Genomic DNA, 55,299 nt, shown 5'->3' with positions numbered 1-55,299 from the left:
GGAACAGGCCATCAGAATCGCTCATAATCAATTTTCCCAGACCAACACCCCAACCCCGGGAAATCGACCGGCGTTTTAAACTTTGGTACTACTGACCCACGCTCCTAGGGCCCGTCCAGTTTCTAGATCAGTGCGTATCGTGAGCGAAGTCTTGCAACAGTTTGTACTCCAAGAGAACTTGCATATTTAAGTTCGTTTCGTCTCCCGTGCCACCGTTCAGCTGATCATCCACAAGTATCCGCAGTTGTGAACGGCGCCGGGTGAATGCGGATACTCTGGCGCCGTACCACAGCACGTGGCTCCACCACCGTTCGCTCTCTGCGCCCTGTTCGCACTTACGCTGACGACACCGGGATTGCGGATAGCGGGAGTGTTGATCAGCGGAGCCATCGCGCCCTGGTCGCTCATAGGCTGGGTTCTGCGGCGGCGAATTGCCCGAAGGGCATTCAGTCAGACGGCTAAGTCAGCTGCCACGGGGCGTTCTGGCTCTATAAACCGAGTGTGAGGCGAATGCCCGCGCCGATCTCGGCGAGCAGGTACGCAGGTACATGCCCGGCGGGATAGGGGTCGAGGAATTCCCGGCTGACCGGACCGACCTGAGAGACAATGGCGACGGAGTCCTTCTCAAGTCCGGAGGCCTCGGCGGGTATCAGGACGTTCCCCGGGAATGCTTCCAGTCCCGTGTTCGACGTCAACGGGACGACCTGTACCGTGGCGATGTTCGTGGCTAACAGCCAGTCCTCCTGAACAACGACCGCAGGGCGAACTTTCGCCGGTTCGGAGCCGCGGGACGACCCGAAATCGACCCAGACGACATCCCCGCGCGCCGTCACCATTCGGACTTTTCTCGGATCAGGCGCTCAGATTCACGCAGGAACGCTCCGTCGCCGGAAGGCTGTCCCGTTCGTGCCAGCACCGCGTCAGCGATTGCCGTCAGCTCGGAGCCACCCTCAAGTTCGTCGGCCAGGCGCTGCGCGCCGAGTCGATAGAACTCCGACCGGTTCATGCCGTGCTTGCCCGCGATGCGCTCGAAGCGCTCGAAATCGCCATCGGGAACCGAGATCGCAGTCTTCATGATCCAAGTATAACCCGTCATACCGTCTTCGTGTGTGACGAGTGGTGTTCACTATGGTGGACTGCATCCGCTCAAAATGGTGTGCCAGTGAAGATGCGCTGGAGGTCCAACCGGACCACAGCCTGCTCGTCGTCACCAAGGTCGTTATAGACCGCCTGTCCGGCTCAGACGCCGCCGAGCCAGCCGCGATTGAGTCCCTGACCCACGAAGCGCCGCCCGGCCTGCGCAATTCCGCAGGGCCGAACCGGCGCTCCTTGCCGTCGCAAATTACCCGAGCAGCGCCCGGTCGTCGAGGGACGCGCCCTTGATCTTCGCGAACTCGGCGAGCAGGTCGGGCACCGTCATGGTGGCCTTGCGCTCGGCGTCGACGTCGAGAATGATCTGGCCCTCGTGCATCATGATGAGCCGGTTGCCGAGGCGCAGCGCCTGTTCCATATTGTGTGTGACCATGAGCGTGGTGAGATGGTGCTTGGCGACGATGCTTTCAGTGAGCGTCGTGACCAATTCGGCCCGCTGCGGGTCGAGGGCGGCGGTGTGCTCGTCGAGCAGCAGGATGCGCGGCTGGGTGAAGCTCGCCATGAGCAGCGACAGCGCCTGCCGCTGGCCGCCGGAAAGCAGCCCGACCCGAGCCTTGAGTCGGTTTTCAAGGCCGAGCTCGAGCGAGAGCAACTCCTCGCGAAAGAACGCCCGACGTTTGTGGGTGACACCCCAGGCGAGCCCGCGAGGCTGACCGCGGCGCAGCGCGAGCGCGAGGTTCTGCTCGATGCTCAGGTCGGGCGCGGTTCCGGCCATCGGGTCCTGAAACACGCGGCCGACGTACGCGGCTCGCGCGTAGTCGGGCATCCGCTTGACGGAACTGCCGTCGATCGACAGGTCGCCGGAATCGATCGGCAGCTTGCCGCTGATCATATTGAGCAGGGTGGATTTTCCGGCGCCGTTGCTGCCGATAACGGTGACGAAATCACCGGTGTTCAGCTGCAGTGACACGTCGTTGAGGGCGACGCGTTCGTTGACCGTGCCGGGAAAGAAGGTCTTGGTGATGTTCTGAATGAGCAGCATGAGACTCCTAGTTCGCTTTCACTGCGGCGGCGGAACGCATCTCGCGCAGCGAGGGCACGCGTTTCAGGAAGCCCCAGCGCGGCAGCAGCAGGGCGGCGACGACGAGCAGCGCCGAGATGAGCTTCATGTCGTTCGGATTGAGCCCGGCGCCGAGAGCGAAGAAGATCACCAGGCGGTAGATGACGGCTCCGCCGATGACGGCGAGCGAGGCGAGAAAAATGGTGCGCCGGCCGAAGACGGCCTGACCGACGATGACCGAGGCGAGTCCGACCAGAATGAGGCCGATGCCCATGCTGACATCGGCGAAGCCCTGGTACTGAGCGATGAGTGCGCCGCAGAGGGCGACGAGCCCGTTCGAGATCGCGAGGGTGAGAATCGTGGTGCGGTGCGTGTTGACGCCGAGGCTGCGGATCATCTGCTCGTTATTGCCGGTCGCCTGAATCGACAGGCCGAGGTCGGTGCTGAGAAACCAGTCGATGGCGAACTTGATGACCAGGGCGGCGACGGCGAAGATCAGGATGCTCCAGGCCCCGCCGAGCAGGCCGGCGTCACGCAGCGGCGTCATCAGGGTGTCCTCCCGCAAGAGCGGCAGGTTGGATTTGCCCATGATGCGCAGATTGATCGACCACAGGGCGATCATGGTGAGGATGCCGGCGAGCAGGCCGTCGATGCGGCCCTTGGTGTACAGCACACCGGTGACCAGGCCGGCCACCGCTCCCGACGCCGCCCCGGCGAGGGTGGCGAGGGGAGCCGGCACACCATTGATAATGAGCGACGCGGCAACCGCGGCCCCGGTCGTGAAACTTCCGTCGACCGTGAGGTCGGGAAAGTTGAGGATTCGAAACGTCAGGTAGACACCCAACGCCATGATTCCGTAGAGCAGGCCGAGTTCGAGAGCCGCATTCATCTGGGTAGTCCTTCTACTCGATGATTCGGTCGGCCTTGGCGATGAGTTCCTCGGTGAGGGTCACTCCCATCCGCTCGGCAGCGGCCGGGTTGAGGATGAACTCGATCGTGTCGAGGGTCTCGACCGGCATGTCGGCGGGGTCTTCGCCGTCTTCCAGGATGCGGATGGCCATCTGGCCGGTCTGGTAGCCGAGGTCGGTGTAGCTGATGCCGTAGGTCGCGATGGCGCCACGTTCGACCTGGCCGTTTTCGGCGCCGAACAGCGGAATCTGGTTGGCCTCGGAATACTGGATGACGGCTTCGAGGCCCTCGGTGACGCGGTTGTCGGTGGGAATGTAGATGGCGTCGACGTCGCCGAGCGACTCGGTGGCCTGGGCGACCTCGCTCGAGTTGGTGACGGTGGCTTCCTTGATGGTCAGGCCGAGGTCGTCGGCTGCCTCCTTGGCGAGTTCAACCTGCACGTCGGAGTTGACCTCGCCCGAGCTGTAGATAATGCCGACCGACTGGGCGTCCGGCAGAATCTCCTGAATCAGTTCGAGCTGCTCCTTGACCGGGTTCAGGTCGCTGGTGCCGGTGATGTTGCTGCCCGGCTTCTCCCAGCTCTCGACCAGTCCGGCTTCCTTCGGCTCGGTCACGGCGGTGAACAGCACGGGAATGTCGGTGATGGTCTGAGCGGCGGCCTGCGCGGTGGGCGTGGCGATCGCGAGCACGAGGTCGACCTTGTCGGCGGCGAACTTCGCGGCGATGGTGCTCGCGGTGGCCTGCTCGCCCTGCGCGTTCTGCTCGTCGAACTCAATGTCGGTGCCCTCGACGTAGCCGGCGTCAGCGAAGGCCTGCTTGAAACCCTCGCGGGCGTCGTCGAGCGCCTGGTGTTGCACGATCTGGCTGATGCCGATCGTGATCAGGTCGTCTGAAGCGGATGCTGTCGGCTCGCTGGCCGCGCAGCCGTTGAGGGTGAGGGCGCCGGCGGCAACGAGGGCGAGGGCTGACAGGGATTTGGTGTGCTTCATGCTGGGAAATTCTCCTTTGAATTCATGCTGCTTCGGCGCGCGGGAACCTGCGGCCGAACGGTGAGGGGGTGCTAGACGGTGGCTGGCGCCAGGGCTGCCGCGGCGGCGACCAGGAAGCGGTCGTTCTGCTCGGCCGTGCCGATCGTCACGCGCAGGCCTTCGCCGGGGAAAGCGCGGGCCAGGATGCCTTCGGCGATGAACGCAGCGTTCACCCGGTCGGTGTCGTCGCCGGTGCGGAGCCAGACGAAGTTTCCCTGCGAGTCGGTTACGCGCCATCCGCTCGCCTGCAATGACCCGAGCACCCGGGTGCGTTCGGCGACGATCTGGTCGATGCGCACGGTCAGCTCGGCCTCCGCGTCGAGGGAGGCGAGGGCCGCGCGCTGGGCGAGCGCGGTTACGCCGAACGGCAGGGCCACCCGGCGCAGGTTCGCGGCAACAGCGGTCGGTGCGATCGCGTAGCCGATGCGCAGGCCGGCCAGGCCATAGGCCTTGGAGAAGGTGTGCAGCACGGCCACGTTGGGGTAACGGCGAAAGAAATCAATGCCAACAGCGGAGGAGGCGTCACGGTTGAAGTGCACGTAGGCCTCGTCGACGACGACCAGCACGTTCTCGGGGACCCGGGCCAGAAACGCGTGCAGTTCCTCGCTGGTGACGAAGGCGCCGGTCGGGTTGTTGGGGTTGCAGACCAAAATCAGTCGCGTCTGCGCGGTGATGGCATCGGCCATAGCGTTCAGATCGTGGCACTCATCGCTCGTGAGCGCGACCGGCACCGGCGTCGCACCGGCGACCTGCACCAGAATCGGGTAAGCCTCGAATGACCGCCAGGCGAAGATGACCTCGTCACCGGCCCCGGCGCTCGCGTGGATGATCTGGGATAGCACCTCGACCGACCCGGCACCGAAGGCCACGTTGTCGCTCGAGACGTCGAACCGGGCCGCAATACGGTCGGTGACTTCGGCGACGGCCATGCTCGGGTACAGATGAATCTCCCCGAGAGCGGATGCGATTGCCTCGGTCACCGAGGCGAGCGGCGCAAACGGGTTCTCGTTCGAGGAAAGCTTGAACGCTCCGGAATCGCCCGCTGCGGCGCCCTGCTTGTACGCGGGCAGTCTGCTGATGGCTTCGCGTTGCTGCACCATAACTTTTCAACCTCAACTCGGGACGGGTATGCCAGACATGCGCGTCGAGTAAAGCGTCGGCAATGACGGGTCTGGTTCAGAGCGTAGTGATGCAGCAGAAGTTTGACAATTCGACCAATCAGCACGTCACAAACTGCACTATCTGACTGGTGTTAAGCGGGCTTCATCGCACAAGTTGTTCAGTTTTGTAATTTTCGGCGACCTATTTCGGCGGTTGGCCCGGGGGGACTAAACTTGAGCCAGCAAGGCTCAACTTTAGAGGAGACAGCTCATGCAAGCCGGTCAGCGACCACCGCAGCAAGACGCCAAGACGGCCCTCGAGCTCTACGGGGTGAACCTCACCGACATCGCCCGCAGCGGCAAGCTCGACCCGGTGATCGGGCGCGACGCCGAGATTCGCCGGATCAGCCAGGTGCTCACCCGGCGCACCAAGAACAACCCGGTCTTGATCGGCGAACCCGGCGTCGGCAAGACCGCCGTGGTCGAGGGACTGGCCCAGCGCATCGTGGCCGGTGACGTGGCCGACTCGCTCAAGGACAAACAGCTGGTCTCGCTCGACCTGGCCGCCCTCGTGGCTGGCGCCAAGTATCGCGGCGAGTTCGAGGAACGGCTCAAGGCCGTGCTCAAGGAGATCAATGACGCCGACGGAGCGATCATCACCTTCGTCGACGAACTGCACACGCTCATGGGCGCGGGCGGCGGCGAGGGCTCCGTCGCGGCCAGCAACATGCTCAAGCCCATGCTTGCCCGCGGCGAACTACGCCTGATCGGCGCTACGACCCTCAACGAGTACCGCGAATTCATTGAAAAGGATGCCGCGCTCGAGCGCCGTTTTCAGCCGGTGCTCGTCGGCGAACCCTCGGTCGAAGACACCGTCGCCATTCTGCGCGGGCTCAAGGAACGCTACGAAGCCCACCACAAGGTGACAATCGCCGATTCTGCCCTCGTGGCTGCGGCATCCCTCTCGAATCGGTATATCACCGCCCGTCAGCTGCCCGACAAAGCCATCGACTTGATCGATGAGGCCGCGAGCCGGCTGCGCATGGAGATCGACTCCTCTCCGGTGGAGATCGACGAGCTGCGGCGCAGCGTCGACCGGCTCAAGCTCGAAGAACTGGCGTTGAAGAAGGAGAAAGACGACGCGTCGAAAGCACGTTTGGTAAAACTGCGCAGCGACCTCTCGGAGCGCCAGGCGAACCTGGGGGAACTGCAGGCGCGCTGGGACGCCGAGCGGGCCTCGCTCAACCGGGTCGGCGAACTGCGCGAGCGGCTGGACACCGCGCGCATCGAATCCGACCGGGCTCAGCGGGAAGGCGACCTCGAAAAGGCCTCCCGGCTGCTCTATGGGGATATTCCGGTGATGGAACGCGCGCTCGCCGACGCCGAAAAAGAAGAATCAGTCGGACCCCGGATGGTCAACGACCAGGTCACGAGCGAGGACATCGCCGCTGTCGTCGCCGCCTGGACCGGCATTCCGGTCGGCCGGCTGCTGCAGGGCGAAACCGACAAGCTGCTGAACCTTGAAAATGAGCTCGGCCACCGCCTGATCGGGCAGAAGCGGGCAGTTCGCTCGGTCGCCGACGCCGTGCGGCGTTCACGCGCCGGGATCTCCGACCCCGACCGGCCGACCGGATCCTTCCTCTTTCTCGGCCCGACCGGCGTCGGCAAGACCGAGCTCGCCAAGGCGCTCGCCGAGTTTCTATTCGACGATGAAAAAGCCATGGTGCGCATCGACATGAGCGAGTACGGCGAGAAGTTCTCGGTATCGCGCCTGGTCGGAGCGCCTCCGGGCTACGTCGGTTACGAGCAGGGTGGGCAGCTCACCGAGGCCGTGCGGCGTCGCCCGCACTCGGTGATTCTGTTCGACGAGGTGGAGAAGGCGCATCCCGAGGTATTCGACGTGCTGTTGCAGGTGCTCGACGACGGTCGGCTGACCGATGGCCAGGGTCGCACGGTGGACTTTCGCAATACGATCCTCGTGCTCACCTCGAACCTCGGTTCGCAGTTTCTGGTCGATCCGACCCTGTCGGTGGAGCAGAAGGAACAGGCCGTGCAAGGCCTCGTGCGGCAGGCCTTCAAGCCCGAGTTCGTCAACCGGCTCGACGACATCGTGGTGTTCTCCTCGCTTACCACCGATGAGCTCGGTGAGATCGTTGAACTCGACGTTGACCGGCTGCAGAAGCGTCTGGCGGAGCGCCGGCTCGAGCTGGCAGTGACACCGGATGCCCGCCGCTGGCTGGCCGAACGCGGCTATGACCCGATCTACGGTGCGCGTCCGTTGCGACGCCTCATGCAGCGTGAGATCGACGACCGCCTGGCGCGGGCGCTGCTCTCCGGGGAGATTCGCGACGGCGACACGGTGCTCGTGAGTCTGGAAGCCGACGGGGACTCGCTCACCGTCGAATCCGCCCCCACGCTGTTGGACGTTCCCCTCGAGGAGGACCTGCTCTAGCCGATTCCCGCTCTCGCGTGTAAAAGGGAGATGTCCAGAGTCGCGGGTTACGCTTAATTCATGCTCGCAACTGTGATTTATGGCGAACGGGATGTTCGCCTCGAAGAAGTTCCCGAACCCGTACTCTCGACCGGTGGTGACGCCATTGTTCGCGTGACTGCGGCCTGCGTCTGCGGGTCAGACCTGTGGCCGTACCGGGGTATCGCCCCCACCGAGGAACCGCACCGGATCGGCCATGAATTCGTCGGCATCGTCGAAGCCATCGGTCCCGACGTCTCGACCGTCAAGGTCGGTGACTTCGTCATTGCGCCCTTCTACGACTGCGACGGCACCTGCGTCAACTGTCAGAACGGTGTGAGCACCTCCTGCCTCAACGGCGGCTGGTGGGGCGCGGACGACCAGCTCGGCGGATTCGCCGACGGAGCCCAGGGCGAGCGGGTGCGTGTTCCCCACGCCGACGGTTCGCTCGTTGCCACGCCGACAGTTCCGAGCGATGACCTCGTTCCGAGCCTGCTCACCCTCGCCGACGTCATGGGCACCGGACACCACGCGGCCGTCTCGGCCGGCGTGGAACCGGGCAGCACCGTGGTCGTCGTCGGTGACGGAGCTGTTGGACTCTGCGCCATTCTCGCGAGCAAGCGCCTCGGCGCGAGCCGCATCGTGGCCATGTCCCGCCACGCCGACCGCCAGGCCGTCGCCCGCGAATTCGGTGCGACTGACATTATCGAGGCGCGCGGCGATGAGGGCGTTGCCGCCGTGCAGGCCCTGTTCGACGGCGTCGGCGCTGACTACGTGCTCGAGTGCGTCGGAACCCAGGAATCCATGGATCAGGCCATCCGATCGGCTCGCCCCGGCGGAATGGTCGGCTACGTCGGGGTACCCAACGGCGGCGCCGAACTGCCGATCCGCACCCTGTTTGGAACAAACGTGGGCGTGAACGGTGGTGTCGCATCCGTTCGCAGCTATGTCGAGGAGTTGCTGCCCGAGGTTCTCTCCGGCCAGATCAACCCGGGCCGGGTGTTCGACCTGCAGCTGCCGCTGGCCGAGGTGGCCGAGGCCTACGCCGCGATGGACGAGCGCCGCGCCATCAAGGTGCTGCTCCGCCCCTGACCCACCGTCTGGCCCGCTCTGGAGGGACAATTGTGAACCAACCGTTCCTCTGGGGAGGGCTACTGGCCTTCGCCATCGCCGCCGCGATTCTGCGGCTCGTGGTGGGGCACCCGCTGCTGCGAGAACGTTCGGTGCGCGTGGGATGGCTGTGGGCTGTGGTGGCGTTCGTCAGCGGGCTTGCCCTGGTTTTTCACTGCGCCGCGATGTTCTTCGGGCCCTGGGTCGACGCCGTGTCGTTTCTGCTGGCACCGGCCGACATGGTTCGGGCCATGGGCGCGGGCAGCCAAGTCGCCTACTGGCTACCGGCCGCCGCCTTGGTAGTGGCGTGGCGGAGAGTGTGGGGGCCGGCCCTGGGGGCACTCATTGTCACCCTTGCCGGCGTGGGGGTGACCATGTATTGGCCGTTCCCGCTCGACGTACATCTCGCGTGGCTCACGGCCCTGATCATTGTCGGTTCGTTGGTTCCGACGCTGTTACTCCGTGGGCCACGCGCTGCGAGCTAGTCGTTGACGAGCAGCAGTTCGGTGAGCGGCGTGCGGCTGCGCGGGGCAACTTCGCGTTCGCGCAGCTCGGCGGTGAGATCGTCGGCATTGCCCAGCACTCCCAGCGCGGTGACGGTGACGACGGCCTGGTCCTCGGTGAGGTTGAACGCTGCGGCGAGGGCTGCACCATCGAATCCGCCCATCTGGTGGGTGTGTAGTCCGTCGGACTGGGCCGGGATCGACAGGTGGGCAACGGCCTGACCGAGGTCGTAGCGTGCCCACGGGATCTCGCGGGTCGCATCGATCAACAGCTTCTCCACGCTGACGATCAGAACGGATGCCGTGTCGGCCTACGCCTTGTTGAAGCCCATGAGAGCATCGTTGATCTTCGCAAAGCTCGCCGAGCCGCTGCGGGCAACAATGAACCGAGCCGGCTGGATGTTGCTCGCCGACGGAGCCCGACCGGTCTACTTGCCCTGCAGCCGGCCCCGCACCTCGCGGCGCAGCACCTTGCCGAGGAGGCTGCGCGGCAGGTCGTCGACCTCGACGATGCGGCGCGGCACCTTGTATGCCGAGAGCCGGGTGCGGCAGTACTCGCGCACCGCGGCCACGTCGAGTTCGGCGCCGGCAGCCAATACGACCACGGCCACGACGTCTTCGCCGCCGTTCGCGCTCGGCAGACCGATCGCGGCAGCATCAACGATGTCGGGGTGCGAGAGCAGGGCTTCTTCGACCTCAGACGGCGACACGTTGAATCCGCCGGTGATGATGAGTTCCTTCATCCGGTCGACGACGGTGATGAAGCCGTCGGCGGAGACCCGCACGATATCGCCGGTGCGCAGCCAGCCGCCGGGCAGCAGCACCTGGGCGGTCTCGCTCGGGCGGCCCCAATAGCCCGAGAACACCTGCGGACCGCGCACAAGCAGCTCGCCCTCCTCCTCGAAGCCGCGCTCAACCGTCGGGTCCTCCGGGTCGACCACGCGAATGTCGGTGCTCGGAAACGGCACGCCGACCGTTCCGGGGCGGCGGCTCGGGCCGATCGGGTTGCCGGCCACGATCGGCGACGCCTCGGTCATGCCGTAGCCCTCGACCAACAGCCCACCGGTCGCGCTCTCCCAGCGCTCCACGATCGACACCGGCAGGTTCATGGCACCAGAAATAGCAAAACGGATGCCGGCGAGACTCACCTTCTTCTTCGCAGCGGCCGTGACCAGACGGTCGTAGATCGGCGGCACCGCCGGCAGGAAGGTGGGCGGTGCGTGCTTGGTGGCGTCGAGCACGAGCTTCTCATCGAACTTGGGAAACAGCACGAGGCGGGCACCGATGCTCATCGCAAAGGTGAGGCACAGCGTGAGGCCGTAGGCGTGGAACATGGGCAGCACGCCGTACACGGTTTCCTCGCCGGGCCGCAGGCCCGCCACCCAGGCGGAGCCCTGGGCGGCGTTGGCGCGCAGGTTGTAGTGACTCAGAATGGCGCCCTTGGGGGTGCCGGTCGTGCCGCTCGTGTACTGCAAAACGGCGGTGTCCCCGAGCAGTGGGCGCTGATGCGAGGCATGCAGCTTGCGGGTTCCGACGAGGGAGTCCCAGCTGATCGCGCCCTTTCCGGGCCCGGCGGTGAGGGAGGCGCGAGCGTCCCGGGCCTTCCTGATGGGCAGCTTGAGGGCCAGCCGTTTCGACAACGGCATGGCGCGCGTGAGGTCGATGGTGACGACATCCGTTATGCCCATATCTCTGGGAAAAGCACGGACGGCGTCGTAGACCTTGTCCCAGACGATCGCGACCTTGGCGCCGTGGTCTTCAAACTGGTGGCGCAGCTCGCGGTCGGTGTAGAGCGGATTGTGCTCAACCACGATGGCGCCGAGGCGCAGCACCGCGTAGAACGCCACGACGTGCTGAGGGCAGTTCGGCAGCACGAGGGCCACTCGGTCACCCGGGCTCACGCCGAGCTTGCGCAGGCCGTTGGCGGCTCGGGAGATCTGCTCACCGAGCTGCTCAAAGGTGGTCGTGGCGCCGAAGAAATCCAAGGCAATGTTCGACGCGAAGGTCTCGACCGAGGCCTCGATCATCTCGGTGAGGGTTTCGGTGGTCTCGTCGATGGTGCCGGGCACGCCGGGCGCGTAAGAGGCGAGCCAGGGCTGATCCTTGAAGGTCATGACAGTTCTCGGGTGATGGCGGCGATGAACTGGTCGATGTCGTCTTCGGTCGTGTCGAAGCCGCACATCCAGCGCACCTCGTTCTTGGACGCATCCCAGTCGTAGAAGCGAAAGGATTCGCGCAGCCGGTCGGCGACACCGTCGGGCAGGGTGGCGAAGATGGCGTTGGCCTGGGTGGCCTGGCTGAAGTTGAGGCCGGTGATGGTTCCCTGGGCGAGTTCGGTCTCGAGCGCGCCGCGCAGCCGAGCCGCCATGGCATTGGCGTGGCTGGCGTTGCGCAGCCACAGATCGCCGTCGAGCAGCGCGATGAGCTGCGCCGAGACGAACCGCATCTTGCTGGAGAGCTGCATGTTGGACTTGCGCAGAAATTTCAGACCAGTGGATGCCGATGGGTTCAGTACCACGATGCACTCACCGAGCATCATGCCGTTCTTGGTGCCGCCGAAGCTGAGCACGTCGACGCCGGCGTCGCGGGTGAACGCGCGCAGCGGCACGCCCAGGCTGGCGGCAGCGTTGGAGATGCGGGCGCCGTCCATGTGCAGCGTCATGCCCTTGGAGTGGGCGTGATCGGCGATGGCGCGCACCTCGTCGACGGTGTACGCGGTGCCGAGCTCGGTGGTCTGGGTGATCGACACGACGAGCGGCTGGGCGCGGTGCTCATCGCCCCAGCCCCAGGCCTCCTGGTCGATCAGCTCCGGGGTCAGCTTGCCGTCGGGGGTCACGACCGGCAGCAGCTTTAAGCCGCCGACATGTTCAGGGGCGCCGCCCTCGTCAGTGTGAATGTGCGCGGTGGCCGAGCAGATCACGGCGCCCCAGCGTGGCAGCATTGACTGCAGCCCGGTGACGTTGGCGCCGGTGCCATTGAAAACGGGGAACGCTTCAACGCCAGCGCCGAACTGTTCGACGAAGACCTCTTGTAGCCGGGCCGTGTAGACGTCTTCACCGTAGGCGACCTGGTGGGCGCCATTGGCCCGGGTCATCGCCTCCAGAATCTCCGGATGAATGCCGGAGTAATTGTCGGAGGCGAAACCGCGGGACGAAAGATCATGGAGTTGGGTCACCCCTCCATCCTCCCGCATTCGTCTGGCCGTCTGCACGAAGTGGATGCCGCTACTTGTGCAGAGCCTCGCGCAGGGAGACGCGGGCGCCCATACGCAGCAGCGCGTTCGAGTAGATGCGCGACCCGATCAGAATCACCACCATCGTCGACAGGGCGAGCACGACGAGCGAGAGCACCGGCTCCCACCATTCGGCCTGGCCCAGGAAGATGCGCACCGGCATCCCGACCGGCGCTGAGAATGGCACGTACGACATGATCGCCAGCACGAGTGGGTTGTCGTTGAAGAAAACCACCATGAAATACGGGATCATGACGAGGAACAACACCGGCGAGGTCGCTGATCCCACGTCTTCCTGCCGGGACACCATCGATGCCGTGGCCGCGTAGAGGGCGGCGAGCAGCACGAAGCCGAAGGCGAAGAACACGGCGAACCACACGATCGCCGGGCCGACGTCGGCCAGTAGCACCCGTTGCCCGGTCACCGCCAAGCCGATCGAGACCAACAAGCCGATCGAGACGATCTGCGCGAACGCCATCAGGCTGTTGCCGAGCACCTTGCCGGCGAGCAGGGCCCGCACCGAAATCGTTGACAGGAGAATCTCCACGATGCGGGTCTGCTTCTCTTCGACGACGCTCTGCGCGATCGTGGCGCCAAAGGTTGTCGCGGACATGAGAAAGATGATTCCAAAGCCGATCGCCACGAGGTACGCAAGAAAACCGTCCTGCTCGGCCGGTTCGAGAATCGCAAGTTCGGGGTTCACGCTGAGCGCGCCGAGAACCTCGCCCGGCGCCGAATCGAGCGCGATCACGGTGATGCCGAGCAAGGAAGCGGGATTCGTCGACGGCACAACGGCCGCATCGACCGTGCCATCGCGCACGAGCGCCTCGGCGTCTTCGGCACTGGATGCTTCCACGATGTCGAAGGCTTGCGTCTGCTCGACGACGCTGATCGCGGTGCCGACCACGGCGACCTTGGTCAGGCTGGTGTTCTGGCTCATCATGCTGCCGACGATGACGGAGCCCATCGAGATGAGCAGCAAAATGCCGGTCGCGATCAGAAACGATTTGCTGCGCAGCCGCGCCGCGATCTCGCGGTTGGAAACCAGCCAGACACTCTGGGCGAAGGTGGGCGCGGTGTGCACCGGGCGGGTGGCGTTGCTCATGCGATGACCTCCTTGAAGATGGTGGCGAGACTGGGTCTCTGCTGGCTGAAGGTGTGAACGGCGCCGAGCGTGATCGCGTGCTGCAGGACCGCCTGGCTGGCGGCATCCGTTTCTGCCTCGAATTCGGCGTAATCGCCGTCGAAGTCGACGACGGTGATGCCGGGCTGCGAACGGATCCAGCTGATGTCGCCCGCGGTACGAATCTCAAACCGGGGGCGACCGTGTTGGTCGCGCAAGGCCTCGCCGGAGCCGTTGGCGCGAATTTCACCCTCGGCGATGATAACGAGGTCGTTGCAGAGCCGTTCGACGATGTCAAGCTGGTGCGACGAGAACAGCACGGGCGCGCCCTGCGCCGCGTAACCCGCGAGAACGCTCATGACCACCTCGACGGCGAGCGGGTCAAGGCCGGAAAACGGCTCGTCGAGCACGAGAAACTCGGGGTCGTGCACGAGCGCGGCGGCGATCTGGGCGCGCTGCTGGTTGCCGAGCGACAGCGACTCGACGGTATCGCCGGCCCGTTCGCCGAGGCCGAGCTGCTCCAGCAGATTGGTCGTGTTGCGGCGAGCGGATGCCGGCGACAGCCCGTGCAAGCGGGCCAGGTAGACGAGTTGCTCGGCGACCTTCATTTTCGGGTAGAGGCCACGCTCCTCGGGCATGTAGCCGAACCGGCGGCGATCACTCGCGGTAACCGGAATCCCGTCGATGAGCACGGTGCCCGTGTCGGGCGACAACACACCGAGAATGATGCGCATTGTGGTGGTTTTGCCGGCGCCGTTCGCGCCGACAAAGCCGGTCATGCGGCCGTCCCGGACGGTGAAACTCACGTCACTGAGCACCTGCCGGGTTCCGTAGCTCTTGGTGACTCCCCGAATGTCGAGCATGCCCGCCCCTTCGTTGTGCGTGACTTCACGGTAGCGCGGGCGGCGGCGCAGTGCGACGGCGGGCGCTGACGCCAGCAACACCGCCAGACGCCAGCGGATGCTGTACCCGCGCCTGGCACGTCAACCGCGCGAGCCGGATTCGGCAGCGCGGGCATGCAGAAGGGGCACGGCCGGGAGGCCGTGCCCCTTCTTTGCTACCTAATTACGCTCGCGACGTCGCGCGACGATGACGTCGCGCGACGACCAGCGTGGCACCGAGCATGAGCAGCAGCGTTGCAGCCGTGAATGGCACGGCGGTGGCGAAGCCGGTCGAGGCGAGCGCGGCTGCTGAAGCTGAAGCAGAGACAGATGCAGATGCAGAGGCCAAAGCATGGAGGCTGAATGCGACGGCACGCACGTCGCCGGACGACTGACCGGTGATGACGAGCGTGTGCGCACCGGCGCCGAGGGCGCTGAGCATGGCGCTGCTCAGCGTCACCCGAACTTCACCGTTGACGACGGCGAAGGTTCCGACCAGAACCGGGGTCGAGTAGGCGTACACGTCAACGAAGGAATCGCCCGAGAACCAAGCCAAGTTGGCCGTGTAGCCCTGGCCGGGTGCGAGTGAACCGGTCGGCAGGCCAGCGGATTCCTGCGTGCCGGTTTCGACGCCGGCGATGGTGAGGAATGCGGCCAGGGCGGTCGAGTCGGCGACCGGAGCGGCAGCCGCTGTGGCTTTCGGGGCGGTGACGAGCGCATCCGTCGTGCTGGAAGCAGTCGATGATTCGAAACCGCTGAGGGTGCCGGTGACGATGAAGCCGATGGTCAGTCCGACGAACTCATCGGTCACGGTGTACGCGCTCGACGTTGCACCGTCGATGCTGCCGCCGAACTGGCCGCCGCTGTAGAACCATTCGTAGGTAAGAGCCGTACCAGTCGGCCAGCCCGTGGAGTTTGCGGTCAGCTCGTTGCCGACGACGGGGGTTCCAGAGATGGACGCAGTGCCGGCTTCGAGGGCCAGTCGCGGTGCTTCGACGACCGCATTGGTCGCAGGGCTGCTCACGGAGAATCGTGACGTGCCCAAGATGCCGGTCACCATGAGCCGGTAGGCGAAGCCCAGATCGGCGTCGGTCAGTTCGTAGGACGCGCCGGTAGCGCTGTCAATGGGAGTTTCAACCCACGGCTCCATCTGGATTTTGAACCACTGGTAGGTGTACGCGGTATCCGCGTCCCAGGTCCCCTCGTCGGCGGTGAGGGTTTCGCCGACAACGCTCTTGCCAACGATGGTTACCACCGGTGGGTCCACAGTTGTGTCGACCGGTTCGGTGGGGGCCGCAGCGACGGCCGCGATGCTGAACGCGATGGTCTGCACGGTGCCAGAGGACTGACCCGAGACAACGAGCGTGTGTGAACCGGCGGCGAGAGCCATGAGCAGGTCGCTGCTGAGAACAATCGGCACCTGACCATTGACGACGGGAAAGGTACCGACGAGAACCGGTGTGGAGTAGGCGTACACGTCGACAAACGAGTCAGCGGAACCCCAACTGAAGGTGGCCGGGTGGGACTCGTCCTGGTTGAGCGAACCGGTCGGCAGGCCAGCGGATGTTTGCGCTGCGACGGGGACGCCCCCGGTCGCCAGATAGGCGTCCAACCCTGCGGAGTCGCTAACCGGTGCGGCCGCCGCTGGCAGCTGGAGCGCGGTGATGGCCGTGTCCATGGTCGCGACCACGACGGCGGAGGAGGGATTGAAGTTGGCATTGCTGGCGGAAACCGTGGCCTCGAGCGACCTGCCCACGAGATTGGTCGGCACGGTGAAGGTGCTCTCCGTGGCGCCGCCGATGTCGCCTGTCAACTCACCATCACGCCAGCCCCACTGGTATCCGAGCGTTGTTCCTTCTGGCCAGCCGGTCGCGGCGACCGTGACGACGCCGCCGACGATGGGTGCACCGCTGATCGATGCGGTTCCTTCCGGCAGGGCCGGCAGTGCGGCCGCTACGACAGTTGGGGTCCAATCGCTGTAAAAGCGGGTCCGACTAATGGGATTGTTCCTTGTCACGTTCACCCTGATCCGCACGGTGTGCCACTCATCGGCACCCGTCACCGTGTAGCTATTCGCAGTTGCGCCGGTGATGTTGGTAAAATCCTCGGAGCCAGCCCAGCCGCGCTGCCACTGGTATGACGTGTTCAGAGCTGAGGTGTTCCCGACTGGGACCGCGTCTGTCAACGCGATCGTGAGCGTTTCACCTACAATGACTTGGCCCACGATGGTGACGTCGTCAACGACCGCCTGAGCCGGGTATGCGAAGAGAGTCGTGAAGGCGAGAATCGCGGCGATGGTCAGGGCCACGGCGGATCTCCGGCGTCGACGAGGGCTGGCCGACTCAGTTGTCACTGTGGTGCTGGTCACTCTCGGGGTCTCCCAGTCAAGTCGATGGTTGGCATTGGCATGGGAAACCAGCAGTGCAGGCAGCACAAGTCGGCATTGCCTCCTCGCGGCCAGATGGGCTCCTCAGTTAGGAGCGTATAGGCCCGTAAGAAAATCGCCTAGCCAATACCCAAAATGGGGTTCACCAACCCGGCTCGGCTAGCCCGCAGCCAGCACCACCCGACTGTTATTGACGGATGCCGCCGCCTTCTCCCACAAACCCGTCACCCGGGTAGCCAGCTCCGTTTCGAGCCCGTCGAGCGAACGGACGACGAAGATCGCAGCCGCGGCGGTGTCCCCGGCTTTCGCAAACCCCGCTCCGACCGCGCGTAACCACGTTTCGGCCGCGGACTTCGCGGCCGCATAATTTGCGCCGCCAGCGGTCGGTCGGTCTACCGACACGCTCGACACAATGGCGAGCCGCCCGGCCGACGCGGCCAGCAGATCGGCGTTGAATGCCCGGGTGGTGTTGCGCAGCGTGGTGACCACGTGCGAGTGCAGAAATTCCCAATCCTCGTCGGTCTGACCGGCCAAACCGCCGCCGCCGCGCCAGCCGCCCACGAGGTGAATCAGCCCGTCGATCGGGCCGATCGCGCCGGCTAGGGCAGTCACGGCGGCAAAGTCAGTGAGGTCGCACTCGTAGAGCGCGGCCTCGGGCGCGACCGCGAGCACGGACTGGAGGCGGGCGAGATTGGAGCCGACGGCGACGACGCGCGCGCCGGCATCCGCTAGTGACGAGGCGACGGCCAGGCCGGCCGTGCTGGTCGCCCCGGCGATGAGCACGGTTCGGCCAGCGACGGCCAGACTGGCACCCATCAGTCGACCGCGCTAGCGGTGATACCGGCCGTCGAGTCGATGACCGTGCGCATCTTCTTTTCCAGCGCTTCGAAGAACATCGACAGCGGAAATTCGTCGTCGAGAACCTGGTCGGTGTAGCCCTTCGGGGCGCCGGCGAGCACCTCGAGCGGCAGGCCGCGGGCCCAGGTCGACGCCGGATTCGGAGTGAGGGTCTTCGAGATCATCTCGTAGGCCGCGAGCCAGTGCGCCTTCTTCGGCCGGTCGATCGACGCCCAGTACAGCTCGTCGACCTGCGCTCCGAGTGCGATGACCACCTCGGGAACGGCGTCCCAATCGAAGGTGAGGCGGGTGTCGGTCCAGTGCAGAACACCGTGCTGGTGCATCCAGGCGAACAATAGCTGCCCGCCGAGGCCGTCATAGTTGCGCACCCGGTTGCCGGTGATGGCGAACCGAAAGATGCGGTCGAAGATAACCGCGTACTGCACCAGCTTCGCGTGCCGACGCGCCTCCGGGCTGGCCAGCTCGCTGCGCTCGATCGTGACCGACTCGCGAAAGGCGGTCAGGTCGCAGCGCAGTTCTTCGAGTGAATACAGGAAGAACGGCATGCGCTGCTTGATCATGAACGGGTCGAACGGCAGGTCGCCGCGCATGTGCGTGCGGTCGTGGATGAGATCCCACATCACGAAGGTCTCTTCGGTGAGGTGCTGGTCGTCGAGCAGCGCGGTAGCCTCGGACGGCAGCTCGAGCCGAGTGATCTCAGCGGCCGCGCGCACGACCCGGCGAAAACGGGCGGCTTCGCGGTCGGCGAAAATCGCCCCCCAGGTAAACGTCGGAATCTCGCGCATCGCGACCGTCTCGGGAAAGAGTACGGCCGAGTTGGTGTCGTAGCCAGGCGTGAAATCGAGAAAACGAATTGGCACGAACAGTTTGTTCGTATAGCCGGCCTCAAGTTCGCCGATGAATTCCGGCCAGATGACCTCGATCAGCACGGCCTCGACGAGCCGGTTGGCGCTGCCGTTCTGCGTGTACATCGGGAATACCACGAGGTGGCGCAGCCCGTTGATGCGGTGCTGCTGCGGCTGAAAAGCCATCAGGGAATCGTAGAAGTCGGGCACGCCGAATCCCTCAGCGGCCCAGCGGTCAAAGTCCACGATCAGGGCTTCGAGATAGCTGGAATCGTGTGTGAAGCGCGGCGCGAGGTCGGTGATCGCTGCGGTGATGCGCGAAACGGAGACGTCAGCATCCGCATGCCGTGCGGCGTCGGCAATCGAACCGTCCTGCGACTGCAGGCCCTGTAGCGAGGTCGCCGCGGCCTTGAGGTCGCGCCAGGACGGATGCTGGGCGAGATCGACGCCGTCTTCGAGAACCTCGGGCTCTCCGACCAGAGCGTTAGCTACGTGTGTTTTTTCAACAGATATCGACATGGGAACCTCCGATTCGCGTGAGTGCCGCGGTTGCGGCGGGCGTGCTCCTTCAGAATATCGGGCGCAGAGCGGCGTTTTCTTGCTAGTTCTCGCAACGAACCATGACTCCGGGCCGGGTTGGGCGCCAAGAATCGCCGGTTTCGGCTCTTTTCGCGCTGGAGGTCCGGGTTGCCCGGTTCTTTCAAACCGGTCCCGGCCAATATGGCGAAGGTGACGTCTTCATCGGCTTGAAGATGCCGGTGCTGCGCGCGGTCGTCAGGCGGTGCGCCACTCTGCCGCTGACCGGGGTCGAATAGCGCCAGGAACGGGACTGTTCGCGTTGGCTCGCTTGGAACACGAGTGGGGTGTCCCGCTCGGAACCGGAGTCGATGCCCTGCCGGCCAGAGGCCTTCGCGAACACCAGGTCGAACGCGTACGCGTTAGGGCAGGACCGCTGTGAGTCGGTCCGGCACGCTTCTATTCGCCGATCAGGCGTAGCCCGTTGTACCAGCAGACCGCGCGTAGCCAGTCGTCGTCGAGTCGCGGCTCCCGGTCGCGCAGGCGTTCGAGCACCTCCAGCTGGTGCGCATACGGGTACGGGATGTTGGGAAAATCGCTGCCGAGCACCACCCGGTCGGGCAGGTCCGCCAGCCGCGAGAGCAGGGCGGGGTCAAACGGCGCGAGCTGCTCGAAAAAGTCGGTGAACACCATCGTGGTATCAAGGTGCACCCAGGGATACCGCTCGGCCAGGTCGAGAAACTCGCCGTATTCCGGGGCGCCCAGATGTGCGACGACCGCCGTGAGTAGCGGATGCCGCGCCAACACTCCCGCAAGCGCGTCCGGCCCAGTGATCCCCGGCCGAGCAACCGGCCCGCTGCCGACATGGATCACGACCGGAATCGCGGCGTCGGCGAGCAGCCCCCAAACCGGGTCGAGGATCGGTTCGCGCAGATCAAAAGCCCCGACCTGCGCGTGAATTTTAAACACTCGAGCGCCGCGGTCGAGGGCGGACTGCACCTGGTCGAGCACGCCCTCCTCCGGGTAGAACGTGGCGCTCGGAACGCAGTCGGCATGCGCTTTCGCGAGATCGAGTGAGAAATCGGTCAGGGAGGCCGCCATCCCGGCACGATGCGCATAGGACAGCGCGGTGAAGCGCCGCACGCCGAGCCGGCGAATCGTCGCGAGCCGCGACTCCTGGTCCTCGCGGTACCGAATCGGCCACGGGTGGCCGATCAGCGGCTCGATCTCGTCGAAATGAGCCCAGACGCGCCGCAGCATCCGCTCGGGGAGAAAGTGGGTGTGCAGGTCGACCAGCCCGGGCAGGCCGAGCCCCCGCCACCAGGCCGGCACCTCATTGTCGCTGAGACTCATTGCACCCAGTGTGTCAGATTGCCTGACCGAAGTGATCAGGTGACCAGCAGCACGACCGCGGCCGTCAGCGCGACGATCACGAGAATCGTGCGCAACACCGGAGCCGGCAGGCGCCGCCCGATTCTGGCGCCGAGCCAGCCGCCGAGGGCCGAGCCGACGCCGATCAGGACGGCAATCATCCAGTCGACCGTGCCGCTGGAGATGAAGATCACCGCCGACACGACGTTGGCGACACCGGCCAGAACGTTCTTGGCGCCGTTGGCCCGGTGCATATCGGTTGACCAGAGAATACCCAGCAGGGCCAGAAGGACAACGCCCTGGGCTGCCCCGAAATAGCCGCCGTACACGCCCGTCGCCAGCACGCCGAGGATAAGACCAATCGTCACCGGGCGGGTATCGGCATGTGCAACGTCAGATTTGCGTCGTACGAATCGCGCGACGCGCGGCTGAATGGCGGAGAGCACGCCCGCCAAGAGCAGCAGATAGGGAACGACAACGGAGAAGGCGGATGCCGGCAGAACCAGCAGCAGAATGCCGCCGACGATCCCACCAACGGCGGAGAAGACGGCCATGAGCCCGACCGCGCGCCACTGCCCCTGCAGCTCTCGTCGGTAGCCGTAGGCGCCGGTGACGGAGGCCGGTACCAGACCAACGGTGTTCGACACATTGGCGGTGATCGGGGGGATGCCGAGGGCGAGCAGGGTCGGAAAGGTGATCAGCGTTCCCGCGCCGGCCACCACGTTGATGATTCCGGCCACGATCCCCGCCACGAAGATAATCGTGCCATTGAGTAGCCCTATCTCAATTTCCATGGTTATTGTCCTATTCATAGACGATCTGTCTCTATACCGTATACAGTATCCAGACAACGGACGAACTATTTCACTCCTTCCACCTGCCGAGTCCAACCGAAGTAATAAGTGGATGCCCGTTCCACGCCCGTTGCCCGGTTGCGATTGATCGCTGCCGAACCGAGGTGCCGCGTCTGCTCCGCGTAACGAGCCCCGAACACCAGAGCGCCTGCCACCTCGTCACCGCAGAAAATGGCGCATCGCGCATCAGCCAAGGAGACACGAATCTTGTTTACCACCCGTCCTGAACTCGTCGGAAACGTCGGTATGGTGGCCTCCACCCACTGGATCGCCTCGGCCACCGGAATGAGCATCCTCGAGCGCGGCGGCAATGCCGCCGATGCCGCGGTAGCCACCGGCTTCGTGCTGCAAATTGTTGAGCCTCACCTCAACGGACCCGGTGGCGAGGTTCCGATTTTGGTCTGGTCGGAAATCGACCAGCAGGTATCCACCATTTGCGGTCAGGGCGTGTCACCGGCTGCGGCAACGATCGAGGCCGTGACCGGGTTGGGCCTGGACGTGATGCCAGGGACGGGCCTGCTGCCCGCGGTCGTGCCGGGTGCCTTTGGGGCGTGGACGCTGCTCTTGGAACTGCACGGCACCATGACGCTGCGGCAGGTGCTCGAACCGGCCATCCACTATGCCGAGGAGGGGCATCCGCTGCTCCAGCGGGTATCCGCTGCCATCGAAACGATGCAGGAACTGTTCACGACCGAGTGGCCCACCTCGGCGGCGACCTGGCTGCCGGGCGGACAGGTGCCCGCGACCGGAAGCTGTTTCCGAAATCCTGTGCTGGCCGCGACCCTGCGCCGGATAGTCGCGGAGTCCGAAGCTGACGGCGGGTCGCGAGAAGCGCAAATCCGCGCGGCCAGGGACTGCTGGTACCGCGGTTTTGTCGCCGAAGCCATCGGTGAATTCTGCGCCGACAACGAGGTGATGGATACCTCGGGGGAGCGTCATCGGGGGCTGTTGACCGCCGCGGACCTGGCCCGGTGGGAGCCCACGGTGGAACAGCCGCTCACCTACGAGTATCACAACTACACCGTCTGCAAGACGGGCCCCTGGGGGCAGGGACCCGTCTTTCTGCAGCAACTGGCGCTGCTCGAAGGCTTCGATCTGACCGCGATGGGACCCGGCTCCGCTGACTGGGTGCACACCATCCTGGAGAGTTGCAAACTCGCCTTTGCCGATCGCGAGGCCTGGTACGGCGACCCGAATTTCACCGACGTGCCCATGGCGGCTCTGCTCAGCTCGGAATACAACGCGCAGCGTCGCCTGCTGATCACCGACACGGCCTCCGTGGAACTCCGCCCCGGCAACCCCGGCGGCGCCCAGGCGCGACTGCCGCATTACCCGGCATCTCCAGCCGGCTATGAGAATTTGATCGGGTCCGGCGAGCCGACGATCGCCAAATCAGGGGAGACCCGGGGGGACACCTGCCACGTCGACGTGGTCGATGCCAACGGGATGATGATCTCGGCCACGCCCAGTGGCGGCTGGATGCAATCATCCCCAACGATCCCCGCGTTGGGCTTCTGCCTCAGCACCCGCGCTCAAATGTTCTGGCTCCAGGAAGGTCTGCCGAACTCCCTGCGCCCGAGCGCTCGCCCACGAACCACGCTGACGCCGTCCTTCGCCCTGCGCGACGGCAAGCCCTGGCTCGCGTTCGGAACCCCGGGCGGCGACGCGCAGGATCAATGGTCGTTGAACTACTTCCTGAACCTCGTGCACGGCGATATGAATCTGCAGGAGGGTATCGATGCCCCCGGTTTTCACTCCACGCACATGCCCAACTCCTTCTTCCCGCGGGATGCGCATCCAGCCGAGGTCTATCTGGAGAGTCGGTTTGATTCGGCCGTGCTTGACGAGCTGCGGGATCGCGGTCACGTCGTCGTGGTCGGTGAGCCGTGGTCCGAAGGGCGAGTGAGCGCTGTGGCGCGCGATGGCGGCTGGCTCAAGGCTGCGGCCAACCCTCGGGGCAACCAGGGCTACGCCGTCGGGCGCTAGTCGCACGGGGCACTGAACGAGGCGCCCCGAGAACTGCGGCATAATCAACAAATGTTGTGCGCGCCGGACGGCGGCAGATGGCGGTCCGCCACGCAGGAATGGTCGAAGAGGAATAGCTGAAGTGTCGGACGTCTTGGAGTCGAAAGGGGATGAGTTGCGCACTCTCGGCTTACTGAAAGCTGCGCAAACCCTGGGCGAACGGGTTTACGAGGTGTTGGAAGAATCCATTGTCGACGGTGTCATCGCACCGGGTTCCCACCTGCGCGAAGACGAAGTCGCCAAGCAGCTGGGGGTGAGCCGAAACCCGGTGCGTGAGGCCATTCAACGACTCGTGCACGACGGCTTCGTCGAACATCGGCCGGGCAAGAAGGGTGCCTTCGTGCACGCTCCCAGTGACAAGGAAGTGCAGGAGGTTTTCCACGCCCGCTCACTGTTGGAAAGCGACTGCGCACGGTTGGCCGCCGAAAATATTTCAGACGTCGATTTAGCTCGGCTCCAGGAACTGCTGGGGCATGGTGATGCGGCGATCGCGGCCCAGGACGCTAAGCACCTGCTGGAGCTCAACGACCGGTTTCACAATATTGTCGTGGAGGCCGCCGACAACTCGGTGATTGCCCGAATGCTGGGGGTGCTGCAACGACGAATTCGCTGGTATTTCTACCAGGTCGTCGTGACGCGGGCCGTCGGCTCGTGGGACCAACACCGCCAGATTTACGAGGCGCTGCGCGACCACGACGGCGACCGGGCAGCGGTGTGCATGATGGCTCACGTCATGCAGACCGCCGCGACGATCCGTGATCACCAAGACACGGTAGCCGGCGCCGACCTTCCCAACTAGTCGGGGCAACCGTGACAAGAGCGCGCAGCAGGCCTATTTCTCCCGGCCAGGATGCCCGCGACGGCATGGCCGAAAGCGGCATGGAGGCTGGTATGGCCCAGGGCTACGATCGGCTCGATGCGTCCACCCGAGATGATATCGACGGTCGTGGTGGCAGCGAACGCGGTGATCAGCGACCACGCCTCGTGCGTGGCCTGCGTGCTCGGCACCGGCACGGTATGAAAGTGGTCGTAGACCCAAATGGATTCCCATGCACCGGCAGCGGCGTGGGTGGCCAGGCCGCTCATGGTTGCCCACTGCCCGGCGGGTTCGATTCCGACCAGATCGTGTCGCCAGCCCTGGGGTACAAACAGTCCGAATCGCATGGTTTCATGCCTAGACTGCCGCCTGGTCGGGGCGTCAAACGTTACTCTGGAGCCAGGACGACAACAATAAACGGACGGCGGTGACAGTGCACGCTCTCGACTTCGCCGGCATTATGAGCGAGATCCTCACCCTCGTCGGCCTCATCATCGGAGCGCTGCTCTACATTGTCGGCCTGTCCGTGCGCGGCATCAGTGGCCGCTGGACCCGCACGACCGCGGTGATCGCCGCGTCGGGGCCGGCCACGGTCATCCGCTGGTTTGATGGCGACGGCGATGTCCACGAATGCCCGGCCGACACCCACGAGACGCACCACCTGGTGCCCGGCGACGATGTGCGCGTGTGGTTTCGCAACCGCCATCCCGAGCGTTGCCGCACACACGACCCCGAACTCGACGGTAAGGGCCTGCGCCTGATCGGCCTGGTCTTGCTCGGCATCGGCGTGCTCGCCGGCGTGACCGGCATCGTGCTGATGTTTGTCTAACCGACCGTCTTTTCGGCAGCGGATGCTGCGCGCGGCCGCGCCCATCCGCTCGCCGCCGCGGTCACCGCGATGGTCACGAGTGCGCCGAGCAGCAGCGCCGCCGCCTCCCCGGGGGCGAGCACGTGCAGCTGGGTACCGATCGTCGCGGCCGCGATCGGTATACCGAGCTGGGCCGCCGACAGCAGTCCGAATGACAGGGGCAGTCCCAACACCCGGGTGGTCGCGTGGGTCAGCAGGGTCGCCAGGCCCAGTGTCAGGCCGAGGGCGATCATCTGCGGGTGGTCGGTCAGGTCGCGCAGCGCGAGCGAAGCGCCGAGCCAGACGAAGAACAGCGGGCCGAAGAATCCGTCGGCGAGGGCGAAGAGCTGGCGGGCCAGGCGGCGCGGTTCGCCGACCGCTGCGACGGCGAGCCCGAACGCGAAACCGGCGAGCATGACCGAGACATGGCTGAACACGGCCACCGCCGACAGGGCAAACAGAATGGCCAGTTGGATGCGCAGCTCGAGGGCGAACTTGCGGTTCGCCGAGAGCTTGTGCAGCCGTGCGCGGGAGCCGTTTCGTTCCAACCGGGACAACAAGACGTACAAGGTCACGGCCAACGCCGCGATCAGTGCGGCGCCGAGCGCCGCGCGGCCCGCATTCGGCGGGTCGATGGCCAGGGGCAGCGCCACGATGGCCGCGATGTCCGCGATCGCAACCTGTGCCGTGAGTTCGAGCATCGAGCGCCCGCGCAGCCCCAGGGAGTGGATGAGCGGCAGCACGAGCGCGGCCGACGAGGAAGCCAGCAGCACTATATAAAGAGGTGCGTGATTCGTTCCGAACATTATCGCGATGGCCACGCCGAGGGCGCTCGCCGAGACCGTGACGAGAATCGCCCGCACCAAACCCGCCGAGAGCGCCGCGCGAATCGCGCCGGTACGAACCGGCACGTGCGTGCCGGCCACGAACATGATCAACGCGAATCCGACATCCGCTAACAGGGTCAGCGTGGGGTCGGCGGCTTCGATGAGGCCGAAGCCGGTTCGACCGACGATGACGCCGGCGGCGAGCTGGCCAATGACGACCGGGATATTCCAACGGCGCGGCATTGCCAGGAGTGGCCCGAGCAACGCGACCACGGAGATGATCGCGAGGGTTTGAAAGTCCATCCGCGCCTCCTCCTGTTGGTAGATCGAGCGTAGTACTGCTGCAGACGGCATGATGGGGGTATGAGTCGAACCGTCGCCGGAGCCCACGTGCTGATAACCGGAGCAGCCAGCGGCATGGGCCGCCTGTATGCCGAACGCTGCGTTGCCGAGGGGGCCAAAGCCGTCATCCTCTGGGACCGCGACGGTGCTGCGCTCGCCCAAACTGCTGCCATCCTGACGGAACGCTCCAACGGGCTCACCCAGATCGCGCCCTACGTCGTGGATATCGCCGATCTCGGCGCCATCGCGCAGACCGCACAGCGCGTGCGCACCGAGATCGGCAACCCCGACGTCGTCATCAACAACGCCGGAATCGTGCGTGGCAAATATTTCTGGGAGCACGACAACGGCGCAGACACCCGCCCCACCATGCAGATCAACGCGCTCGCCCCGATGTACATCACCCGAGAGTTTCTCCCGGCCATGATTGCGAGCGGATGGCGTGAGTCACGCATCGTAAATATCGCGTCGGCCGCCGGCACCCTCAGCAACCCGCGCATGAGCGTTTATGCCGCTTCGAAGGCCGCCCTGATCGGTTGGAGCGATTCGCTGCGGCTCGAGCTCGTGCAGCAGGGCCACGGTCAGGTCAAGGTCACCACGGTCTGCCCGAGCTACATCGATACCGGCATGTTCGAGGGCGCGCGCGGGCCGCTGCTCACCCCGCTGATGACCCCGGAATATGTCGTCGATCGGGTCTGGCGGGCCATGCTCGCCGGCAAGCCGCAGCTGCTGTTGCCCTGGACGGTCAGCCTGTCGAAGGTGCTGCGCGGCGTGCTGCCGCTGGCAGCCTGGGACACCGTCGCCGGTCGCGTCTTCGGCGTGTACCGCTCCATGGATCGGTGGGTCGGTCGCGGGTAGCGGCCCCCGACCGCCGGGAAAGTGGCAGACTCAAGGTAGACCAGCGCCGGCGGCGCACCATCCGGCGTCACTCAATGTTGAGTACGAGCCGAAACAAACGGGGACACCATCGCTACCACGCACCACCACGCACCGTCTTTGCTCAGAGTGCTCGGCAACAGAGACGCACTCGCCCTCGGCTTCGGAGCCATGATCGGTTTCGGCTGGGTCGTGCTGACCGGCGGCTGGATCAACGACGCCGGCACGATGGGCGCCGTCACAGCCATGATCGCCGGCGGCATCATCATGAGCATCGTCGGCCTCACCTACGCCGAACTCACCGCGGCAATGCCCAAGGCCGGCGGCGAACACAACTTTCTACTGCGGGCCATGGGGCCGCGCTGGTCGTTCGTCGGATCGTGGGCGATCACCGGCGGCTACGTCACCATCGTCGCCTTCGAGGCCGTCGCCCTACCGCGCACGGCCGGGTATCTCTTTCCTAACCTGAGCCAGATCCCGCTCTGGCAGGTAGCTGGCGAGCAGGTCTATCTGACCTGGGCGCTGGTCGGAGCCGTGGCGGCCGTCGTGATCACGGGGATCAACATCCGGGGTGTGAAACTGGCCGGGGTCGTGCAGACCTTTGTGGTGCTGTTTCTGCTGATAGTCGGTGCGATGCTCGTGCTGGGCTCGTTCACCGGCGGCTCCACGGTGAACATGGAACCGTTCTTCACCGGCGGCATGGGCGGATTCTTCGCCGTGCTCGTCGTCGTGCCCTTCCTGTTCGTCGGCTTCGACGTCATTCCGCAATCGGCCGAAGAGGTCAACGTTGCGCCGCGCCAGATCGGCCGGCTCGTTGTGGTTGCCGTTATTCTCGCGACCATTTGGTACGTCATGATCGTGCTCACCACGTCATCGTCCATGTCGGCGGCGGCCATTGGCCAAACCGATATCGCCACAGCGGATGCCATGGGCGCGCTCTTCGGCAGCGACGTCATGGCCAAGGTGCTCATCGCCGGCGGAATCGCCGGAATCCTCACCTCGTGGAACTCGCTGCTGCTCGGGGCATCACGCCTGATGTTCTCGATGGCGCGCTCCGGCATGCTGCCGGCCTGGTTCGGCAAGCTGCACCCGAAATTTCGCACGCCGACCAACTCGCTCATCTTCGTCGGCGTTCTGTCGTTCATGGCGCCGTTCTTCGGAACGCAGATGCTCGGATGGCTCGTGGATTCCGGAGCCCCGAGCATCGTCATCGCCTACATTCTGGTTGCCGTGGCCTTTGTGGTGCTGCGCCGCCGCGAACCGAAGATGGACCGCCCGCTGCGCGTGGGCGGCAAGGGCAACGGCGGAGTCGTGATCGGCGTTGCCGCAGCCGCGCTCTGCCTGGCCCTGCTCAGCCTGTATATGCCCGGCATGCCGGCCGCGTTGTCGTTCGAACCCTGGGTGTTGTTCGCCCTCTGGTGGGTCGGCGGCGTGTTCTTCTACCTGCGCATTCCGGCTGGAATCGCGCCGGGCCACGACGCCGAGGAACGCCTGCTGGAGAGCCTCGGATCGCGTCGCTCCTAGCGCCCGGAACCGGTCGCGTCAGCGCCGAAAATAATGCGAAATTAATCTTGCATTTCCCGCGAAGATGAGTGCTGTTTTTGTGGCTGGGGCACTCGTACTCCCCTCGTCGGCACTCTTCCAGCAGGAAGGTGACCACCTTGACGGACCGGGGCCCCAGACTTTCTGTGCCTGTGCCTGTGCCTGTGCCTGTGCCTGTGCCTGTGCCTGTGCCTTGAGGTCTCCTGAACTGCCTCTCCGTCGGTCGACCCGGTCGAGACCTCCGTCGCCCTGCGCGAGCTGTCTGCGGAACCCGACCCTCTCCCCACTCCGTGCGGGGGAGGAGACGAACCGATCAGAGGCTGTTAGTCGCCAGCCAGCTGATCAGCACACGCTGAAATTCCAGCGGATGCTCCACGCTCGGCAGGTGCGCGGTGCCGCGGAACGTGCATCCGCTAGATTGCGGCAGCATCTCCAGCAGAAATTCATAATGGGCCAGCGCTGAGGTGACGTCGAGCTCGCCCACGGTGACGAGCGCCGGAACATCGATGTCGCTGACCCGGTCGAGCGCGGGCGGCTCAAGCGGAATCGAGATCGGCGCCTCCGTAGCGTGGATGACGTTGCGCAGGTTGAGTTCTTGCGCCAAGGCGAGAAAGGCCGGGTCGACGTCGGCTGGCTTACGGGTCGGCCCGACCGCCCACAGGGTGACCTCAAGCCGGGCCAGCCGGGGCCACTGGCGGGCGGTGAAGGCCGCATCGAGCTTGTCGAACAGGGCGTCTTCCCGCTCGGTGAGCTCCACCTCGGGAAATCCGCTGGGGCCGGAGCCGATCGTGACCAGGCCCGCCACCCGCTCGGGACTGGCCACGGCCAGGTCGATCGCAATCGTGCCACCGCGTGAGCAGCCGATGAGGGTGGCCCGAGCGACGCCGAGATGATCGAGCAGTGCCGCGGCATCCGCTCGATTGGAGAATTCCACATTCTCGGTCGTCGTCTGGCCGAAACCGCGGGCGTCAAAGCGAATGACGAAGTGGTGCGCCGCGAGAGCCGCGACCTGCGGATCCCACATGCGCAGGGTCGCAATGCCGGCGTGCAGCAACAGCAGGGCGGGAGATTCGGGGTCGCCCAGTGTTTCGTAGTAGAGCGAAGCGCCGGGAACATCGAGTCTGGGCATGCCCCGAGCGTAGCGCCACGTCCGGTGCGCCCGAAAGACCGGGCTCGTGCGATGGCTAAAAGCGGTAGAGGCTGTTTTGACCTGGTGCGCGGTCCGAAACCCCTAGGCTCAACATAATGGGCGGTGTACTGGTCGGGTTTTCGATTATCGGATTTGTGATCCTGATCGGGTACTTTGTCGAACGGTTCGGCATCGTCGGTGTTGGCACCGGCCGGGTGCTCAATCGGGTGGCCTTCTTCGTGGCGACTCCGGCGCTGCTGTTCACGGTGCTCTCGCACGCGGATGTCACCGTGCTGTTCTCTGAATTTCTGCTCGCCATTGTCTGCACCATCGTGGTCGGTGTCGTCGTCTATGTCATCGCCGCCCGCTTGTTTTTTCGTCGACCGCTGGCCGAGACGGTGCTCGGCGCATCGACCGCGACGTACGTCAACGCAAACAATATTGGGCTTCCGGTAGCCATCTACGTGCTCGGCAGCGCGCAGTACGTGGCTCCCGTGCTGCTGCTGCAGCTGGTCATTCTGGCCCCGACCATTCTGGCCATTCTCGACCTCGCCACCCAGGGCCGAGCGTCGTTTCGGTCGATCGTGACTCAGCCCATTCGCAACCCGATGATTATCGCCTCGCTCGCCGGTGTGCTCGTGGCGATGCTGGGCATCACGCTGCCCAAACCCGTGCTCGCCCCGTTCGAGCTGATCGGCGGCGCCGCCATTCCCCTGGTGCTGCTGTCGTTTGGCATGTCGCTGCACGGCCAGCGCCTGCTGAAGGCCGGAACCGGGCGCAAACAGGTCGTCGCCGCGACCGTGATCAAGGTCGCGCTCATGCCGATCGTCGCGTACCTGTTCGGGCACTTCGTGTTCGACCTCGCCGGTGCCGAATTGTTCGCCGTCGTCGCCGTGTCGGCGCTGCCGACCGCGCAGAACATCTTCAACTTCGCCTCGCGCTACGACCGGGCCATGGTCGTCACCCGCGACACCGTGTTGCTCACCACGATCCTGTCCATGCCCGCCCTGCTCGTGATCGCGGCCCTCCTTGCCTGAGTGCCGGCAGAACTGCGGAAATTTTGCTCACATTCCGCGAAATCACTGGGTCACCGCACGGTGCGTTCGCGCGTGACCGTGAAGTTCTCCGCAGGTATGCAGGGGCACCAAGTGATTTTGCCCTCGAAAGGATGAAAATGTCGCTCAGCACCCCCGAGACCGGCTTGCCGGCCCCGTTCTCCCCGCCGAAACCCACCAGCCTGCCGATCAGTGACTCGGCCGACCGGTTCTACCTGAACCGGGTCTACTGCGTCGGCCGCAACTACGCTGACCATGCGCGAGAAATGGGCAATGACCCCGATCGGGAGCCGCCCTTCTTCTTCGCCAAACCGGCCGACGCCGTGTTCGCCGTGACCGAGGGTGTTCCCGCTCGCGGCGTTTCTGTCCACGAGGTGCCCTACCCGCCCGAGACCGACAACCTGCACTTCGAGATGGAACTCGTCGTCGCGATCGGTGTTGGCGGCGCCGACATCGCGGCAGCGGATGCCCTCGGTCACGTCTTCGGCTACGCCGCCGGCGTCGACCTCACCCGCCGCGATCTGCAGGACGCAGCCAAGGCCGCGCGTCGCCCGTGGGACCTCTCCAAGGGCTTCGACTTTTCCGGACCGTGCTCGCCGCTCGTCGCCGCGGCCACGATCGGTCATCCGGCCGCGGCCCGCATTTGGCTCGACGTCGACGGTGACACCCGCCAGGACGGGGACCTCGCCGACCAAATCTGGCCCGTCCCCGACGTGATTGCCGCGCTGTCCCGCTTCGTCACGCTGCGTCCGGGTGACCTGATTTTCACTGGAACTCCCGCCGGTGTCGGCCGCATTGAGCCCGGTGACGACGTCACCGCCGGAATCGACGGGATCGGCGAGCTCGCGTTCCGCGTCGTCTGACCGGCATCCGCTGGCCTGGCAGCTCAGGCCAGCAGCGCGCCGAGGGCGGTCGTGGCGTGGCCTCGATGCTCATCGAGCAGGCCGATGACGAGCTCGGTGTCCCCGGCGGCGAAGGCGTCGACGATGGCGGCATGCTCGTGCTCGACCAAGGCCCGGTTGCCCGCCTGCTCGTAGTAGAGCCGGCGGTAGGCTTCGGTCGAATCCCAGAGCGCACGCAGAATGCGTTCCAGCCGGGGGAGCCCGGATGACGTCACGAGTACGAAGTGAAACCGCCGGTTGGCCTCGTTCATGGCGAGCAGGTCGCCGGCCGCATTAGCCCGCTCCACCTCGACGGCGGTGGCGCGCAGTGCGGTGAGTATGTGTTCGCCGCCGCGCGCGATCGTGGCGCGCACCGCCTCCGCCTCGAGCAGCTGCCGCAGTCGGTAGACTTCGAGCAGGTCGGCGAGCGAAAGCTCGGTCACCCGGTAGCCGCGATGCGGCTCGTGCACGACGTGCCCCTCGGTTTCGAGCGTGTTGAGGGCCTCCCGCACCGGAACCCGGCTGACGCCGAGGCGTTCGGCCAGATCCTCCTGTCGCAGTGGCTGCCCGGGAACAAACTCACCGACGGCGATCAGGCGCCGCAACTCAGCGAGCACGAATGCCGGAACGGTCGGCGGGCGCTGGGTCGGATTGGGAGAAGACACTGTCAAAACTCTAGCGAAAGGCCGGGATGCCGGTGATGTGCTGGCCGAGAATGAGGGTGTGCACCTCGTCGGTGCCCTCGTAGGTGCGCACGCTTTCGAGGTTGTTGGCGTGGCGCATCGGGGAATAGTCCAGCGTGATGCCGTTGCCGCCGAGCATGGCGCGGGCCTCCCGGCAAATGGCGATGGCTTCGCGGCAGTTGTTGAGCTTGCCGACCGAGATCTGGTGCGGAGCGAGCGAGCCGGCGTCCTTGAGCCGGCCGAGCTGCAGGGCGAGCAGCGTGCCCTTGTTGATTTCGAGCGCCATGTTGACGAGCTTCTGCTGGGTCAGCTGGTAGCCGGCGAGCGGCTTGCCGAACTGCATCCGCTCCTGCGAGAAGGCCAGCGCCGCAAGGTAGCTGTCGCGGGCCGCACCCATGACGCCCCAGACAATGCCGTAGCGGGCCTCGTTCAGGCACTCGAACGGGCCGCGCAGACCGCGCGCCTTGGGCAGCATCGCCGAGTCGGGCAGGCGCAGCTCGGTCAATTCAATCTCGCACTGAATCGAGGCTCGCATCGAGAGCTTTTGCTCGATCGGCGTGGCGACGAATCCGGGGGTATCGGTGGGGACGACGAAGCCGCGGATTCCGTCATCCGTCATCGCCCAGATGATGGCGACCTGTGCGATCGAGGCCAGGCCAATCCAGCGCTTGGTGCCGTTGAGAACCCAATCGGTGCCGTCGCGGCGCGCGAAAGTGGTCATGCTCGCCGGGTCGGAGCCGGCCGAAGGCTCGGTCAGCCCGAAGCAGCCGATCACCGAACCGGCGGCCATGCGCGGCAGCCACTCGTTTTTCTGCTCCTCGGAGCCGTGCTTGTGGATCGCGCTCATCGCGAGCGACCCCTGCACGCTCACGAAGGTGCGCAGCCCAGAATCGCCGGCCTCGAGCTCGAGCGCAGCGAGGCCGTACTCGACCGAGCTGCGCCCGGGGCAGCCGTAGCCCGTGAGGTGCATGCCGAGCAGGCCGAGCCTGGCCAGCTGCGGAATGATCTCGAGCGGAAAGACCGCGTTCTCGTACCACCCGGCGATGTTCGGTTTGATCGTGGTGTTGACGAAGGCCCGCACCGCATTGCGCAGGGTGATCTCGGTCTCGGTCAGCAGGGAATCGATGCCCACGAGGTCGGCAGCGTCGGTCAGATCGGTGTCAATGAGAGTGGTCATGAGTCGTCTTCCTTCAGTAGAGCGGATGCTTATGGTCAGAAAAAGGTCGCACCATTGTGTTCCCCGAGCAGTGGCGGCGGGCGCCGGTACCGTGCGGGGGTCGCGGAGAGGCTGATCGGGTTGGCGATCTGCTGGCTCACCCGCGACCGGTTCGAATCGGTCACCGGCACGACCGGGGCGAGGCCGAGTTCGGTGGCCAGTTCGAGCGCCTCGGCGATCGAATTCACCTTGCCGGCCGGCACGCGCGCGGTCGCCAGCAGTGCTGTCCATTCCGTGGCCGGACGGGTGGCGAGCCGCGCTTCGAGCAGCTCTTTGAGCACCGCGCGATGGGCGAGGCGGTCGGCGTTGCAGCCGAACCGGCGGTCGCGTGCCAGCTCGGGGCGGTCGAGCACCTGCACGAGCGCGGTGAACTGCTTGTCGGTGCCGACCGCGATCGCGATCGGGTCGTCCAGGGTTCGAAACGTTTCATAGGGCGCGATGCTCGGGTGGGCGTTGCCAAGGCGCTGGGGGGCGACCCCGGTAGCGAGGGTGCTCGAGGCCTGGTTGACCAGCCCGGCGAGTAAGGACGAGAGCAGATTCACCTCGACTCGCTGGCCCAGGCCGGTCTGCTCCCGCGAGCGCAGTGCGGCGAGAATGCCGACGACCGCGTTCTGCCCGGTCACTACATCGACGAGGGCGACCCCGACCTTGCTCGGTTCTTCGGCGGCCGAGCCGGTCACGCTCATCAGCCCGCCGACCGCCTGCACGAGCAGGTCGTAGCCCGGGAGCGCCGCGCCGCCGGCGCGGCCGAATCCGGTGATCGAGCAGTAGACGAGCTCGGGGCGCTCCGCGGTCAAACTGGCGTAGTCGAGGCCGTACTGCTCCATGACGCCGGGGCGAAAGTTTTCGATCACGACGTCGGCGCTCAGCGCGAGGGCGCGCGCATCAGCCAGGCCGTTCTCGGTACGTAAATCGCAGACCACAGAGCGTTTATTGCGGTTGACGCTCGCGAAATAGCTACCAATACCGTTCGGGTCGACCGGCGGCACCCAGGCGCGGGTATCATCGCCGAGCGGGTGCTCGATTTTGATCACATCGGCGCCGAAATCGGCCAGCATCATGGTGGCAAATGGCCCGGCAAGCACGCGAGAAAAATCCGCAATACGGATGCCGTCCAGCGGACCCGTCGTGCGCGCCTCATCAATAATCCCGGTCATTTGGATACTGTATCCAATTTGGCCGAGGAGGGGAAGGGATGGACGCCTCGTGCGGTCATTGTGGGCACGTTCAGGGCGACCGCGGGCAGGGGGTAAGCCCTCCGTTGTCAAACGGTTACGGGGGCGAATGGGCGGTTAAAGATGGCGCCATGCCCATATTTCTGCGAGACTGGCGCTTTGAGCTTGCTCGCACCTCGAGTAATCACGTCCAGTACGTCGGGCATCCCAACAAAGGAATCCCATTGACGGATCAAACATTTCAACTCATTGCAATCGTTTTATATCTCGCAGGCATGGTTGCCATCGGCTACTTTGCCTTTCGTCAGACCAAAGACCTTGACGACTACATGCTCGCCGGCCGAGGACTCAAGCCGGGCACAGCGGCCCTGAGCGCGGGTGCTTCGGATATGTCCGGCTGGCTGTTGCTCGGTCTCCCCGGAGCCATCTACGTGTCCGGCCTCGTTGAGGCCTGGATCGCCATCGGCCTCACCATCGGTGCCTGGCTGAACTGGAAGTTCGTGGCACCGCGGCTGCGCTCTTACACCTTCGTATCGAAGAACTCGATCACCATCCCGAGCTTCTTCGAGAACCGACTGAAAGACACGTCGCGCCTGCTGCGCGTGGTCTCCGGTGTGATCATCCTGGTGTTCTTCACGTTCTACGTCTCCTCCGGCATGGTTGCCGGAGGTGTGTTCTTCGAGGAGTCCTTCGGCTCCACGTTCGTCACCGGCATGCTGATCGTCGGCGGCGTCACCCTGCTGTACACCCTGTTCGGCGGCTTTCTCGGTGCTACCCTCACCGACGTTGCCCAGGGCCTCCTCATGCTCGCCGCGCTGATCGCTGTTCCCCTCGTAGCGCTGAACGCCACCGGCGGAGTCGTCGCAACCCTCGACTCCATCCGCGAAGTCAACCCCGACCTGCTGTCCATCACTGCCGGCGGATCCGTGCTCGGTGTCATCTCGGCTGCCGCCTGGGGCCTCGGTTACGTCGGCCAGCCGCACATCATCGTGCGTTTCATGGCCATGCGTACCCCGCAGGACGCCAAGGCTGGTCGCCGCATCGGCATCGGCTGGATGATCCTCACCGCCCTCGGTGCTATTGCGACCGCCCTGATCGGTATCGCGTACTTCCAGCAGAACCCCAACCTGGATCTCGCAAACCCGGAGACTGTGTTCCTCATTCTCTCGCAGACCCTGTTCCACCCCTTCATCGCGGGCCTCGTGCTCGCCGCCGTGCTTGCCGCGATCATGAGCACCATCTCCTCGCAGCTCATCGTCTCGTCGTCGGCGCTCGTTGAAGACCTCTACAAGATTGTGGGCAAGGATGCCGCGCCCAAGCAGCTGGTCATGCTCGGCCGTATCGGTGTGCTCGTCGTGGCCGTCATCGCCGCACTGATAGCGCTGCAGCAGAACTCGACCATTCTCGACCTGGTCGGTTTCGCCTGGGCCGGCTTCGGTGCCGCCTTCGGCCCGGTGGTCATCCTCTCGCTGTACTGGAAGAAGCTCTCCACCTGGGGCACCCTGGCCTCGATGGTCACCGGTGCCGTGGTTGTGTTCATCTGGGGCAACTCCGCCCTCGGCGACACCCTGTACGAGATCGTGCCCGGCTTCGCGGCCAGCATGATCGTGGCCGTCGTGGTCTCCCTCGCCACGTACAAGCCGAACGCCGAGATCGATGCCGAATTCGAACTGGCCGCAGAACAGGCACACCCGAAGTACCAGGCTCCCAAGAAGGTCTCGGTCTAACCACCGGCACCTCGCACTGTACGTTTTACTGCAACGACAGCTGCCCCCGGCCGAAAAGCCGGGGGCAGCTGTCGTTAACGCATCTTTCTGTTAGAAGATCATCGGGCGGTCGTCATCGTCGCCGCCCAGATCTAGGTCGACGAGCACCGGAACGTGGTCGCTCGGGGCGTCGCCCTTGCGTTCATTGCGGTGGATGCTGGCATCCGTTACCAGATCGGCGAAGGCGGGCGAGCCGAGGATGAAGTCGATGCGCATGCCCTCGTTGCGCGGAAACCGCAGCTGCTTGTAGTCCCAGTAGGTGAAGCCCTCCGGCACGATCGGGCGCACGACGTCGGTCAGGCCGGCTGCCTGGAAGGCCTCGAACGCCGCGCGTTCCGGCGGCGAAATGTGCGTGGAGAGACCGGGAACCAGTGTCGGGTCGCCGGCGTCTTCGTCGCGGGGCGCGACGTTCCAGTCGCCCATCATGGCCAGCGCGAGCGTGGGATGGGCCTCGAGCTCCGCGACAGCGTGGGCCTCGAGGGCCTTCAGCCAGGCCAGCTTGTAGTCGTAGTGCGGGTCGCCGAGCGCACGCCCGTTCGGCACGTACAGGCTCCACAGGCGCAGGTCGTTCACGGTCACGCCGAGCGCGCGCGCCTCGAGCGGCTGGTCTGGACCGACCGCACCCTTCAGGAAGCCGGGCATATTCGGAAAACTGGTGACGACATCCGTCATTGGCTCGCGGCTGGCAAACGCCACGCCATTCCACTGGCTCAAACCGTGAATGGCGAGGTCGTAGCCGGCGTCCTCGAACACCTGCGAGGGAAACTGCTCGGGCTTGCACTTGATCTCCTGCATGGCGAGAACGTCGATGTCTTCGCGTTCCATCCAGTCGACGATTCGTCCGGAGCGGGCACGAACGGAATTGACGTTCCAGGTGGCGATGCGCATGACTCCAGCCTATAAGGGCCAGCGTGCCGCCCGGCCAAGCGGATGCCGCCTTCCGCGGTATCGAACGCAGCCGCGACCGTGTTGCGATTGAATGGACACAGATACACGGTTATGGGCGGAAAGGGTATTTTGACGGAGTTGCGGATTGGCTACGCGGCCATGTTGGAGCAGTTTGCACCGGCCGAGGCGGTCGCACTGTCGGCCTACGCGGAGCAGCACGGTTTCACCGGCGTGATGGCGGCCGACCACTTTCAGCCCTGGGTTCCAGCGCAGGGTCAGTCGAGCTTCGTCTGGAGCGTGCTCGCCTCGATCGCCGAGCGCACCACGGGCGACTTCGGTCCCGGCGTGACGGCGCCCACCTTTCGCTGGCACCCGGCCATGGTCGCGCAGGCTTCCGCGACGCTGGCCTCGATGCACCCGGGTCGGCATTGGCTGGGACTCGGCAGCGGTGAAGCGCTGAACGAGCACATTGTGGGCGGCTACTGGCCCGAAGCCCCGGAGCGCATCAATCGCATGTTCGAGGCCATCGAGATCATCTCCAAGCTGTTCGCCGGATCCCTGGCCGACAAGGACGTCAAGCACTCCGGGCAATTCTTCAAGCTCGAGTCGACGCGGCTGTGGACCATGCCGGACGTTGCCCCGGAGATTCTGGTAGCCACGGCCGGCCCGGTCACGGCCAAACGCGCCGGTCGGCTGGCGGACGGCCTGATCACGGTCGGCGCCCCGCTGGAGAAGATCGCGATGCTGTTCGCAAAATTTGACGGCGGCGCCCGCGAGGCCGGAAAAGACCCGTCGACGATGCCCAAGGTGCTGCAACTGCACATGAGCTGGGCCGAAACCGACGAAGAGGCCATGACCAATGCCCTGCACGAGTGGCCGAACGGCGGCATGAAGTTTCCGAAGAGCGATATTCGATCGCCGTTCGAGTTCGAGCAGCTGGCCAAAATGGTGCGTCCGGAGGACTTCGAGGGCCGCATGGTCATCTCGGCCGACCCCGACGAGCACCGCAAATACATCCAGAAATTCGTCGACCTCGGCTTCGATCGCATCTATCTGCACAACGTCGGCCGCAACCAGAAGCAGTGGATCGACGTCTTCGGCGCATCCGTTCTGCCGAAGCTGGTGCGCTGATGCCGCACGACGCCCGGCCCGACGCGGCCGCGGCGGAAGTGGGGGCAATGGAACTGTTCGGCCTGAAGGTGTTCACCCTCGGTGGGTTCGGTGAGATCACGGCCGGTGACGACCTCGCCGCCCTAATCGCGGAGGCCGCACGGTCCCGCCTGATTGACGGCGATATTGTGGTGGTGACCAGCAAGATCGTTTCGAAGGCCGAGGGGCGGGCTGTGCCAGCGGCCGACCGCGAACAGGCGATCACCGACGAGACCGTGCGGATCGTGGCCTCACGCGCCTACCCGGGTGGAGTCACCCGCATCGTCGAGAACCGGCAGGGACTCGTGATGGCGGCGGCCGGCGTCGACACCAGCAACGCGCCCGCGGGCGTCGTGCTGCTGCTGCCGGTCGATCCGGATGCCTCCGCTCGCGCGCTCTGCACAGCCCTTCGCGAGCGCACCGGCCTGCGGCTCGGCGTGCTGATCACCGATACTGCCGGGCGCCCGTGGCGCGAGGGCCAGACCGACATCGCCATCGGTGCGGCGGGGCTTGCGGTACTCGACGACCTGCGCGGCACAACGGATGTCTCGGGTCGCCGCCTCGACGTCACCGTCGCGGCGGTCGCCGACGAGATCGCCGGAGCCGCCGATCTGGTCAAGGGCAAGACCAGCGGCAACCCGGTCGCCGTGCTGCGCGGACTCGGCCGGCTCGTCGGCGACCTCGATGCCGTCGGCGCCCGGGCGTTACAGCGCCCGAGCGACACCGACATGTTTAGGCTCGGCACCGCCGAGGCCCGCGCCGAAGGGTATCGCGAGGGGTTCGCCGCCGGGTTGGCTGCAGCAGCCGAGAAAAGCTAGATCGAGATCGTGAGGTTCTGGATCAGGCCGGTCTCGGCGGCGAGCTCGAAGCGGTAGCTGAGGTCGACGCTGCGGCCGGGAAAGTTGCCCTCGATGCGGTTGATGACGGTCGTTGCCGCCTCGTCCTTCTCGGTGCGCAGCAGGGTGGTCGTGTATTCGAACTCGGCGGCGCTGCCGGCCAGCCAGGCCGTGATGGCCGGCTCGCCGGTGTACGTCTTGCCGTCGTCGACGACGACAGCGTTTTCGACAAAGGTCGCTCGAGCGGAGGTGGGCTTGGCGCTCGCGCTGCGCTCCAGATAGGTGACGATCGCCAGGGGAAGCGCGCGAGCCTGTGCGGTGAGCGACTGTGACAGGGGACCTCCGGGGCCGTTCATTCGAACGTACGGATGTTGGCTACTCGGCCCCTGAGGCTACCGCGTGCCGGGTTGCGCGGGTTTGCCGGCGGAGCGCTGATAGCGTGTTTACCGTGGATCAGACTCGGTGGGTGGTGGTCGTCCCGGTGAAAGGAACCTCCGGGGCGAAGAGCCGCCTCGGGGCCGGAGCCGGGCGGGCGGCGCTCGCCGATGCGTTCGCGTTGGACACGGTAGCGGCGCTGGTGGCGGCATCCGCTGTGGAGCGCGTGTTCGTGGTGACCGCGAGTGCACGGCTCGGCGTGGCGCTGGCCGCACTCGGCGCGGTCATCGTGCCGGAGGTGCCGGGCCCGGACGCGGGGCAGGACCGATTGAACGCCGCGATCGAGCAGGGTGCCGAGGCGGCCCGGTTCGCGTGCCCCGACGCGAATCTGGCCGTTGTGACCGGAGACCTGCCGGCCCTGCACGTGGCCGATGTAGAAACGGCGTTCGCGCTCGCGGCCACGCACCCGCTCTCGATGGTGGCCGATGCGGAGGGCGTGGGAACAACGACGCTGCTCGCGTGGGCCGGCTACAGGTTCACTCCGCGGTTCGGTCTCGGCTCCCGCGCCGCGCACGAGGGCGACGGGCACGTCGTGCTGGACTTGCCGCCGAGCTCGTCGCTGCGACGCGACGTCGACACCGCAGCCGACCTCGACACCGCCCGGGCGCTGGGGCTCGGGCCGCACACGAGCGCACTGGTCTAGCTCCTGGCTCCGGGCCACAGTGCCAGGGCGGCGGCCGCCATCGCTGTCGTGGCGGGCAGGTCGGTCATCCACAGCGGCACAGCGGCCGAGCGGATGCCGGCGGCCGCGAGAGCGGGCAGGGCCACGGCATCCGTTTCGTCGATGAGCCAGCCGTCGAGGATGCCGCCCCGGCTGCGGGCACCGTAGTGCAGCCCGACCGCGAGTGCACTGGTCTCGACCCCGATCGTGCGGAGGCAGGCGTCCGCCATTCCGCGCACCGCCGCGCCGCCGACAATCGGAGAGACGCCGACCACGCGGGCCGCGGTCGACCGCAGCGCATCACGTATGCCCGGAACGGCCAGGATCGTGCCGACCGACACGACCGGATTCGACGGCGGCAGCACGACGACGTCGGCCTCGGTGATGGCTTCGAGCACCCCCGGCGCGGCGACCGCGTCGGCGAGTCCCCGCTGCTCGAACCCGGTGATCGGCACCTTCGCCCGGTAGCGCACCCACCATTCTTCGAAGTGGATATAGTCGCCCACGGAGTGCTCATCTATATTCTCGGCGAGGCATACGTGGGTTTCCACGGGCTGATCACTCATCGGCAGCAGCCGCACCCCGGGCTGCCAGCGGCGGCAGAGAAACTCCGTCACCTCAGAGAGCGTAGAACCGCTGCGCAGCAGATCGGTGCGCACGATGTGGGTGGCCAGATCGAGATCGCCGAGGGTGAACCAGGACCAGCCGCGACCGTAGGCCGCGATCTCGGCGGAGGTCCTCCGGGTCTCGTCGGGGCGGCCCCAGCCCTGCTCCTCGTTGATGCCGTCACCGAGCGTGTACATAACCGTGTCAAGGTCGGGGCAGATGCGCAGCCCGTCCAGCCACATGTCGTCGCCGGTGTTCACGATGACCGTCACGGTGGCGTCGGGAGCTGTGACCGCGAGTTGCGCCAACATGCCGCGGGTGAAGCGGGCACCGCCGACACCGCCGGCCAGAACGGTCACGCGATTCAGGCTCGTCATGCCGACGCCGCTCATGCCGACGCCGCTCATGCCGACACCGAAGCAGCCGCATAGACGATGACCGGATGACCGCCGCGCGGATGCTCGAGAATGTAGCAGTCCACGCCGTAGACGGCGCCGATGATCTCGGGGGTGAGCACCGCAGCGGGCACGCCGGAGGCCACGAGCAGGCCGCCATCGAGCAGCAGGATGTGGTCGCAGTAGGCCGCGGCGAGGTTGAGATCGTGCAGGGCCATGATCGCCGTCACGCCCAGCTCGCGCACCTGCCCGAGCAACGAGAGCTGGGCACTCACGTCGAGGTGGTTGGTCGGTTCGTCGAGCAGAAGCAGGCTCGGTTGCTGCGCCATGGCCCGGGCGATCTGCACGCGCTGCTGCTGCCCACCGCTCAGAGTGTGCCACGACCGATCGGCCAGAGTTCCCGCGCCGACCAGTTCGAGGGCGTCCAGAGCGACCGTGCGATCCTCCGCGCCGCTGAACGAGCCTATGAGTTTGGTGCGGTGGGGAATGCGCCCCAGCAGCACAACCTCGAGCACGGTCAATTCCACACTCGGGGCGGCGTTCTGCTCGAGCAGCGCGATCCGCCGGGCCGCCTCGCGCCGCGGAAGGGAGCCGATGGCGACGTCGTCGAGGGAGGCGGTGCCGGCATCCGCTGTGTCGATACCCGCGATCAGGCGAAGCAGGGTGGACTTGCCGGCGCCGTTCGGCCCGAGCAGGCCGGTGACGCTGCCGGTGGGCAGTGACGCCGAAACGTCCCGCAAAATGCTGGTGCCGTCGATGCTGAACGACAACCGATCGAGTTCTACGCCCACAGCTTCGACTTCTTTCTCTTGATCAGCAAAATGAACACCGGTACGCCGATGAACGCGGTGATGATGCCCACCGGCAGCTCGCGCGGGTCGAACACGGTGCGCGCGAGGGTATCGGCGATCACCAGGAACAGCGCCCCGCAGACCGCGACGAGCGGGAGCAGGCGGCGGTGGCCCGGGCCGCTGATGCCGCGCACCAGGTGCGGCAGAATGAGCCCGACGAACCCGATGGACCCGCTCACGGCCACCATGGCCCCGGTGAGCAGAGCGACCGAACCGAGCAGGGCCCAGCGGGTGCGATTGACGTTGATGCCGAGGCTGGCCGCCGACGTGTCACCGAAGGCGAACGCGTCGAGCCGGGTCGCCGACAGGACAATGCCGGTGCCCACGACCAAAACGGCTGTCGCCGCGATCATTACGCTCTGCCAGGTGGCACCGGCCACCGAGCCGAGCAGCCAGTTGAGGATCTCGCGGTAGGAGTCGCCCTTGGCCGCCCAGAAGATGATGAACGAGGTGAGGGCACCGGCGAGCTGGGCGATGGCCAGGCCGGCGAGCACGGCCCGCACCGGGGTGATCGTTCCGCCGACCTTGGCGATGCTGAGCGTCGCCATTAGGGCCAGCAATGCTCCGGCAAACGCTGCGGCCGGCAGGGCAAATCCGATGCCGAGAATGACCACGCACACCGCTCCGACGGATGCCCCGCTCGACAACCCGAGCAGGTACGGGTCGGCGAGGGGGTTGCGGGTCACGCTCTGCATCACGGCGCCGCTGAGGGCGAGGCCGGCGCCGACCAGCGCGGCCGTGAGCACGCGCGGTAGTCGGAGCTGCCAGACGATCGAGTCGATGAGTAGCGGTACCGGCTCGACGGGCAGACCGAGGTGCGCGCCGATGCTGCCCGCCACCTGGGCGAGGCTCACCGCTGCCGGCCCGATGGTCACGGCGACCGCGCACCCGAGCACGAGCAGAGCGGCTGCCGCGACCAGCCACCCGAGGTACTTACTGCGGGTCACTCGTCGAGCGCGGCTAGCTGCGAGATCGTGGACGCCGTCGCTTCGACGTTGCGGATGCCGGCCTCGGTCGCGGCGAACGGCAGGATGATGTAGCGCTGGTTCTTGACGGCGTCGAGCACCTGCGTGGCCGGGTCGGACTCCAGGTGGGCGATCTTCGACTCGGCCGTGTTCCAGGTGGCGTCGACGAGCACGATGACGCTCGGGTTGGCCTCGATGATCGATTCCCAGCCCGCCGAGGTCCAGGTGTCGCTCACGTCGGCGAAGATGTTGGTGAGCCCGGCGGCGTCCATGATCATCTCGGGTGAGCCGATACCGGCACCGACATAGGGGGTCGTGGTTCCGCTTGAGTACCACAAGGCCGTGGTGTCGGTCGCGGTCGGCTTGAGGGCGGCGAGGTCGGACTGCAGGCCGCTGACCAGCTTGGCTGCGGCATCCGTTGCGCCGAAGATGGCACCGGCCTCGTCGATTTCGGCGAAAACCGTGTCGAAGGTGAGCGGGTTCGGCATGGAGTCGCCCTTGCAGGCGGCCGGCGAGACGTAGGTTCCCACGCCGAGAGCCTCGAGGGCGGGGCGCTCGCCCACGCCGTCGGCGCTGAAGTTGGATTCCCACCCGCCGTAGATGAAGTCGGGGTTCAGGCCAAGCACCGCCTCCTGTCCGGGCAGAAAGTCGCTGATCACGTTGAGGTCGGCGCCGGCTGCCGCGAGCGAATCAGGTAGGGGGCCGTCGAGAAAGGCTGAGCCGACGATGCGGTCGCCGAGTCCAAGGGCGAGCAGCAGTTCGGTGGCCGAGGACTTGATCGACACGATCCGTTCGGGGGCGGCTGCGACGGTGACGCTGGTGCCGCAGTTGTCAGCCGTGATGGGGTAGCCCGCGCGGGCAGCTGTTGACGAAGCGGGGGACGATCCCGGAGTGGCGGCGGGCGTCGCCGTGGCGGCGCATCCGCTGAGCAGCAGGGCGGCGTTGATGCCGACGCCGATGAACAGAAAACGGGAACGACGGAGCATGCGGGACCTCACAAAATTTGGGCGCGGGAAACTGGACTGTCCAGCGACCTGCTGCCCAAATCGAGGCAAGCTCAACCAATAAAATCTAATCGGTGGTCGTGAACACCGTATCAGGGGCGCAGAAAAAACAGGGCATAGGCTGAACAGGCTGAGTAACTCGACGAGGGAGAGCGCATGTTGAAGCTGGGACTGAAGGCGTCGGCGGAGCAGTTCGCACCGCGAGAATTGGTCGAACTCGGTGTCATGGCCGAGGAACACGGGCTCGACAGCGTGACCGTGAGCGACCACTTTCAGCCCTGGCGGCACGAGGGCGGGCACGCGCCGTACGCCATGGCCTGGATGGCCGCGGTCGGCGAGCGCACGAAGCGGGTGCAGATCGGCACGTCGGTGATGACCCCCACCTTTCGCTACAACCCGGCCGTGATCGCCCAGGCCTTCGCCACCATGGGTTGCCTGTACCCCGGGCGCATCATGCTCGGCGTCGGAACCGGCGAAGCCCTCAATGAGATCGCCACCGGTTACCAGGGTGAGTGGCCCGAGTTCAAGGAGCGCTTCGCCCGCCTGCGCGAGGCCGTCGACCTCATGCGCCAGCTCTGGACTGGCGAACGAACCGACTTCGACGGTGAGTACTACAACACGGTCGGTGCGACCCTGTACGACGTTCCGGATGCCCCGGTGCCGGTCTACATCGCGGCCGGCGGCCCCGTCGTGGCCCGTTACGCCGGCCGCGCCGGCGACGGCTTCATCTGCACCTCAGGCAAGGGCATGGAGCTCTACACCGACAAGCTGCTGCCGGCCGTGGCTGAGGGCCTCGAGAAGGTCGGGCGCCCGCAGGACGACATTGATCGCATGATCGAGATCAAGATCTCCTACGACACCGACCGGGACACCGCGCTCGAGAACACCAGGTTCTGGGCGCCACTGTCCCTCACTCCCGAGCAGAAGCACTCCATCCAAGACCCGATGGAGATGGAAGCCGCCGCCGACGCCCTCCCGATCGAACAGGTCGCCAAGCGCTGGATCGTGGCGTCCGACCCCGATGAGGCCGTCGCCCTGATCAAGCCCTACCTCGACGCGGGCCTCAACCACCTGGTCTTCCATGCCCCCGGCCATGACCAGAAGCGTTTCCTCGACCTGTTCGAGCGCGACCTGGCCCCCCGGCTGCGCCAGCTGGGCTGATCCGCGCACTGGCCGAAGCCCGCTAAGCCCAGCGCGCCCCGACCTCGTGCACGGCCGAATCAAGCGGATGCGCCGCCGCGGCCAGGGCCTCGGCCACCGGCCGAATATCGTCGGGCAGGGCGCTCGCCCACGCCGTCGGCGCTGAAGTTGGATACCCAGCCGCCGTAGATGAAGTCGGGGTTCACACCGAGCACCGCTTCCTGCCCGGGAAGAAAGTCGCTGATCACGTTGAGGTCGGAACCGGCTGCCGCGAGTGACTCAGACAGTCGGCCGTCGAGAAAGGCCGAGCCGACGAGGAGGTCGCCGAGTTCGAGCGCGAGCAGCAGGTCGGTGGCCGAGGACTTGATCGACACGATCCGTTCGGGGGCGGCAGCGACCGTCAGGCTCGTTCCGCAATTGTCGACGGTGACCGGGTAGTTCGCGGTGGTGGCTGGAGTCTTGGCGGGTGAGGCGGTGGGGTGGCCGTGGCAGCACTTCCGCTCAAAGACAGGGCCCCGGCGGCCAGAGCGGCGAGACGCACGGTAATTCGAATCCTGAGGTCTCTTTCGAATCGTCACGGCAGGCTGCACGGGGCAGTGCGGGCGCGAACTGGCAGATTCTAGGCGGACCTGAGCCCAAATCCAGGCCAGTGGGGCCGGTCAAAGCAAACCGGTGGTCTGCTCAAGCAGAGGCCCGTTTGGTGACTGAGCAGTATCATCTAACAACCCGCTCAGTGCGGCAGACGATCTGGACAGCGAACGAGTAGGAATTCACTTTGGGCGATCGAAAACGAATCGTCGCACTTGCCGGAACACTGTGCTCTCCGAGCATTTTTAAGCCGCTAGGTGACCGACTCTGGCCAATGGCCGCCCTTGAAGCCCCCTCGTGGATGACGTTTCCTAGACCATGGAACATGGCGGGGATCGCGGCACAGGTGGCTGACCAGATTCGCTCGAGCCGGCCAGGTCGCGCGGTACTTGTCGGGCACTCCACCGGAGGTGCCATCGCTCTTCAGCTGGCACTTGATAATCCCGAGCTGGTCGATGCGCTGGTGCTGGTGGGCACGGGGCAGAATATGCATTCCCACGGTGATGTCGAAGCGATCATTCAACGGATGGAGCATTCCTGGGGGAGAGAACTCTTCGAAACGATTCTCGATCGCTCCTTTGCCGAGCCATTGGGATCCTCGGAACGCGAGAGCTTTCTCGATTATGCGGATCGGATTGAACGTCGCGCCGCAATCGAGGTTCTCACCAGCCAGCGCGCTACCGACTTCAGCGGCCGATTGGCCGAGATCTCGTGCCCAGCGATTGTTATTCACGGCATGCAGGATCGGACTCGCACGAGCGCCCAAGCCGAAGCCCTTGGTGTGGCACTTGGCGGTGCGCCGGTGCATTTTTTGTCTTGCGGACACTCAGCAATGTTCGAGAGGCCCGACGAGACCGCGACAATCATGCGCACGATACTCTGACGACACTGATGCGCCAAATACAGACGATGTATCCGTGTACCGTGGAAGAAATTAACCAAAGGATGTATATGGTGGCGAATGCAACACCGTTGACCATAGATCCCATTGCGGAAGCTCGTCGCCAGTGGGCCGAGCACGGGTGGGACGATGCCGCCGACGGCATGGCGGCAGTCACCTCCATCATGCGGGTGCAGCAGCTCATGCTGGCGAGGGTCGAGGCCACGCTGAAGTCCTACCGGCTGTCTTTCGCGCGGTACGAGATGCTGACGCTGCTCAGTTTTACCAAGGGCGGGGCTCTCCCGATGACGAGCGCGAGTGTGCGGCTCCAGGTCCATCCGACGAGCGTCACCAATACCGTGGACCGGCTGGAGCGGGACGGGCTGGTCAGGCGGACGGCACACCCCACGGATGGTCGTGCGACCCTGGTCGTTTTGGAAGACACCGGACGCGACCTGGTCGCCCAGGCATCGGCCAGCCTCAACGAAGAGGTGTTCGTCCGGCCCGGCCTCGTGCAAGACGATATGACTCAACTCATCCACATCCTGGCGCGCTTCCGTCGCAATGCCGGCGATTTCATCGACCCTCCAGTGCAGCCCAATCCGCTCTAGCCCGCAGGAAAATATAACTAAGTCCTAGTAAATACTCGATCTTCCTAGTATGTTTCTCTAGAAGACGCCTCCGCTCAGTCCACGCGTCTCCGTCTGGGACGCAATATCAGGGAGTGAACTAGTGAAGATCGTTGTTCTCGTGAAGCAGGTGCCGGATACGTATGGTGAGCGGATTCTGGATCCCTCGACGGGATTGATCGATCGCGCGGCCAGCGACGCCGTCATCGACGAGATCGACGAACGCGCTCTCGAGGTGGCGCTCAGCTACAAGGACGCACATAAGGACGCCGAAGTCGTCGTAATGTCGATGGGGTCAGCGGCAGTGACCGTGGGCCTGCGTAAGGGGCTGGCGATGGGTGCCGACTCTGCCATTCATGTTCTGGACGGCGCCTTGGCGGGCGCAGATATCGGGTGGACGTCTACCGTGCTGGCCGCGGCGTTGGGCACAACCGGTTTCGATCTGGTCATTGCCGGTAACGAGTCGACGGATGGCGGGGGCGGGGTGGTTCCGGCGATGGTGGCCGAACGATTGAATCTTCCGCACATGACGTATCTCGAATCGGTACAGCTCTCCGATGACGAGGTGGCTGGGGAACGTGCTACCGGGCAGGGGAAGCTGCGCGTGCACGCTACGCTGCCCGCGGTCATCTCGATTACGGAGCGCTTGCCCGAGGCGCGCTTTCCGAAATTCAAGGGAATCATGTCGGCGAAGAAGAAGCCGTTCACGGTCCTATCGCTCGAAGACCTGGGCATTGACCCGGCCGTCACCTTCGCTGGCAGGGGGCGCTCCGTCGTGCTGCAGACAACCAAGCGTCCAGCCCGCGCCTCGGGTAAGAAAATCATCGATGAGGGAAACGCCGGCGTTGAGCTGGCGGACTTCCTTATTGCTGGCCACCTGATCTAACGGAGGAATCGTCAATGTCGAACATTCTTGCACTCATCGAAATTTCTCATCGCGGCGACCTTGCGGACTCGACTCCCTCGCTGCTCGCTGCCGCAGCCAAGCTCGGCACGCCCGTTGCCGTTGTGGTCACCGCACCTGGAGCGGGGAATGCCCTGCTAGAGAATCTCGGACAACTCGGCGCTGCTCAGGTCTATCTTGCCCAGAGCGACCAAGCGGGCGAGCTTCTGGTTACTCCGCAGGTAGACGCGTTGGCTCTGGCCGTGTCGACCTTCAATCCTGGCGCAATTCTGACGGTGAATTCGGTCGAAGGGCGTGACGTTGCTGCTCGCTTGGCGGCGCGAATTGATGCTGGCCTGGTGATCGATGCGGTCGACCTGCGCGCTGACGGCCCGAGCATCATCGCGATCCACTCGGTGTTCGGCGGCGTATACACGGTGGAATCCACGGTGCAGGGCGGTCCGGTGATTGTCACTGTTCGCCAAGGAGCAATCGACGGGCAAGCGGATGCCGCGGTGCCCGTCGTCACGACAGTGTCGCTACAGAGCGACGCAGTGCGTTCCGCCGTGATCGATGAGGTCATTGACAATGTCGTAGTGTCGGCCAGACCGCCGCTTCGCGGTGCGACCACAGTCGTCTCTGGCGGTCGGGGGCTTGGCTCACAGGAGAAGTTCGCCCTCGTCGAGCGGCTGGCGGATGCGCTCGGCGCTGCGGTCGGCGCCTCGCGCGCTGCGGTCGATGCTGGCTTCGTCTCGCAAACCTCCCAGGTGGGCCAGACCGGCGTCACCGTCTCGCCCCAGCTCTATGTGGCGCTGGGGATATCGGGAGCGATTCAGCACCGGGCCGGAATGCAGACCGCGAAGACGATTGTGGCCATCAATAAAGACGCGGACGCACCTATTTTCGATATTGCAGACTTTGGCATCGTCGGCGACGTTTTCACCGTTGTTCCGCAACTCATCGAGGCGCTGGAGTCCCGGAGCACGAAGTAGGCCCGGGCCTAGCCGACCCTTGCCAGTAACGAACCGCACCGAATAGAGAGTAAGCAATGCGCACGAGTAAGTGGTTCAAGCTGGTCTGGATCGTCCCCGCAGTCCTGGTGCTGCTGGCCGCAGTGGTTCTGGCCGCGCAGGGACTTCGCACGCTTCCCGCGGTTCGGTCGTTCCTCGGCGAATATCCCGGTGAGTCAGAACTTGCGACAGGGACGCCCGTCGGTTTTCCCGCCTGGCTGGCCTGGCAGCACTTTCTGAACGCGTTCTTTATCTTGTTAATCATCCGCACCGGGTGGCAAATCCGCACGGTTGCGCGACCCGCGGCCCATTGGACGCGCAATAACAAGGGACTCATCAAGACCAAGAACGCCCCGTCTAAAATCAGCTTGACCCTCTGGTTTCACCTGAGTCTTGACGCGCTCTGGGTGCTCAACGGAATCGTTTTCTACATCCTGATTTTCACGACCGGTCAGTGGCTGCGCCTGGTCCCGCAGAGCTGGGATGTGTTCCCCAACGCGCTTTCCGCGGGCCTGCAATATGCGTCGCTGAACTGGCCCACCGAAAACGGATGGACCAACTACAACAGCCTTCAACTCCTCACCTACTTCGCTACGGTTTTTATTGCCGCGCCCCTGGCCATCATTACCGGCCTTCGAATGTCGGGGGCATGGCCGAAAAACGCCACCAGACTCAACCGGGTCTACCCGGTGGAACTTGCGCGGGCCATCCACTTTCCCGTGATGCTCTACTTCGTGTTCTTCATCATCGTGCACGTGACGTTGGTGCTCGCCACTGGCTTCTTGCGCAACCTCAACCACATGTATGGGGGAAGCGACAACGAAAGCTGGGTCGGATTCTGGATCTTCGCCGCCTCGCTCGTCGTCATGGCCGCCGCCTGGATCGCCGCCAGGCCCGTCTTTCTGCGTTCGATCGCCGCCTTGACCGGGTCCATCACGCGCTGAAAAAATTACTTGCTCTCCCTAGTAAATACTTGCAGTACCTAGTACATTGATGACGAGGCAGTCACCATGGCGGTGACGAGAAAGCAGGAAATTCGATGGTTCAGGAATTGACGCTGGTTCGGGAATTGACTCACTTCGTGGGTGGAAAACACATCGAGGGCACCTCTGGCCGTTTCAGCGAGGTCTTCGACCCCAGCACGGGAGCCGTGCAGGCGCGGGTTCCACTGGCGTCCAAGGCCGAAGTCGAAGCTGTCATCGCCAATGCCGAAATTGCGCAGGTCGAGTGGGCGTCCTGGAACCCCCAGCGCCGCGCCCGAGTGCTTTTGCGCTTCCTCGCCCTGGTGGAGCGTGACATGGATTCTCTCGCCACGCTCCTCTCCTCTGAGCACGGAAAAACGTTCGAGGATGCCAAAGGTGACATCCAGCGCGGGGTTGAGGTCGTCGAATTTGCTGCGGGCGCTCCGCACCTGCTGAAGGGCGACTACACGACCGGAGCTGGAACTGGAATCGACGTGTACTCGATGCGTCAGCCGCTCGGTGTCGTCGCTGGAATTACCCCGTTCAACTTTCCCGCGATGATTCCGCTCTGGAAGGCCGGCCCCGCCCTCGCTGCCGGCAACGCGTTCGTGCTCAAGCCGTCGGAGCGTGACCCTTCCGTTCCACTAGCCCTGGGCGAACTATTCATCGAGGCCGGAATGCCCGCCGGTGTGTTCAACGTGGTCAACGGGGACAAGGAAGCCGTCGACACGCTACTGAACGACGATCGGATCAAGGCGGTCGGCTTCGTGGGTTCGACCCCCATCGCCCAGTACATTTACGAGACGGCCGCCGCCCAGGGCAAACGTGCCCAGTGCTTCGGCGGTGCGAAAAATCACATGATCATCATGCCCGACGCCGACCTCGATCAGGTTGCCGATGCCCTCATCGGCGCCGGCTACGGCTCCGCCGGGGAACGCTGCATGGCCATCTCCGTCGCGGTCCCGGTCGGAGCCGCCACGGCCGATGCACTCGTGGCGAAACTGGTCGAACGAGTCAAGCACCTCAACGTCGGTCCGGCCCTGGATGCGAATTCCGACTATGGCCCCCTCGTCTCCCAAGCCGCCGTCGAGAAGGTGTCTGAATACATTCAGATCGGGATCGATGAAGGAGCCGAATTGCTCGTAGATGGTCGCGGACACGTCGTCGACGGGTACGAAAACGGTTTCTACCTGGGGCCGACACTGTTCGACCACGTCACGCCGTCGATGACGATCTATCTGGAAGAAGTCTTCGGCCCCGTGCTCATCGTCACCCGGGCAGAGGACTATGAAGCAGCCCTTCGACTTCCGTCGGAACACATGTACGGCAACGGGGTGTCCATCTTCACCCGGGACGGCGACACTGCCCGCGACTTCACCGCACGGGTCAATACCGGAATGGTCGGCGTGAACGTGCCCATTCCGGTTCCCATCGCGTATCACAGCTTCGGCGGATGGAAGAAGTCCGGCTTCGGCGACCTCAACCAGTTTGGGACCGATTCGTTCAAGTTCTATACGAAGACCAAGACGGTCACGTCGCGCTGGCCGTCCGGCATTAAAGAAGGTGCAAGTTTCGTCATGCCCCAGATGCACTGACCATGTACGCACTCACGGAGGAACAAGAGTCACTGGTCGGCGTTGTTCGGGATTTCGCCAGCTCCGCGCTGGCACCGCACGCGATCGAATGGGACCAGACTAAGCATTTTCCGGTCGATGTGCTGCGCGAGGCCGGCGAGCTGGGCCTCGGTGGCATCTATGCCCAGGAAGACGTCGGCGGATCCGGACTGACCCGCAGTGACGCCGTGCTAATTTTTGAGGAATTGGCCAAGGGCGACACGACGATCGCGGCTTACATCTCGATCCACAACATGGTGGTCTGGATGATCGACACGTTCGGCAACGATGAACAGCGTCAACAGTGGGTGCCGCCGCTGGCATCAATGGAGCAACTCGGCAGCTACTGCCTGACCGAACCGGAGGCCGGATCGGACGCGGCAGCGCTCACCACGTCCGCCGCGCGCGACGGAGACGACTACGTCATCAACGGCGTGAAGCAATTCATCTCCGGTGCCGGTTCCTCGAGCGTGTATGTTGTCATGGCCCGTACCGGCGCCGCCGGGACAAAGGGTATCAGCGCGATTGTCGTACCGGCCGGTACCCCCGGGCTCTCGTTTGGCGCAAATGAAAAGAAGATGGGCTGGAATGCCCAGCCCACCCGCCAGGTGATCTTCGACAACGTTCGCGTTCCGGTTAACAACCGACTCGGCGACGAGGGAACCGGCTTTCACATCGCCATGAAGGGGCTCAATGGCGGCCGCATCAATATGGGTGCCTGCTCCCTCGGCGGCGCCCAATGGGCACTCGATCAAGCCGTGCACTATCTCAAAGAACGCAAGGCCTTCGGCAAACTCCTCGTTGAGCAACAGTCCCTGCTCTTCACCCTCGCCGATATGGAGACCGAGCTGCAGGCCGCGCGGGGACTGCTTCGACGCGCTGCCTGGGCATTAGACACGAACGCCCCTGACGTGGTGTCGCTCTGCGCGATGGCCAAACGATTTGCAACGGATGCCAGTTTCACCGCCGCCAACGCCGCGCTCCAGCTGCACGGCGGCTACGGCTACCTTGCCGACTACGGCATCGAAAAAGTCGTACGCGACCTTCGAGTGCACCAGATCCTGGAGGGCACCAACGAGATCATGCGCCTCATCGTTGGTCGTGCCCTCGTGGACGACGCGGCATGATCCGGTCGGATGAGCCGCAGCCCGAGGTTTTCTTCACCCGCAGCGGCCAGGTCGGACACATCACGCTGAACCGCCCGAAGTCGATCAACGCCCTCACGCACGGCATGGTGCACGCCATTCAGGACGTGCTCGACGAGTGGGCCGACGACCCCACGCTGCGCACGGTGCTGTTGACCGGCAGCGGCGATCGCGGCCTGTGCGCGGGGGGCGACATCCTCTCGCTGTATCGTGACGCCACCACCGGCGACGGATCGGCAGCGGCTGCGTTCTTCCGAGACGAATACCGACTTAATGCCAGCATCGCCTCCTATTCCAAGCCCTATGTTGCGATCATGGATGGACTCGTGCTTGGCGGCGGAATCGGGCTCTCCGCTCACGGTTCGCACCGGATTGTCACCGAACGCTCCAAGCTGGGAATGCCCGAAACCGGAATTGGCTTTGTGCCGGACGTTGGGGGAACGTGGCTGCTCTCCCACGCGCCTGGCGAGCTGGGAACATTCCTCGCGCTCACCGCCGGCTCCGTGCGCGCTGGCGACGCGATCGCGCTGGGGCTGGCCGACTCATTCATTACCTCCGACCAAATTCCGGCGCTAATCGACGCACTGACAACAACGGATGCTGACCCAGCGATCGCGGCACTGAGCCAAGCCCCGCCCGCCTCGAATCTGACAGCTCAACAAACCTGGATAGACCGGGCCTACGCGGGCGAGAGCGTTCCCGCCATTATTGACCGATTGCGCGCTGAATCCGCCGACGAGGCGCTGGTCGCGGCGGAGTCGATGAGTCTGAAATCTCCCACGGCACTGGTCGTCACGCTGGCGTCGCTCCGCAGCGCCAGCCGGTTGCCCAGCCTCGAAGCCGCCCTCGAACAGGAATATCGGGTGTCGGTTCGTGCCATACGCGCGCCCGACTTCATCGAGGGAGTGCGGGCCCAGGTCGTCGATAAGGACCGCCAGCCGCGCTGGTCGCCGCCGACGCTGGATGGCGTTGACGGGGAGCGGATCGCTTCCTTTTTTGCTCCCCTTGAGCCGGATGAGACGCAGCTCACACTGCCTGATCGCGTGCACGGCACGTCAGTTTTCTAACCAAGCCACTCGAGCGCCAGCGACGGCACCGAAGAAAAGGATGAAGATGAACACCTCGATAGCATTCCTGGGCCTCGGCCACATGGGTGGCCCCATGGCGCTCAATCTCGTCAAAGCAGGCTACACCGTGACCGGATTCGATCTTATGCCCGCCGCAATAGACGCGGCGCGTGCCAGCGGCCTGGCCGTGGCCGAGACCGCTGCGCAAGCCGTGGCCGGCGCTGACGTCGTCATCACCATGTTCCCCACCGGACGCCACGTGATCGACGCCTATTCGGGCAGTGCAGAAGCCCCCGGCTTACTATCCATCGCGAAGCCAGGCACCCTGTTCATCGACTCCTCGACTATCGCGGTCGACGACGCCAAGCGCGCTCACGACCTCGCCGTCGAAGCAGGTCACCTCAACATCGACGCACCGGTCTCTGGGGGTGTCGTCGGCGCGACCGCCGGAACCTTAGCCTTCATGGTGGGTGCGTCAGTGGCAGACTTCGCACTCGCCGAGCCAATTCTTGCCAGGATGGGGGCGCGCATTGTGCACTGCGGAGACCCCAGTGCCGGCCAGGCCGCCAAGATCTGCAACAACATGATCCTGGGCATCTCGATGATCGCCGTCAGTGAAGCATTCGTGCTCGGCGAAAAACTGGGCCTCACCCACCAAGCCCTCTTCGATGTCGCGTCGACGGCATCCGGTCAATGCTGGGCACTCACCACCAACTGCCCCGTTCCCGGCCCGGTACCCACGAGCCCCGCCAATCGCGACTACCAACCCGGCTTCGCCGGAGCCCTCATGGCAAAAGACCTCGGCCTGGCCCTTGACGCACTCGAATCCACCGGCGTCGCCGCCGAACTCGGCCCCATCGCCGCACAGATCTACCGCCGCTTCGCAGATGAAAACGGCGCCGGAGTGGACTTCTCGGGCATCATCAATGACATCCGCATGCACAGCGATGCGAGGACTGCCGCATGACCGAGTATGAAACCATCTTGGTCGAGCGACGCGAACGCGTCGGCATCATCACGCTCAACCGACCTCAGGCCCTCAACGCGCTGAACGAGACACTTATGCACGAGGT

At 65.1% G+C, this 55,299-nt stretch carries 56 protein-coding genes (1 of these 56 cut by a window edge); 27 read left to right on the top strand and 29 right to left on the bottom strand.

Features of this window, described 5'->3' with window-relative positions; genetic code table 11:
• Window positions 1-488: 488 nt before the first annotated feature.
• From E3O45_RS05450 to hisC, 6 genes are all read right to left on the bottom strand, one after another.
• A complete protein-coding gene (locus E3O45_RS05450; RefSeq protein WP_241985235.1) occupies window positions 489-836 on the bottom strand; it encodes a type II toxin-antitoxin system PemK/MazF family toxin in 348 nt (115 codons plus the stop codon).
• Entirely contained in the window at window positions 830-1,075 is a 246-nt protein-coding gene (locus tag E3O45_RS05445) for a CopG family transcriptional regulator (protein WP_134442346.1), read from the bottom strand. The genes E3O45_RS05450 and E3O45_RS05445 overlap by 7 nt, the downstream gene beginning before the upstream one ends.
• A gap of 267 nt (window positions 1,076-1,342) precedes the next feature.
• Window positions 1,343-2,134, bottom strand: a complete 792-nt coding sequence (locus tag E3O45_RS05440) for an ABC transporter ATP-binding protein (RefSeq protein WP_134442345.1) — start codon at window positions 2,132-2,134, stop codon at window positions 1,343-1,345.
• Window positions 2,135-2,141: 7 nt separating this feature from the next.
• Entirely contained in the window at window positions 2,142-3,041 is a 900-nt protein-coding gene (locus E3O45_RS05435) for an ABC transporter permease (RefSeq protein ID WP_134442343.1), read from the bottom strand.
• Window positions 3,042-3,054: 13 nt separating this feature from the next.
• Window positions 3,055-4,050: an ABC transporter substrate-binding protein gene (locus E3O45_RS05430; protein WP_134442341.1), complete on the bottom strand. Its 996-nt coding sequence runs from the start codon at window positions 4,048-4,050 to the stop codon at window positions 3,055-3,057.
• A 71-nt stretch (window positions 4,051-4,121) separates the two neighbouring features.
• Entirely contained in the window at window positions 4,122-5,189 is a 1,068-nt protein-coding gene (gene hisC / locus E3O45_RS05425; protein ID WP_134442340.1) for a histidinol-phosphate transaminase, read from the bottom strand.
• Window positions 5,190-5,460: 271 nt separating this feature from the next.
• Between hisC and E3O45_RS05420 the strand changes: the two genes are divergently transcribed.
• The 3 genes from E3O45_RS05420 to E3O45_RS05410 are packed head-to-tail and all read left to right on the top strand — an operon-like array spanning window position 5,461 to window position 9,254.
• Window positions 5,461-7,641 (top strand): ATP-dependent Clp protease ATP-binding subunit, encoded by a 2,181-nt coding sequence (locus E3O45_RS05420; RefSeq protein WP_134442338.1) that lies wholly within the window; start codon window positions 5,461-5,463, stop codon window positions 7,639-7,641.
• Between the two features lie 60 nt (window positions 7,642-7,701).
• Window positions 7,702-8,751, top strand: coding sequence for a zinc-dependent alcohol dehydrogenase family protein (locus E3O45_RS05415; RefSeq protein WP_134442336.1), 1,050 nt, complete (start codon window positions 7,702-7,704; stop codon window positions 8,749-8,751).
• 32 nt (window positions 8,752-8,783) lie between these two features.
• The gene (locus E3O45_RS05410; RefSeq protein WP_134442334.1) at window positions 8,784-9,254 is read left to right on the top strand and encodes a hypothetical protein; all 471 of its coding nucleotides are present in this window, start codon (window positions 8,784-8,786) and stop codon (window positions 9,252-9,254) included.
• Here E3O45_RS05410 and E3O45_RS05405 read toward each other — a convergent pair.
• The 8 genes from E3O45_RS05405 to E3O45_RS05370 all read right to left on the bottom strand — a co-directional run bounded on the left by E3O45_RS05405 (window position 9,251) and on the right by E3O45_RS05370 (window position 19,116).
• A complete protein-coding gene (locus tag E3O45_RS05405) occupies window positions 9,251-9,565 on the bottom strand; it encodes a nitroreductase family protein (protein WP_134442332.1) in 315 nt (104 codons plus the stop codon). The two genes, E3O45_RS05410 and E3O45_RS05405, sit on opposite strands and share 4 nt — an antisense overlap.
• Before the next feature lie 135 nt (window positions 9,566-9,700).
• On the bottom strand, window positions 9,701-11,386 hold the full coding sequence (locus E3O45_RS05400) for a long-chain-fatty-acid--CoA ligase (protein ID WP_134442330.1): 1,686 nt from the start codon (window positions 11,384-11,386) through the stop codon (window positions 9,701-9,703).
• Window positions 11,383-12,465: a low specificity L-threonine aldolase gene (locus tag E3O45_RS05395; protein ID WP_134442328.1), complete on the bottom strand. Its 1,083-nt coding sequence runs from the start codon at window positions 12,463-12,465 to the stop codon at window positions 11,383-11,385. Before E3O45_RS05395 ends, E3O45_RS05400 begins: the two co-directional genes overlap by 4 nt.
• Window positions 12,466-12,496: 31 nt before the next feature.
• Entirely contained in the window at window positions 12,497-13,609 is a 1,113-nt protein-coding gene (locus tag E3O45_RS05390; protein ID WP_134442326.1) for an ABC transporter permease, read from the bottom strand.
• A complete protein-coding gene (locus E3O45_RS05385; RefSeq protein WP_134442376.1) occupies window positions 13,606-14,490 on the bottom strand; it encodes an ABC transporter ATP-binding protein in 885 nt (294 codons plus the stop codon). Before E3O45_RS05385 ends, E3O45_RS05390 begins: the two co-directional genes overlap by 4 nt.
• 202 nt (window positions 14,491-14,692) lie before the next feature.
• Entirely contained in the window at window positions 14,693-16,816 is a 2,124-nt protein-coding gene (locus tag E3O45_RS05380) for a hypothetical protein (RefSeq protein ID WP_134442324.1), read from the bottom strand.
• A 237-nt stretch (window positions 16,817-17,053) separates the two neighbouring features.
• Window positions 17,054-17,710, bottom strand: a complete 657-nt coding sequence (locus E3O45_RS05375; RefSeq protein WP_241985234.1) for an SDR family NAD(P)-dependent oxidoreductase — start codon at window positions 17,708-17,710, stop codon at window positions 17,054-17,056.
• The gene (locus E3O45_RS05370; RefSeq protein ID WP_134442322.1) at window positions 17,710-19,116 is read right to left on the bottom strand and encodes a DUF6421 family protein; all 1,407 of its coding nucleotides are present in this window, start codon (window positions 19,114-19,116) and stop codon (window positions 17,710-17,712) included. Before E3O45_RS05370 ends, E3O45_RS05375 begins: the two co-directional genes overlap by 1 nt.
• Before the next feature lie 101 nt (window positions 19,117-19,217).
• On the opposite strand from E3O45_RS05370, the gene E3O45_RS17670 reads away from it, so the two are divergent.
• Entirely contained in the window at window positions 19,218-19,412 is a 195-nt protein-coding gene (locus tag E3O45_RS17670) for a hypothetical protein (protein ID WP_174843052.1), read from the top strand.
• A 160-nt stretch (window positions 19,413-19,572) separates the two neighbouring features.
• Here E3O45_RS17670 and E3O45_RS05360 read toward each other — a convergent pair whose 3' ends face one another.
• Window positions 19,573-20,466 carry an amidohydrolase family protein gene (locus E3O45_RS05360; protein WP_134442320.1) on the bottom strand — a complete coding sequence of 298 codons (894 nt, stop codon included), beginning with the start codon at window positions 20,464-20,466 and terminating at the stop codon, window positions 19,573-19,575.
• Between the two features lie 35 nt (window positions 20,467-20,501).
• Entirely contained in the window at window positions 20,502-21,278 is a 777-nt protein-coding gene (locus tag E3O45_RS05355; RefSeq protein WP_134442318.1) for a sulfite exporter TauE/SafE family protein, read from the bottom strand.
• Window positions 21,279-21,301: 23 nt separating this feature from the next.
• On the opposite strand from E3O45_RS05355, the gene E3O45_RS18360 reads away from it, so the two are divergent.
• The 3 genes from E3O45_RS18360 to E3O45_RS05340 all read left to right on the top strand — a co-directional run bounded on the left by E3O45_RS18360 (window position 21,302) and on the right by E3O45_RS05340 (window position 24,162).
• Window positions 21,302-21,565: an oligopeptide/dipeptide ABC transporter ATP-binding protein gene (locus tag E3O45_RS18360; RefSeq protein ID WP_134442372.1), complete on the top strand. Its 264-nt coding sequence runs from the start codon at window positions 21,302-21,304 to the stop codon at window positions 21,563-21,565.
• Complete coding sequence (locus E3O45_RS05345) at window positions 21,546-23,324, top strand: gamma-glutamyltransferase family protein (protein WP_370450313.1); 1,779 nt, start codon at window positions 21,546-21,548, stop codon at window positions 23,322-23,324. Before E3O45_RS18360 ends, E3O45_RS05345 begins: the two co-directional genes overlap by 20 nt.
• Before the next feature lie 121 nt (window positions 23,325-23,445).
• Complete coding sequence (locus E3O45_RS05340) at window positions 23,446-24,162, top strand: GntR family transcriptional regulator (protein WP_134442315.1); 717 nt, start codon at window positions 23,446-23,448, stop codon at window positions 24,160-24,162.
• On the opposite strand, the gene E3O45_RS18355 is transcribed toward E3O45_RS05340, so the two are convergent.
• Window positions 24,159-24,527, bottom strand: a complete 369-nt coding sequence (locus E3O45_RS18355) for a hypothetical protein (RefSeq protein ID WP_370450312.1) — start codon at window positions 24,525-24,527, stop codon at window positions 24,159-24,161. The two genes, E3O45_RS05340 and E3O45_RS18355, sit on opposite strands and share 4 nt — an antisense overlap.
• Window positions 24,528-24,607: 80 nt before the next feature.
• Here E3O45_RS18355 and E3O45_RS05330 point away from each other — a divergent pair, with 80 nt between their 5' ends.
• Window positions 24,608-25,009 (top strand): DUF3592 domain-containing protein, encoded by a 402-nt coding sequence (locus E3O45_RS05330; protein WP_233195416.1) that lies wholly within the window; start codon window positions 24,608-24,610, stop codon window positions 25,007-25,009.
• Here E3O45_RS05330 and E3O45_RS05325 read toward each other — a convergent pair.
• Complete coding sequence (locus E3O45_RS05325) at window positions 25,006-26,157, bottom strand: cation:proton antiporter (protein WP_134442313.1); 1,152 nt, start codon at window positions 26,155-26,157, stop codon at window positions 25,006-25,008. The two genes, E3O45_RS05330 and E3O45_RS05325, sit on opposite strands and share 4 nt — an antisense overlap.
• A gap of 60 nt (window positions 26,158-26,217) precedes the next feature.
• On the opposite strand from E3O45_RS05325, the gene E3O45_RS05320 reads away from it, so the two are divergent.
• Both E3O45_RS05320 and E3O45_RS05315 read left to right on the top strand, forming a co-directional pair.
• Window positions 26,218-27,054 carry an SDR family oxidoreductase gene (locus E3O45_RS05320; RefSeq protein ID WP_134442311.1) on the top strand — a complete coding sequence of 279 codons (837 nt, stop codon included), beginning with the start codon at window positions 26,218-26,220 and terminating at the stop codon, window positions 27,052-27,054.
• 147 nt (window positions 27,055-27,201) lie between these two features.
• On the top strand, window positions 27,202-28,596 hold the full coding sequence (locus E3O45_RS05315; RefSeq protein WP_255452956.1) for an APC family permease: 1,395 nt from the start codon (window positions 27,202-27,204) through the stop codon (window positions 28,594-28,596).
• Between the two features lie 331 nt (window positions 28,597-28,927).
• On the opposite strand, the gene E3O45_RS05310 is transcribed toward E3O45_RS05315, so the two are convergent.
• Entirely contained in the window at window positions 28,928-29,743 is an 816-nt protein-coding gene (locus tag E3O45_RS05310; RefSeq protein WP_134442307.1) for an alpha/beta fold hydrolase, read from the bottom strand.
• A 116-nt stretch (window positions 29,744-29,859) separates the two neighbouring features.
• Between E3O45_RS05310 and E3O45_RS05305 the strand changes: the two genes are divergently transcribed.
• Both E3O45_RS05305 and E3O45_RS05300 read left to right on the top strand, forming a co-directional pair.
• Complete coding sequence (locus tag E3O45_RS05305; protein ID WP_134442305.1) at window positions 29,860-30,780, top strand: AEC family transporter; 921 nt, start codon at window positions 29,860-29,862, stop codon at window positions 30,778-30,780.
• Window positions 30,781-30,917: 137 nt separating this feature from the next.
• Window positions 30,918-31,661 (top strand): fumarylacetoacetate hydrolase family protein, encoded by a 744-nt coding sequence (locus E3O45_RS05300; RefSeq protein ID WP_134442304.1) that lies wholly within the window; start codon window positions 30,918-30,920, stop codon window positions 31,659-31,661.
• A 23-nt stretch (window positions 31,662-31,684) separates the two neighbouring features.
• On the opposite strand, the gene E3O45_RS05295 is transcribed toward E3O45_RS05300, so the two are convergent.
• The 3 genes from E3O45_RS05295 to E3O45_RS05285 are packed head-to-tail and all read right to left on the bottom strand — an operon-like array spanning window position 31,685 to window position 34,735.
• Window positions 31,685-32,344 carry a GntR family transcriptional regulator gene (locus E3O45_RS05295; RefSeq protein ID WP_134442302.1) on the bottom strand — a complete coding sequence of 220 codons (660 nt, stop codon included), beginning with the start codon at window positions 32,342-32,344 and terminating at the stop codon, window positions 31,685-31,687.
• 10 nt (window positions 32,345-32,354) lie between these two features.
• A complete protein-coding gene (locus E3O45_RS05290) occupies window positions 32,355-33,539 on the bottom strand; it encodes an acyl-CoA dehydrogenase family protein (RefSeq protein WP_134442300.1) in 1,185 nt (394 codons plus the stop codon).
• Window positions 33,540-33,574: 35 nt separating this feature from the next.
• Entirely contained in the window at window positions 33,575-34,735 is a 1,161-nt protein-coding gene (locus E3O45_RS05285; RefSeq protein ID WP_134442298.1) for a CaiB/BaiF CoA-transferase family protein, read from the bottom strand.
• Between the two features lie 242 nt (window positions 34,736-34,977).
• On the opposite strand from E3O45_RS05285, the gene putP reads away from it, so the two are divergent.
• On the top strand, window positions 34,978-36,480 hold the full coding sequence (putP, locus tag E3O45_RS05280) for a sodium/proline symporter PutP (RefSeq protein WP_134442296.1): 1,503 nt from the start codon (window positions 34,978-34,980) through the stop codon (window positions 36,478-36,480).
• A 90-nt stretch (window positions 36,481-36,570) separates the two neighbouring features.
• Here putP and E3O45_RS05275 read toward each other — a convergent pair whose 3' ends face one another.
• On the bottom strand, window positions 36,571-37,407 hold the full coding sequence (locus tag E3O45_RS05275; protein WP_092447921.1) for an exodeoxyribonuclease III: 837 nt from the start codon (window positions 37,405-37,407) through the stop codon (window positions 36,571-36,573).
• A gap of 111 nt (window positions 37,408-37,518) precedes the next feature.
• On the opposite strand from E3O45_RS05275, the gene E3O45_RS05270 reads away from it, so the two are divergent.
• Together E3O45_RS05270 and E3O45_RS05265 are read left to right on the top strand one after the other, a co-directional pair.
• Entirely contained in the window at window positions 37,519-38,538 is a 1,020-nt protein-coding gene (locus E3O45_RS05270; RefSeq protein ID WP_092447920.1) for a TIGR03557 family F420-dependent LLM class oxidoreductase, read from the top strand.
• Between the two features lie 47 nt (window positions 38,539-38,585).
• On the top strand, window positions 38,586-39,374 hold the full coding sequence (locus E3O45_RS05265) for a coenzyme F420-0:L-glutamate ligase (RefSeq protein ID WP_134442370.1): 789 nt from the start codon (window positions 38,586-38,588) through the stop codon (window positions 39,372-39,374).
• Here E3O45_RS05265 and E3O45_RS05260 read toward each other — a convergent pair.
• Complete coding sequence (locus E3O45_RS05260) at window positions 39,371-39,748, bottom strand: DUF5110 domain-containing protein (RefSeq protein WP_134442294.1); 378 nt, start codon at window positions 39,746-39,748, stop codon at window positions 39,371-39,373. The genes E3O45_RS05265 and E3O45_RS05260 overlap by 4 nt on opposite strands.
• Window positions 39,749-39,840: 92 nt before the next feature.
• Here E3O45_RS05260 and cofC point away from each other — a divergent pair, with 92 nt between their 5' ends.
• Window positions 39,841-40,470, top strand: a complete 630-nt coding sequence (gene cofC, locus E3O45_RS05255; RefSeq protein WP_198418221.1) for a 2-phospho-L-lactate guanylyltransferase — start codon at window positions 39,841-39,843, stop codon at window positions 40,468-40,470.
• On the opposite strand, the gene cofD is transcribed toward cofC, so the two are convergent.
• From cofD to E3O45_RS05235, 4 genes are read right to left on the bottom strand one after another with little or no spacing between them, the layout of a single operon-like run.
• Window positions 40,467-41,501 (bottom strand): 2-phospho-L-lactate transferase, encoded by a 1,035-nt coding sequence (gene cofD, locus E3O45_RS05250; protein ID WP_241985233.1) that lies wholly within the window; start codon window positions 41,499-41,501, stop codon window positions 40,467-40,469. The two genes, cofC and cofD, sit on opposite strands and share 4 nt — an antisense overlap.
• Window positions 41,498-42,280, bottom strand: a complete 783-nt coding sequence (locus tag E3O45_RS05245) for an ABC transporter ATP-binding protein (RefSeq protein ID WP_134442291.1) — start codon at window positions 42,278-42,280, stop codon at window positions 41,498-41,500. The genes cofD and E3O45_RS05245 overlap by 4 nt, the downstream gene beginning before the upstream one ends.
• Window positions 42,271-43,287, bottom strand: coding sequence for a putative F420-0 ABC transporter permease subunit (locus E3O45_RS05240; protein WP_134442289.1), 1,017 nt, complete (start codon window positions 43,285-43,287; stop codon window positions 42,271-42,273). Before E3O45_RS05240 ends, E3O45_RS05245 begins: the two co-directional genes overlap by 10 nt.
• On the bottom strand, window positions 43,284-44,291 hold the full coding sequence (locus E3O45_RS05235) for a putative F420-0 ABC transporter substrate-binding protein (protein ID WP_134442287.1): 1,008 nt from the start codon (window positions 44,289-44,291) through the stop codon (window positions 43,284-43,286). The genes E3O45_RS05240 and E3O45_RS05235 overlap by 4 nt, the downstream gene beginning before the upstream one ends.
• A gap of 174 nt (window positions 44,292-44,465) precedes the next feature.
• Between E3O45_RS05235 and fgd the strand changes: the two genes are divergently transcribed.
• Window positions 44,466-45,470 carry a glucose-6-phosphate dehydrogenase (coenzyme-F420) gene (gene fgd / locus E3O45_RS05230; protein WP_134442285.1) on the top strand — a complete coding sequence of 335 codons (1,005 nt, stop codon included), beginning with the start codon at window positions 44,466-44,468 and terminating at the stop codon, window positions 45,468-45,470.
• 59 nt (window positions 45,471-45,529) lie between these two features.
• Here the strand turns inward: fgd and E3O45_RS17480 are convergent, their stop codons facing one another.
• Entirely contained in the window at window positions 45,530-46,027 is a 498-nt protein-coding gene (locus tag E3O45_RS17480; RefSeq protein WP_166789408.1) for a hypothetical protein, read from the bottom strand.
• A 284-nt stretch (window positions 46,028-46,311) separates the two neighbouring features.
• On the opposite strand from E3O45_RS17480, the gene E3O45_RS05220 reads away from it, so the two are divergent.
• From E3O45_RS05220 to E3O45_RS05175, 10 genes are all read left to right on the top strand, one after another.
• Window positions 46,312-46,920 carry an alpha/beta fold hydrolase gene (locus E3O45_RS05220; protein WP_134442282.1) on the top strand — a complete coding sequence of 203 codons (609 nt, stop codon included), beginning with the start codon at window positions 46,312-46,314 and terminating at the stop codon, window positions 46,918-46,920.
• 68 nt (window positions 46,921-46,988) lie between these two features.
• Window positions 46,989-47,528 carry a MarR family winged helix-turn-helix transcriptional regulator gene (locus tag E3O45_RS05215; RefSeq protein ID WP_198418224.1) on the top strand — a complete coding sequence of 180 codons (540 nt, stop codon included), beginning with the start codon at window positions 46,989-46,991 and terminating at the stop codon, window positions 47,526-47,528.
• Window positions 47,529-47,649: 121 nt separating this feature from the next.
• Window positions 47,650-48,432, top strand: a complete 783-nt coding sequence (locus E3O45_RS05210; protein ID WP_134442280.1) for an electron transfer flavoprotein subunit beta/FixA family protein — start codon at window positions 47,650-47,652, stop codon at window positions 48,430-48,432.
• Window positions 48,433-48,446: 14 nt separating this feature from the next.
• Window positions 48,447-49,421: an electron transfer flavoprotein subunit alpha/FixB family protein gene (locus tag E3O45_RS05205; protein ID WP_134442278.1), complete on the top strand. Its 975-nt coding sequence runs from the start codon at window positions 48,447-48,449 to the stop codon at window positions 49,419-49,421.
• 56 nt (window positions 49,422-49,477) lie between these two features.
• On the top strand, window positions 49,478-50,383 hold the full coding sequence (locus tag E3O45_RS05200; RefSeq protein WP_134442276.1) for a cytochrome b/b6 domain-containing protein: 906 nt from the start codon (window positions 49,478-49,480) through the stop codon (window positions 50,381-50,383).
• A gap of 113 nt (window positions 50,384-50,496) precedes the next feature.
• Complete coding sequence (locus E3O45_RS05195; protein ID WP_134442365.1) at window positions 50,497-51,996, top strand: CoA-acylating methylmalonate-semialdehyde dehydrogenase; 1,500 nt, start codon at window positions 50,497-50,499, stop codon at window positions 51,994-51,996.
• A gap of 2 nt (window positions 51,997-51,998) precedes the next feature.
• On the top strand, window positions 51,999-53,141 hold the full coding sequence (locus tag E3O45_RS05190) for an acyl-CoA dehydrogenase family protein (RefSeq protein ID WP_134442274.1): 1,143 nt from the start codon (window positions 51,999-52,001) through the stop codon (window positions 53,139-53,141).
• Window positions 53,138-54,226, top strand: a complete 1,089-nt coding sequence (locus tag E3O45_RS05185; RefSeq protein WP_134442272.1) for an enoyl-CoA hydratase/isomerase family protein — start codon at window positions 53,138-53,140, stop codon at window positions 54,224-54,226. Before E3O45_RS05190 ends, E3O45_RS05185 begins: the two co-directional genes overlap by 4 nt.
• A 40-nt stretch (window positions 54,227-54,266) precedes the next feature.
• Window positions 54,267-55,193: a 3-hydroxyisobutyrate dehydrogenase gene (gene mmsB / locus E3O45_RS05180; RefSeq protein ID WP_198418220.1), complete on the top strand. Its 927-nt coding sequence runs from the start codon at window positions 54,267-54,269 to the stop codon at window positions 55,191-55,193.
• A protein-coding gene (locus tag E3O45_RS05175) for an enoyl-CoA hydratase (RefSeq protein WP_134442268.1) crosses the window boundary here: on the top strand, window positions 55,190-55,299 show its beginning. 667 nt of this gene lie beyond the right edge of the window; the window shows 110 of its 777 coding nt (coding positions 1-110); its start codon is at window positions 55,190-55,192; its stop codon lies beyond the right edge, outside the window. The genes mmsB and E3O45_RS05175 overlap by 4 nt, the downstream gene beginning before the upstream one ends.

Source organism: Cryobacterium sp. TMS1-20-1 (assembly GCF_004402355.1).
GTDB classification, from domain to species: Bacteria; Actinomycetota; Actinomycetes; order Actinomycetales; family Microbacteriaceae; genus Cryobacterium; species Cryobacterium levicorallinum.
This window is presented reverse-complemented; position numbering and strand designations above follow the sequence as displayed.

Coding starts and splice junctions, on each gene's coding strand:
- E3O45_RS05190 (WP_134442274.1), top strand. CDS start 51,999: ATGTACGCACTCACGGAGGAACAAGAGTCACTGGTCGGCGTTGTTCGG.
- E3O45_RS18355 (WP_370450312.1), bottom strand. CDS start 24,527: ATGCGATTCGGACTGTTTGTACCCCAGGGCTGGCGACACGATCTGGTC.
- E3O45_RS05300 (WP_134442304.1), top strand. CDS start 30,918: ATGTCGCTCAGCACCCCCGAGACCGGCTTGCCGGCCCCGTTCTCCCCG.
- E3O45_RS05200 (WP_134442276.1), top strand. CDS start 49,478: ATGCGCACGAGTAAGTGGTTCAAGCTGGTCTGGATCGTCCCCGCAGTC.
- E3O45_RS05450 (WP_241985235.1), bottom strand. CDS start 836: ATGGTGACGGCGCGCGGGGATGTCGTCTGGGTCGATTTCGGGTCGTCC.
- E3O45_RS05215 (WP_198418224.1), top strand. CDS start 46,989: ATGGTGGCGAATGCAACACCGTTGACCATAGATCCCATTGCGGAAGCT.
- E3O45_RS05375 (WP_241985234.1), bottom strand. CDS start 17,710: ATGGGTGCCAGTCTGGCCGTCGCTGGCCGAACCGTGCTCATCGCCGGG.
- E3O45_RS05435 (WP_134442343.1), bottom strand. CDS start 3,041: ATGAATGCGGCTCTCGAACTCGGCCTGCTCTACGGAATCATGGCGTTG.
- E3O45_RS05185 (WP_134442272.1), top strand. CDS start 53,138: ATGATCCGGTCGGATGAGCCGCAGCCCGAGGTTTTCTTCACCCGCAGC.
- E3O45_RS05305 (WP_134442305.1), top strand. CDS start 29,860: ATGGGCGGTGTACTGGTCGGGTTTTCGATTATCGGATTTGTGATCCTG.
- E3O45_RS05355 (WP_134442318.1), bottom strand. CDS start 21,278: ATGGAAATTGAGATAGGGCTACTCAATGGCACGATTATCTTCGTGGCG.
- E3O45_RS05415 (WP_134442336.1), top strand. CDS start 7,702: ATGCTCGCAACTGTGATTTATGGCGAACGGGATGTTCGCCTCGAAGAA.
- E3O45_RS05430 (WP_134442341.1), bottom strand. CDS start 4,050: ATGAAGCACACCAAATCCCTGTCAGCCCTCGCCCTCGTTGCCGCCGGC.
- E3O45_RS05275 (WP_092447921.1), bottom strand. CDS start 37,407: ATGCGCATCGCCACCTGGAACGTCAATTCCGTTCGTGCCCGCTCCGGA.
- E3O45_RS05310 (WP_134442307.1), bottom strand. CDS start 29,743: ATGCCCAGACTCGATGTTCCCGGCGCTTCGCTCTACTACGAAACACTG.
- E3O45_RS05260 (WP_134442294.1), bottom strand. CDS start 39,748: ATGAACGGCCCCGGAGGTCCCCTGTCACAGTCGCTCACCGCACAGGCT.
- E3O45_RS05320 (WP_134442311.1), top strand. CDS start 26,218: ATGAGTCGAACCGTCGCCGGAGCCCACGTGCTGATAACCGGAGCAGCC.
- E3O45_RS05205 (WP_134442278.1), top strand. CDS start 48,447: ATGTCGAACATTCTTGCACTCATCGAAATTTCTCATCGCGGCGACCTT.
- E3O45_RS05385 (WP_134442376.1), bottom strand. CDS start 14,490: ATGCTCGACATTCGGGGAGTCACCAAGAGCTACGGAACCCGGCAGGTG.
- E3O45_RS05265 (WP_134442370.1), top strand. CDS start 38,586: ATGGAACTGTTCGGCCTGAAGGTGTTCACCCTCGGTGGGTTCGGTGAG.
- E3O45_RS05400 (WP_134442330.1), bottom strand. CDS start 11,386: ATGACCTTCAAGGATCAGCCCTGGCTCGCCTCTTACGCGCCCGGCGTG.
- E3O45_RS05420 (WP_134442338.1), top strand. CDS start 5,461: ATGCAAGCCGGTCAGCGACCACCGCAGCAAGACGCCAAGACGGCCCTC.
- E3O45_RS05270 (WP_092447920.1), top strand. CDS start 37,519: ATGGGCGGAAAGGGTATTTTGACGGAGTTGCGGATTGGCTACGCGGCC.
- E3O45_RS05395 (WP_134442328.1), bottom strand. CDS start 12,465: ATGCGGGAGGATGGAGGGGTGACCCAACTCCATGATCTTTCGTCCCGC.
- E3O45_RS05290 (WP_134442300.1), bottom strand. CDS start 33,539: ATGACCACTCTCATTGACACCGATCTGACCGACGCTGCCGACCTCGTG.
- E3O45_RS05235 (WP_134442287.1), bottom strand. CDS start 44,291: ATGCTCCGTCGTTCCCGTTTTCTGTTCATCGGCGTCGGCATCAACGCC.
- E3O45_RS17670 (WP_174843052.1), top strand. CDS start 19,218: ATGACTCCGGGCCGGGTTGGGCGCCAAGAATCGCCGGTTTCGGCTCTT.
- E3O45_RS05370 (WP_134442322.1), bottom strand. CDS start 19,116: ATGTCGATATCTGTTGAAAAAACACACGTAGCTAACGCTCTGGTCGGA.
- E3O45_RS05285 (WP_134442298.1), bottom strand. CDS start 34,735: ATGACCGGGATTATTGATGAGGCGCGCACGACGGGTCCGCTGGACGGC.
- E3O45_RS05445 (WP_134442346.1), bottom strand. CDS start 1,075: ATGAAGACTGCGATCTCGGTTCCCGATGGCGATTTCGAGCGCTTCGAG.
- E3O45_RS05220 (WP_134442282.1), top strand. CDS start 46,312: ATGGCCGCCCTTGAAGCCCCCTCGTGGATGACGTTTCCTAGACCATGG.
- E3O45_RS05325 (WP_134442313.1), bottom strand. CDS start 26,157: ATGGACTTTCAAACCCTCGCGATCATCTCCGTGGTCGCGTTGCTCGGG.
- cofD (WP_241985233.1), bottom strand. CDS start 41,501: ATGAGCGGCGTCGGCATGAGCGGCGTCGGCATGACGAGCCTGAATCGC.
- mmsB (WP_198418220.1), top strand. CDS start 54,267: ATGAAGATGAACACCTCGATAGCATTCCTGGGCCTCGGCCACATGGGT.
- fgd (WP_134442285.1), top strand. CDS start 44,466: ATGTTGAAGCTGGGACTGAAGGCGTCGGCGGAGCAGTTCGCACCGCGA.
- E3O45_RS05390 (WP_134442326.1), bottom strand. CDS start 13,609: ATGAGCAACGCCACCCGCCCGGTGCACACCGCGCCCACCTTCGCCCAG.
- E3O45_RS05440 (WP_134442345.1), bottom strand. CDS start 2,134: ATGCTGCTCATTCAGAACATCACCAAGACCTTCTTTCCCGGCACGGTC.
- hisC (WP_134442340.1), bottom strand. CDS start 5,189: ATGGTGCAGCAACGCGAAGCCATCAGCAGACTGCCCGCGTACAAGCAG.
- E3O45_RS05360 (WP_134442320.1), bottom strand. CDS start 20,466: ATGAGTCTCAGCGACAATGAGGTGCCGGCCTGGTGGCGGGGGCTCGGC.